Raw genomic sequence first — 57,671 nt, forward strand, 5'->3', positions numbered from 1 at the left:
ACCCGAATATAAAATTGATAAAAACACATAGGCCGGTTTTTAAACATCCTATTTATTTTATTGTAATATCTATTTTATCGCCACCGGGATCAAAATCAAAGATTATTTTATCGGCTACAACCCGGTAAGCCAGCTTCTTTTTACCCTGGTGAATCAACGGGCTTCCTACCGCTCCTTTTTCAACTACCGCCGTTAGGGGTTCGGTATAAAGCGACCGGTCCAGCCTCAGTTCAGGCCGGATCGTAAAGCCACCACGGGTTTCACCAATTTCATAGGTAACCGCTTTCTGTTCTTTTATATATGCCGCTACCTGGCGAAAGGTGGCCACCCATATTTTATCTTCCCGCGCTTTTACTTCTTTTAAATGATCCCAAAAGATAGCAGTGTCGCTAAAATGGTCATAGCCATAGGTAAGCCCATGCGTCATGGTTACACCCCATGCCCTGTTGGCCAGCAACTCCTTTATCTTTTTCCCCAGATTATCTTTCGTACTTTTTCCACCAACCGAAAACTGCAACAACCGGGTAGCCACCCGGCCCTGGCTGGCCAGTATAACGCCTTCGGTCGTTTTGGTATTATTCGGATAAGCGAAGGTGCGCGGCATAGCCCGGATATTTGCCTGTATGGCGCTGTCATTCCCAGCAATATCCGCAGCGATCTCCTCTAACGAAAATTTTCCAAAATTGCGATGTTCCCAACCATGGTTGGATATCTCATGCCCCTGAGCCGACATCTTTTTAAGCTGCGCCCAGGATACGCGGGGCTTTCCGCCGGCAGCTACCGTATCTTCGATGGATTTTCCATTTACAAAAAAAGTAGCTTTAAAGCCCAGCTTATTGAAGACCGGCGCTGCGAGCGTAGCCTGTTCCAGCAACCCGTCATCAAATGTATAGCTGATAGCGCAGGTTTTATCATCACGGTATGGCGCTACCCGGAAACCGTATTTGTTAGGGACCATTATTTTGGCTAATAGCTTATACATTTCGCTGCCAAGGTACTCTGCCGACTTTTTGGTAAAATGAGTGCGGTCCCGCTGCAATGTGCCCTGTGCCATGTCTACAAAAAAAGCATTGGGATCTTCTTCGGCAATCCGCCGCATTGCCCCATCTACCAGGGGCTTAAAATGCCGGTTAGATTGAGGTATAGATCCAAAAACAAACGGCAACTTCATATAATCCTTACCGGTCTTTTCGGTTAAATGCTTCCGCACATAGGCCACGACTGCCTTCAGGTTGTCGTAATATTTTTTGTCAAACCGGTCATCGCTTTCGCCCTGATGCCAAAGAAAGGCATCTACCTGGTAGCCATTTTTAAACTTCGACAAGGTTTGATCAATAGCTGCATCAATGGCATCTGTGAACGAGAGCAGGAGGGATTTCCCACCTTTTTCAATGGAGGTGGTATTGGCCAGCCAGCTGGTATTGGCCGACCAGTACCGGCCTTTTGCCGTATCATTTGGATATTGAATAGAAGTGCCGCCCACCGCATATTTAATAACATAAAAATCCTGTTGCAATGCCTGCTCCAGCCGGTAGTAGGTTACGGCGTCATAGGTCCAGTATCCTTCCGAAATTCTTCCCTTTGGAAAATAGGGCACAAAGCGCCCGTCATTCCGGTTCTGCGCCACTTTGCAATAGCGGTAAGCTCCCTCCGAAAAATTGACGGTGTCCGTTGCCAGAGCTTTAATATAAGCGGGTAATAATTGATTCGGTACCCGCCCGTCCGTATTCGACTGCCCGGCGGTAATGATAACGTGGGTTTGGGCGCCGGCAATTGTGCATGAGCCGCAGAAGAGCCCGGCGAGCAAGAGGTAGTTGCATAGCTTCATCGGTTATTCAGTATACTGTTTACCATTCACCAGTACTTTTTTCAACTGCAGGTTTTTAATAAAATCCAATCCTACAACGGCTTTTTCAGGGGCCGTAATCTCCAAGTTTTCCAATGCAAAACCCGAAAGCTCGTATTGTTTTGAAGATTTAATATTGAGAAAATCATTGCAGCTCAACTTGCTGTTGCGCATCGTTATAAAGCGCGCGGAAGAGTGCGGCTCGGGCTGCCCTTTCAAATCAAAAAACTGGGTCCAGGGTGCTATTGAAAGAAAGCTGCGCGCCGTTCCCGTAATATCCTCTACCAATACATATTCATGCTGCTGTGGGGTATCGGGCCGCATTTTCAGCAACAGCACATGGGAGGTATTTTTGACGGTGCAGCGCCGCATAATCACGTTGCGGGTAAAAACAGATTCGCTTCCCAATGTCAGCGAGGGGCAATTAACGATCGTATTATCTTCGATGATAATACTACGGTTGGCACCGTTATTGGGATCCTTGTCTGCTGTTGGCCCCTTGCCTCCTTTGAGGCAAACGCCATCATCATTTACTGAAATGTAACAGTTTTTTATCAATACATTCTGGCATACATCCAGGTCGATACCATCGGAACTGGGGGCGCGCACTGCATACCCGTTATTGGTACCGGCAAGGATACGCACTCCAAGCACTTTAAGATTTTCACACTTATAGTAGTGCGAGGTCCAGAAGGGCGAGTTCAGCAACTGCACGCCCGATACCTGCACATTTTTACTATTGGATACAAATAAGAGCCGCGGACGTTGCTCATCCATATTGGTACATTTGGGATTCCACTGGCGACGCAGCCAAAATGCCTTCCAGTAACGCAACCCGTTACCATTAATGGTACCGCTGCCCGAAATGGTAAACCCATCAAGACCATCGGCGTTGACGAGTGCCGCAAAGTATTTTAGCGACTGGCCTTCTATGCGGGTTGTAATCACTTTGAAATCGGAAATATCATCACTGCATTTGAGTGTGGCGTCTTTCTCCAGGTAAAGATGTGTTTTGGGTTTAAAAAACAGCGAGCCGCTAAGGAATACGCCTTTAGGAATGATTATAACGCCGCCTCCGTTTGCAGCGGCCTGGTCAATAATGGCCTGGATCTTTTCGGTTTGCACCACCGTGCTGTCCTTTGTTACGCCGTAATCCGTAAGGATATATTTTTTGCCCAGTGTATGAAGCTTTACAACTCCCGCATCGGAGAACCAGGCAGGGATGGGCGATCCATCGGGAAAAGTTTGTGCCCTGCTCTTTATAACAGGAATAGTAAACATCAGCACCAACGTAAATACAATCCATTTTTTGTTTCGCATCTTTTTTTATTTTATTTTTTGCGATTGAATTATGCCGCCGCTAAGAAACACAAAGGCAGACCATCTTTTCTTCGTGCGTCTTTGCGCCTTCCGTTTTCGTGGCAACAACTCCGCCCTATTGCTCCCTTTTTAATATGCTCTTTCATAAAACTCCGCCTCAATAATACTGAGCGCACCTTTGGCCTTCGCATCATCCCGCGCTACTCCATCATCCAGTTTCTTTCCTCCTACTTCAACTTCTTTTGTTGCGTTACCCGATGCGCTGCCAGCCAATTGTATTCTTACCTTGCTGCCGCGAACCGGTTTGCATTTGATCGTATAATACCCCAGCGTGGTCTGGGTTTTTCCATTAAACACTTCTTTACCATCTACTGTAATGATGAGGGGATAGGTTTTTGTACGAAAGTTATTCAGTTTTAATGAAACTTCATCAATAGTGGCCGGTTTCGACAGTTCATATTCGATCCAGGCCGTATGGATAGTTCCATCATTAACCCAGTCGGTACGCTCATTATCATCATAGCTCAGCGATGCCTTGTCTTCATTGGCCCCGGCTTTTGCAGATTGCACCGGTATCGATTTCCGGGTCACCGTATAGGAGGGCGTTAATGGTGTGGGGCCTTTTACAAGCAGGGAGGACAAACCATCTGATGGCAACAATTCCGACAGGCCCTTCTCCTCCGGCACTGCTGTTGAATGAAGCGCTATCACTGCGGGCTTTAACCCGGCTGCAGTGGCACGAATGGTGATGGCACCCGGGGTATTTGTGGATCGGATCAAAAATCGGTTTACACCTCCTTCCACCGGAAAATCCTGCTTCAAAATATAATTGTCCGGCCCCATGGCAATGCCTCCCCGCCACTCTCCGGGGCCCTCCATCTTATAATGAATCATATCAAGCGCAACCGGGCAGCGATTGCCTTCGGCATCCACTACTTCCACTTCCACCAGGGCCAGATCCTGACCATCTGCCCGAAAGGGCACCGGTCGCTTTATTTCCGTAAGGCGCAGTGCTGCGGGTGCACCGATGGTTTTGATCCTGGCGGTACAAACCGGTTTATTTTGCGCATTGTAACCAGTAGCAGCAAGGGTGCCCGGTTGCCATTCCACATTTTTAAACGTAAAAATAAAGCCATCGCTTTTTTCACCAAAACCCAGCGACCGGCCGTTGATCTTTAGCTCCACTTTAGGCGCAGACGCAATTACATAAATATCTTTTTTTACACCGGGTTTATAATTCCAGTGACCGATAATGTGCATGCTGTATTTTTCCGGTACTACCCAGCCATTCCACATTACCTGGTTGGAATAAAAGTTTTGTTTGATGATGCGCATCGCATCTACCTCGCCGCTCCTGCGGTAGTTCTCCTCTCCGCGATGATGGGTATTGGTTTCGGACCAAACAATATTAACACCGCCGCTGCTTACGCGGCTCCCGGTACCCGGTCGCTCGCGCCAGAACTCATACCATCGTTTTACATTCTCCAATGCGTGCGATTCCATATTCCGGTTATAAATAGCAGCGTTTTGCCCATTGTACAGGGGTCCATCGCCATCTTTATGATAAGGAGGCGTCCATTCATCCCAATATCTTCGCGACCCCTCGTCTCTCGAATATTCCATGGCCCATAACGGAATACCTGCACTTTTATTGGTATAAAGCATCTCCCCGCCATATTCTGCCGTTTTGCTATCCAGCATTTCCCTGCTGCCTATTGCCCGCCCCCCATGGGGATCGTATTGATTGCGGATCGCTTTCATCTCCGTTATATGCGCTTCACTAATACCTTTATTGCCACACTCGTAAAAGATAATGCTGGGATTATTCCGGTTATAAATGATGGCATCCCGCATCACCGCCTTGCGCTGCTCCCACCGGGTGCCCTGTACATCGGCTTCTGCATCGCCCGCCGGCATGGCCTGCATTAAGCCTACACGATCGCAGCTTTCCACATCCTGCTTTGCCGGCGTAATGTGCATCCACCGCACCAGGTTGCCGTTTCCTTCCACCATCAGGCCATTGCTATAGTCGCTTAGCCATGCAGGCACGCTCAAACCAATGGCCGGCCATTCATTTGAAGTGCGCTGCGCGTAACCATGCACCATCATTACCCGGTCGTTCAGATAAATCATACCGTCTTTAAATGCCGTTTTACGAAAACCTGTTTTTGTAGTCACCACATCAACCGGCCTGCCATTTACCAACAGGCTGGTGAGCACATTATACAGATAACCATACCCCCAGCTCCAGAACTGTAACCCACCCAGTTTTCCTGCGGCATTGAGGGTTGCAATGGCCCCGGGCTGCAGGGGCATTTTTTCTCCCCTGAAGGAACCGATGGTTTTGCCATCCGGCGCAGTAACTGCCACCGCATATTCCACCATCTGCACCTGCTCCGTTTCATTTTTAATTTCAGAAGCGGCATGAATCACAGCCGTATGTTCCCTGATATCAAAATCACTTGCATAAATATACACCCCGGTGGTTTTCAGGCCTGAGTAGAGAGGGAGCGTTTGGTATAATTTGGGAGTTGTGTGCAGGTATACATTTTTAATAATGCCTCCGTAGTTGGCATTGAAATTTTTGTCTTCCCATTGATATTTGGTATGGGTGGCCCTTTCGCGGTAGTCCCAGGCATTGTCGATGCGTGCCGCAATCACATTATCGCCACTAAACTGCACGGCATCGGTAATATCGAACCCAAAGCCCGTAACACCGTTTTCGTGAACGCCTACCGGCTTGCCGTTTACATAAAAATCGCCAGCCTGGCGGATGCCTTCAAATTCAATAAACACTTTTTGTCCCCGGGCCGATGCCGGCAATTTAAAGTGTTTGCGGTACCATACGATTCCCGTTGACAGGTCTTTAATATCCTTTTTAAAGGCTTCATCTTCGTTCCAGGCGCGGGGCAGCGTAACCCCTTGCCAGCTATCTTCATTGTATGCAATGGCCTCCGCCCCGGAAAGATCGCCCGGATGAAATTTCCAGGAGCTGTTGAAATTATATTTCATCCGGGCCGCCGGCTGCGCCCAGCCGGCAAAGGTGACTATCAACAGCACAAGCGTTACAATTCCTTTATTCATTTCTGTTGTTTAAATTTTTCATTTTGTCTGCAACTTCCCGCGGACTATTGCCTGGTACTTTTAATATCCGGCTTTGGCGGCGGCTTCATGCCATCTCCAAAAAAGAAGCTGGTATGGGGCGGTTGGTTGTAGCCCACATTTTGCCAGGCAATACTTAAGCGGTATTGCGGATCCTGCATCAGGGTATAGAAGCGATACTGCGTGGGAGCGGTGGTTGAAAAAATCCGCAGTTCTTTATTATCAACGGTGCTGTAGATCACTTCTTCGCGCCAGTCGCCCAGGATATCGCCCACCAATACGGGTGTGGCCTTGGTGCCATTATTGCTGCGGCATTGGTACTGCGCGGCGCTGAGAATCCTGTTGGTTGACTGGTTCATGTAATCCCATTTATCGATATTGGTGCCACTTAGTATCTCGGCCAGCAGATCGCCATCCCAGAGGATTCCCATATTGCAGGCGGGCGTCCGATCTTCAATTTTGTTTCCCTTACAATCGAACATCCCCCTGATACCCGCCCCGGCTACCCAGCATTCCGCACCGGGGTACCGCGGGTCCACATCTAACGCCAGGCCGCGCCCGGGGCCCTCCCCATCTTCACCCGCTTTAACTGAAGGCTTTTTCCAATAGATGGCGCCGGTGGCCGCCGAACGAAAACTGCAGCCCGCATCATCAAAGCGTTCCTGGATATCAAACACCTCCAAACCGGGGATGGAGGGGTCCAGGTCGGATACATGCAGGGCATCGCCATGACCCAGGCCCGTACTATATAAGCCTTTACCATTATCATCTACACACATGGCTCCGTACACAATCTCGTCCCGTCCATCGCCATCCACATCCGCAATACTAAGGTTATGATTGCCCTGGCCGGCATAGTTTCCATTGCCCCGGTCATTGGTGTCAAAAACCCAGCGCTGCTGTAATTTTTTATTTTTTAAATCCCATGCGGCAATTACCGTTCTTGTATAATAGCCGCGGGTCATAACGAGGCTGGGATGTACCCCATCCAGGTAGGCAATGGCCGCCAGAAAACGGTCCATGCGGTTGCCATAGCCATCACCCCAAATCGCCTTCAATGCCTCAGGTGTGGGTGTGAGGGAGTCGTTGGACCGCGGCGGTACAAAACCGACCGTGTGTATGGCGGCTCCCGTTTGCCCGTCAAACACGGTTAAATATTCCGGCCCTGCCAGGATATAGCCTTTATCATTTCGCCAGTCTTTGGTGCTGTCGCCAATTATACGGCCCTTACCATCCCTGGCCCCATCGGCCGTCTTCATCGCCACTTCGGCCTTACCATCACCATCAAGGTCGTATACCATAAACTGTGTGTAATGCGCCCCTTCTCTTATATTTTTTCCAAGATTGATGGTCCACAATAAAGTGCCATCTAACTTATAAGCCTGTATCAACGGGGGATCGGTAAAGCCGGCATGGCTGTTATCATGCCCTTTGCCGGCAACATGCAATACAATTTCATAAACGCCATCGCCATCCAGGTCGCCCACCGAAGCGTCATTCGCAGCATAGCCATCCGGGATGCTAATGGGCACCGATAAAAACGGATGCTCTTTATCCCGGAGCACAAAGCGGCCGGCCTCCGGCAGTTCCCTGCCATTAAGCACCGGTTTTACGATATAGATTCTTTCAGGCGCTGCACCCGGCGCTTCATCCAAAAAGCTGGTGGCACCTGCAAGCGGGGCTTTGTTGAGCTTTTCTTCATGATTGCCGGTTTTCCGGTAAAGATTAAATGCGATATTGTCCGGGTCTGCCGCCAGCAACCTCCAACTGACAAAGACCTTACCGCCACCATCTGCAATGGCTACCACACCCCTGTTCATCGGTTCCATCAAACGCTGGCACGGAGCCGCTGCGCTGCATAGGAAAAACAACAGCAGCAACCCAAGCCGGCTTTTGAAAGAAAAACTACCGATATATGTATCGTTCATCATTTTCAAAAATAAGTTTTACTCATCAACTGCTTTTAATCTTAAAAAATCAATCAGGGGCAAACTCCCGCCGGGCTGCCGGGGAAGGGTGAGCGCCGCGGGGTCAATACTCATAAAATCATTCTCCGACACAGCTTCCGCCGATGCGTTTAAGAAAGAATTGGCTGCAATGATACAGGCAGTCTCATTTACATGAACGATATCTGCCCCGGTGGTCCTTGGAAAATAGGAACGGTTATTTTCCAAGACATGGCCGTAGCCGTTTACGTCAACCGCTATAGCGGGATCAGCATTGCGCTGTCTGTTGACCATATTAAAATTATACCGGTTTTTATAAGCGGTATTGTTTTGCCAGGTGATTCCGCCAAGATGATGATTGGCATAAAAGCCGCTGGCTTTGTTGGCAAAAGCGATGCATTTTTTTATAACATGTACCGGCACGGCATCTGTTGAAACCATTGCTTGTTCACTGCTGCTGAGAGTACCCATTCCATAACCGCCGGCCTTAAACCCATTGCCATCACCGGCGGATACCAGGTTGCCGTAACGGGGAGGCTTATATCCATTATAAAATGCCCAGCAGTTTTCGATGGTCACGGCACTTTGTGCTCCAATGAGATCAAATCCGTCATCGCTGTTGTACCATGCCCGGCATCCCCTAAAGGTATTGCCGGTACTGCCCGTGGTGTTTGCATGCCCCCCAAACCCATCTACATTGCCCCCTCTGCCGCGTTCCGAAACCGGATCGTAATTATTATAGGCATCGCAGTTTAGTACCAGATTATTACTTCCCCGCACCAGGTAAAAACCGATGGCCATTCCATCATGCATCGCCAGGTTTTCATAAATATTGCGGCTGCCCCCGTCATTGCGAAAACATTCGGATTGGGTATGCGTGGTAATAGTAACCTGCGTACCCGTTATTTCAAAATTCTTAAAATACAGATCGCTGCCCGATACCTGAAAAACGGTCACCCGGTAGCCGGATGGTTTCACCTCCGACAAATCAAAAACAGGGCGCTCACCGGGATACCCCCAGTAGCAGGTTTTACGGGCGGGGCTCCCGCTCCTGTTCATTAAAAAAACCTGCGCGTAGGCCCGGGAATATTGCATAACCTGGCGCTCCGTAATCTTATAAGTCCCCCCTCTGAAGTACAGTGTATCGCCCGACACCATTACCGACTGCGCCTTGTTTATGGTTGCAAAGGGCCTCGCAATAGTGCCGGGATTGGCATCGCTTCCGCCAGGTGCCATATAGTAAGTTACCGCCGCTGCCGGCAATGAAGCAACGAGCAGGAGCGCCGCTCCTATAAGGCTTTTGTATATCACGTTCATTGTTTAAAGATCCTGGATATTAGATACGAGATGTTAGACATTAGACATTAAAAGTCGTTTAATGCTGTGAGCTACTATCTGTTTGTATTCTTCTATTTCCGACAAGTGTGGTTAAACGTTGTTGAGCATTGTTGAATATGGCTGAACATTGTTGAACACCGTTTAAGAAGGTTTAATACTGGATCCCCACTTCATTTCCACACCTCCACATTTTCACATTGTCACATTTTCACATTTTCACATTCCCACATTCTCAAATTTTCAAATTGCCCCACACTGCATTTTCAATAGTCGTTTTATCAATCCCTGAGGCATTAGCCGCTTTTATATCCAGGTTTTTAAACATAAAATCATGAAGCCAACCTGTTCACTTTTTATTCCCCGATTTATCCGGGTTCAGTATAAAAGGCAAATACCAGTTCTTCGGATCCATCAGCTTAGCCCTTACCGCGCCGGCCCGGGGATTACCAGCTTTGAGCAGCTTTTCATAAATCTTGTCCGCAAGAAAGGCCGGGTTATTGCGCCGGCGGGCTATGCGGGTAAGATCGCTCCAACGCTCGCCTTCAAAAGCCAGTTCCAGGGCATCTTCCTCAATAATTTTATCTTCCAGCAAAACGGGATCCACATTAAAACCCGTCATCATGCTTCCATAGCCATCTGCAGTTCCGGGTCCGTAGCTAATGCCGGGTAATGGCAGGTTGGGCAGGGCCGCACGGGCGCGAATGCCCCTGTTCCGGTACCAGGGCCCGATACCCTTTTGATCCTTAACCCGCGCATCGAAATAATAGGGCGACCCTTCCGGGTAAACAATCCGGGCAGCGTCAAAACCCTGGTAAGTAATCATCGATTCCAGTTCAAAAAAGCTGCGCGGAATTTTGGTTCCGCCGGAACTAAAAGCGCCGTAATAAAAAGTATTAATAAGGCCATCATTTAAAAGCGCATAAGCCAGCCGCCCCTGGCCATCCCTGTTGGCGGCTTCGGCAAACCGGAGATGTGCGCCGGCAGCCCTGAAAATATTCCACTGCCCGCCCTTATTTAATAAAGACAACGCCCCCGAAGCATTATCCGTAAACTTGGTAATCACGGGATCGTTGCCGCTCATCTCATAAGACAACCGTCCTCTTGCATCCCAGGGGATACCGCCAATATTCGTTTGTCCATTCCAAAGATCAATAGCCCTTTGCGATGGCTTTATTTTATAGCTCCCGGCCTTTGACATCAGATCCACAAAGGGATTGCCGGGTGCAAAAGAATTGCTGTAGGGGATGGACCAATTCCATTCAAAAGACCAGGACATGTTAGTATTGGGCAAGGCAAAAATGCTGCGCCAGCTATTGGCATCGTCTGTTAACGAATTAACCAATGCGGATGGATCCTGGTACTTCTTGTCGGTAAAAAAAACATTAAAATTGAAGGAACTAATCCTGTTTTCGTTTACCTGGTACTCAATACGCGGCGCGCCCACATCCATACCAGAAAGCAGTTTTTTATACCAGTAGGCAGCCTGGTAATAATCACCCTTCCACAAATACAGCTCGCCCAAAACCTGCTGCTTATTAATAAATATTTTTTGGGTATTGCTTCCATCTACCGTAAAAACAAGGGAGCTCCCGGCCGGATAGGCAAGATACTCCGTGTAAGGCAGATCCTTGGCATCTGCTATCAACCGGTCAATCAGCTGATCAAAAGAAAGCCGGGCCTGGCTGTTTAGGGCCGGTATGTCTTTTACGGTTTCTACCGGTTCCGTTATATAAGGCACGGCGCCGTAATGAATGCCTAACTGAAGATACAACCAGGTCCGCAGCACCGCTATATCCGAATACCGCTGGGCAAATTCCGCCTGGCTTAGTTTGCTTCGATCGGCCATAATTTTAAAGTTTTTCAATGCATCATTACAATTGAAAATAATTTTATAAAACGGCGTAGGATCCGCGTAGGGATTGTCTTCCGTAACCTCATGGTTCGACAATTGCTGCAACCAGGGGTTTGCATTGGCCGTAACATCCACGAGGTCGCCCCGCAGCTCATTTAATAAAATATACCGGTCGCCCAGGCTGGCCACCTGGCCATAAATACCCAGTACCGCGGCGTCCGCATCCGAAAGGGTATTATAGACCATCATTTGATCCAGCTTGTCTTCGGGCAGCACATCAAGCGCTTTTTTACAGGCGCCCAAACACAGGACAAACGCCAGTAAAACCGCTGATAAAAATCGTGTATAGGATTGTAGCAATTTCATCATAGTTTTTTTTAATTCATTTTTATAGCCCGATGCGAACGCCTAACTGGTAAGACCGGAACAGGGGTTCCATTGTAACATCGGCTCCTTCATTAAATACATCTGCTGACGCTGCAAATTCGGGATCATACCCCAGGTACCTGGTCCAGGTAAAAAGATTATTGGCCGTGCCGTAGAAGCGGATGTATTTCACAATCTGTTTATTGACCTTCAGATCATACTCCAGCGCCGCCTGGCGTACGCGCAGATAAGACCCGTCTTCGATCCACCGGTCAGAAAAACCTGCATTCCCCATGGGGTCGCCATAACTTACCCTTGGTACATTGGTAACCTGGCCCCCGGCCCGCCAACGATTGAGCATCACCTCGGTTTGGTTATAAAAATTTTTTCCGGACTCCAATTGCGCCCTTGTGTAGTTATAAACATCATTACCCACACTAAATGTAAACAGCGCAGAAAATTTCCAGCGTTTATAGGATACCGAATGATTCATGGCTCCGAAGAAATCGGGTGAAGGGTTGCCCAATATAAAGCGATCTTTATCATCAATAATTTTGTCGCCGTTACGGTCGGTAAACCTTGCATCACCGGCGGCAAAGGGGATCCGTTTTCCGGCCTGGTCCCGTATCGCCAGCCCGGCGGCATCGGCATCCGCCTGGGTGCTGTACACCCCTTCAAACTTTAACCCGTAAAAGGAATTGGCCGCCGCGCCCTGTTGTGTAATATAGGTGGCGCCTCCGTATTGCGTGTATACCGTTTCAGGAATGGCCCCCATTTCGTTTTTATATTTACCCAATGTAATACCCCCATCCCATTTTACACGCCGGTCTACAAGCCGGCCATAAATGCTCAGATCAATACCGGTATTTTTCATGGACCCGTTATTATACAAATAGTTGCTGATACCGGATAAGGAATTGCCCCTGTTATATACCAGCATATTTTTTGTGGTATGCTGATACACATCTGCTTTAAGATTCAGCCGCTCCTGGAACAGGGCCAGATCAAGGCCGGCGTTTAATTTTTGCACCGTTTCCCATTGCAGCCAGGGATTCGCAACGCCCTCCCGCACCAATCCCTGCACCCCCAGGAGGTTTTGAGAAATATAATTTTTCCCGGCATTGAAATTACCGATATCATCATTCCCCACAAGGCCGTAGGAAAGACGCAGCTTCAACAAATTAACAATGGCGCTTCCCTTTAAAAACCCTTCGTTCGACAAAATCCAGCCAACGCCTGCAGCGGGAAACACGCCATAGGGATGGCCCGAAATCCTGATCCCGTCTGCCTCCGGGCCGAAGCGGCTGGAGCCGTCAATACCCAGCGACACATTCACAAGATACTTGTTCTGTAAGGTAAGATTGGCCAGGCCATAGCCTGTTGCATTAACCCATTTTCCAATGTAGCCTCCATAGGTCCTGGAAACCGGCGTGGCATTGCCAATGGTTACCAGCTGATCGGTTGCCGAATTAAAACCTAATGCATAGTCCTGCTCTGCGTCATTTTTCTGGTACCGGAAACCGGCAATGGCCTCAATATCGTTTTCATTGCCAAATTTTTTATTGTACCGAACCCGCAAATCGTTTGAAATGGAATAGTAGCGGGCCACCTGGGCTCCCAGCCGGCTAAACACTTCCATATTGTTAACCGTATCCTTCGACACGCCTTTTTTGGGAACAAAGAAGTCTTCCTGCGCCTTATCGTAGGTTACCGCCGTAAGATTGGTGATATTAAAACGCTCGTTCAGCTTGTAGTCAAAAACAACGGACCCCAGGAACCGGTATGCTTTTTTGTTGTTAATGCCATTATAAAGAATCTGCAGCGGGTTGGAGTAACCAAAATAATCAGCATCTGCATAGTTGGGCGAAACCGAACCATCATTTACCACCTCATTGGTATGCAGGATGGGCGCTTTTATAAGCCCCAGGAAAACGGGGTTGGTTACCGGCGCCAGACCCTGATCCTTTAGCCGCTGCTGTCCGTAACCCATGGAAATATTGGTTTGTGCCGTTAGCCTTTGTGTAAGCTTCATATCCCCATTAAACCGGGCGGTGTACTTGTTTTGCTCCGTATTGGCCAAAACGCCCCGTTCATTATTATATCCTACCGAAAGCGCGTACTTAGCAATATTGTCTCCCCCCGTCACCCTTAAAAACATATTTTTATCAATGCTGCTCTTTAATACCTGTCTTTGCCAGTCCGTATTGTTATGATAAGCCCGGTAGTCAGAAAAGGAGGGATTATCATTATTAAAAGGCATAGCCGCAATCTCATCGCCTGTATAGGAGGAGGTTGCCAGCACATCATTCAGATAGCTGCGATACGCGTAAGCGTCTAAAAGTGGCAGCGGTTTAGGCGGCTGGTTATAGCCGGTCGACAATTGCAGATCGATACGGGTGGCCAGTTCTTTTGCATGACTGGTATTGATGACCACTACGCCATTGGCAGCACGCGCTCCATAAATAGAAGTAGCCACCGCATCTTTCAAAACCGTAATATCCTGGATATCCCTTAGATCAATATTCTGAAGCGGATTATTTTCATGCCCTATAGTAATAGAAGGGCTGAGTATCTCCGCATCGTATACCACCCCGTCAATGATATATAAAGGCTGGTTATTGGTGTACAGGGAATGAAAATTACGGATAAACACATTGGCGCCCACCGAGGGGGTGCCAGACTTGCGGGTTACCAGTACGCCCGAAAACCGGCCCTGCATATAATTATCTACCGTTTCCGAGTTTTGGCCCCAGCCATCAACATCCTGCTTTTCTACAGCACCGGTGGTTTTCAGTATCCCGTTATCTCCAAAAATGGTCGTTGTTTTCTCGTAGAGCGAGTGGTAATCGGATGGATATAATACAATCGTAAGCGGTTTACCCGACAATGCCGGTACTGTTTTGGCAGTATAGCCGTCCAGCGAAACTTCCAGCAAGGCGTTTTTACTGGGCACATTCAATTCAAAACCGCCGGCGGTGTCCGTAATTTTTGCCGCCACATTACCGTATGTAACCCTTGCACCTGCGATGGGGTTGCCCGACCAGCTATCCACCACTTTCCCCCTCACCGTAATAGAAGCGGCGGGTTTGTTTGCCTGGCCGTTTACGCCTGCCCCAAGCGCCAACAGCAGCAGTAAAAAAAATCCGGTTATTACACGACTCTTATTTAACTTGATCATCATTTTGGTTTGGGTTATTGTATTTGAGGAACAAAGCGCAGGTACTCTAAAATAATGGGACCTGTTCCACTGGACATGATCAGCAGCCGCAAATAACCAAATTCATCCTGGGTAACTTCTCCAAGATATACTTCATCATGATTTAATGGCTGCACTACAAACGGCACACGTGTGACCGTAGCGCCGGCCGTATCTTTCACCCGCAGATTGTATAAATCGGGTTCATTAACCGATACCGCGGCAGGGTTAAAATATTGCAGGTATTGCGTAAACGTGGCCGTTTGAGGATCCCCGGCAAGCCCCATGATGGCGCGGCCATAAACTTTGTAGGTAACGGAATATGCGTTAGCGGCCCGGTATTTTACATAAAAAGAAGTCACCTTATGATCGTATATTTCAATATCGTTATACAAATTACCAAGGGTATCTCTTTTACTCCTGAAAAAAGTATTGGCTCTTTTATCATTTTGCTTGTAGCCTGCCGGCAGGGCACCCAACACTTTTATTTCCTTTACCCGGTCGGTTAATTTGCAATCCAGTTTTTTTACCCGGTATACCGTACCATTGCTCGCCTTGAATTGAGTAACGATATCTTCCGGATCTACACTAAAAACGGTACCCGACAGGGAAGTGAGCACAGCCGTTTGTCCGTCAATATGAATATCGCCTGGCACAACCAGGTCCCGCAGCAAGGCCTTGTTGGTAAAATAAGCGGTGGTACTGTCCCGCACCGTTTCATCATAGTGCGTATAGTAGAACGGCGTCAGCTTGCTGTATGCATCGTTATAATAATCGTCATCCACTACAAAATAGGTGTACCTGGCATTTTCGGTAACCATGGGCCGGCGGATATCGTTGATCCAACTGGCAATGGTGGTCGTATCAAAGGACAGTACGAGACCGGCCTGATAGGTCTCCGGAAATTTCGTTGTAACCAGCGTATAGATATTTTGCAGCGGCGTTAACGGGGTATTAACCACATGAAAGATTCCGTTGCCCGCAATCCTGTTTTTTTGAACGGCCGGTACTCCGTCAAAAGCGCCATGGGTAAATTCTACATATTTATTGCGCAGGTTTTTGGCACGAATGGTATCGGGCAATTCATTTACATTGTATATGGAATTGATGATATGATACCCTACAAAGCTCCGCACCACAGCCGTATCATTAAAATCATATTGCCCCTTAACCGTTTGTATGGCGGCATTGGTAGGCACGATCACCGTATAATTTTTTGAAGCCTTTAATACATCGGCGTAGCCGGACTTTTCCAGTAAACCGAAGAACGCAGAAAAATCGGACTGTGCTCCTATTACCTCATATAAATTTTTTTGTGATTCGGGATCAGCAATACCGATATGATCCTCCCATTTATGGGCGCAGGAACTACCCGCTATAACGCTCAACAATAATAAATAACTGATATAAACTTTCATGGTATGGTATTCGTTATTTTGGCCTGTAAAAAAGCTCCCCTGCTATTTGGTGAAACCTGGGGTAATTTTGTTCCAAATCATCCGCCGGGATAAACTGTATCATATCTAAATAAACGAGGTTACTGCCGCATTTAACATCCCGGATCGCCTGCAGGCGAATGGTATGCCGATCCGTAGTCTCCACATTGATGGTACCTGCCAAACGACCTACATTTAAAGCGCCATCACCGGTTTTAGACAGGATGCCCCCGGTAACGTTGTTGGCATTATAATCCCCCTGGGTAGCCATATACCGTTTATATCCCTGCGCCAGCATCAGGTTATCGGCATTGGGATCCGCCAGGTTAGACACACCGGAGGCGCTCAGCGATTGACTGAGAAATACGATATTCGGAAGCGTTTGCTCTTCCGGCTTTCCCGGATCGTAAGTCACCTGCAGATCCGACCCCTGCCCGTTTTGGGCGTAACATACCCATACTTTGTATTTCCCTTTTACGAGATAGGGCGTTTTTATATCGATATATTTTACGCGGTTTGCATTGCCGGAACACATAGAGAGGCTTAGCAGGTCTCCATTTGCGTATGGGCGCTTGGTAGTAAGTCCCGAATAAAAAATATACTGGTTGGATGTAATGGTAATAACATCCAGTTTTTCAAAGTCAATAGAACTGGCAATGGGCAGGTTGTTTGCGACCAGGCTTTTGCTGGTATTCCGGTAGGCAGATCCCAGCCCCTGGAGCAGCTCGGGAGAAGTGGCCAGGTCAAAATACACCGGCACCTGTGGTCGTACTTTGATCCTGAAATCATTCAGGCTCTCGTGCAATACACCGTTTATAGCCGTCACATCGCTATATGCCCTGTTTAATTCCGCACCCGGTTCATAGACGCCATTGAACACTGCATCATTCAACAGTACACGGGTACCCACCAGTTTGGTGCTTACAATTTCTTTAGGCGCCAGGGTATAAAGCGCCGAAAGCGATGCTATATCTTCCAAATAATTGACCCCATTACTGATATGATATGCTACGTATAACCACAGACTGTCGGCGTGGTTCATCGGGTCGCCGGTTTGGGAGTATTTCTGCTGCAGCGCTGCATAGCTTTCGATACCCGCAGCATTCAATACCGAATCGGATTCCACGATTGCCGTCTGAAACCGTTTAGCCGCTGATATTTCTGTGCCCCTTTTATAGTAAAGCGTGTCGTAAAAGCCTGTAGCCTTTAATGCCTGGGAAAAAATAGAATAACGGGGGTTGCCTTCAATGACTTCGGCCAGGCTTTTTTGCGGAGGTAGCAACACCTTATTGATGGAATGAATAATACCATTGCCGCAGGCGATATTCACCTGGGTGATCTGCGCTTCCCTGTTAATACGGAACGCACCATTGACCACATCGGTATACAGGTATTCACCAAAAAGCGTAGGCGTCTTTATCTTCCCATCTGTAAACCGCAATGATCCCACCGTATCTTTTACAATATGATATCGAACAAGGCTCTGCAGGTCTGTATCACTAAAATCGGCTAAGGATACTTTTCCGCTTTCAGTGATCCATTTTTGCATCGCATCATTGGTAGGCGCAAACAGGGTATACGTGCCATAGGCGCCTAAAAAGCCGGAGGCCTTTGCGCGGTTTAATGCTTCAAGGAACAAAGAATAGGTATCGGCATGCGCTTCAAGATACCCGGTAATATTTACCTCGTCATTGGTAGACTGCTTGTAAATTTGCTTATTGCAGGCCAAAACACACCAGCATACCAGCCCCAAAAACAGCAAACTGCGTATTGCAATATTTATATGCTTCATCATAACAGCTTATTTTAAATAAAACGGGTTTTGTTTTAAGGCAGGATCTCTGAACAGCTCCGTTTCCAGTATCGGTAAATAATGACTGTCGGGATCCTTTATTTTATTGATAGCAGATTGCTGTACCGCAACATCCGCTGTTTTAGCAACCAGGTCTGTCAGCACATCCATATTGGCATAATTCTGTTTTTTTGCCAGCCGCAATAAATCAAACCAACGCTTGCCTTCAAAAGACAGTTCTCTTGCCCGCTCTTCAACAATATACCGGTTGATGCCATCTATATCGCTCTCATTAACCTGCCGCGCGGTAGCTTGCAGGGCGCCGCGCTGGGTTCTTAACTGGTTCAGCATGGCAAGGGCTTCGGAGCCGCGGCCCAATTCATTGGCGGCCTCCGCTTTTATGAGCATGATATCCGAAATGCGGTATACCTGAAAATTGTAGTAACTGGGCGTTTCCGTTCCAAACTTAATAATTGAGCCGCCGGTCTGAAACAGGGAGCCCTCTCCCCGGCTGTCCTGGGCATCTACATCCACATCCGTATTGGGTGTAAAAATGTCGTTATTAATGTATACATTGTCCGCAGCAAAGGGTTTCCGGGTATCGGCCGCCATCGTGTACAGCGGGTTGGGTCTTGAGTTTTTATGGCTGATCTCAAAGATTGTTTCGGAACTGGTTCCGTCAAAAATACCCAAAACCGCTTTTCCAATTAGTTTGTAGCGGTTTGTTGCCAGGATCTTGTCGGCCTCCGCTTCTGCCTTATTGTATTGTTCATCCCATAAATACACATCGGCCAGTAATGCCGTTACCCCGGGCTTGGTGATCCGCCCTTTGTTTTCGGGGCTTACAGATCCGGCACCGGCGCCAGGCGGCACAATATAGTCGGGCACCATGGTTTGCGCCCGGGTAAGATCCCCGATCAACTGCTGTATTACCTGCTTTGCGGTTGACTGAGGCGTAGGCTGTATGTCCGTATCCTTATAGGATCCCTTTAATTTCAGTGGTATATCCCTGAAGGTTCTTACCAGGTAGAAATACAACAGACTCCGGATCGCAAGCGCTTCGCCCACATAATCGTTATAAAGACCTTCTGTAAAAGTAGGATCCTGTGCTTTGGCGGTTCCCGCAAAATCGATCAATAAATTACAATTATTAATGGCCGTATACAAATCGCTCCAATCCGAAATATCATTGGTGCTGAGGATGTTTACATTCTTTACAAAGCGGTAGTCATCGCTGGCATAAGAGGTTGCCAATACCATATCGCCACGCAGCTCTCCCCATACGAAAATCCGCTCCTCTACCCCGCCGCCATTCAGCGAAGCGTAAATTCCGGTTAACGCGGCTTTTACATCTTCCTTGGTTTTCCAAAACTCGGCCTTTGTAATACCATCCTGTGGCTGAAGATCGAGCCATTTGCTGCAGGCGCTAATGCTAACAAGAAAAAAAACAACCGATATATATTTACAGATCTTATTCATATATATATTCTTTTTAAAACTGAACAGACAAACCAACCGTTACGGTTTTGAGCGGCGGCGTCATGGAATAATCCACCAGTGTTGAAAAAGCATCCTTGATGCGTACCCCTACATCCGGATCCTGCCCTGTGTACCGGGTAAAAGTGAACAGATTTTCAACCGTAACATAGGTACCCAGGTTCCTGATCCCGATGCGCTGCAACCCATCCCCAAAATCGTATTTCAATGTGAGTGACCGGAGCCTAAGAAAGGAAGCATCTTCTACATACCGGCTGGATCCTAAAGAATTATAGCCCGATCCGTACAGAGCCCTTGGCATGTCGGTCACATCGCCTTCATTCCTCCAGCGCCGCAGCACCGCCATGCTCTGGTTGTTGTAACCCAGCATATCGGTGGTGTTCATCTTGGTACCATTAATAATATCAAGCCCCTGCCTGTAGTTAAAGAAAGTACTGAGCTTTAGCCGGCTGTTATAGCTTACAGAAAAACCAAAACCACCCGTCAACTTAGGATTGCTATTGCCCAAATACACAATATCCTTCTGATCGATCACCCCATCGTGGTTAGTATCTTCGTACATTGCATCGCCGGGCTGAAAAACATAATCCACTGCGGGGTAATTAAACCGCATATAAATGGTTTCTCCATCGGGGCCTATGATGGGATCTCCGTGCTTGTCGGTTGCAACCGTAGATGCTTTGTCTTTATATACGCCCTTATACCTGAACCCATAAAATGAGCCAAAAGGATTATCCTCCTGCAGGTAGGTAAAGAACGATTTATTCTTTAATGCACTCCGGGCGTTTTCACGCGGGTACAGCGATGATATTTCCCAGATTACGTTTTCGTTGTGGGCAATATTAAAATTGAAGTTCACATTCCACTTTTTATTCCGCACAGGCGTGTAGCTGAGACTGGCCTCCCAGCCATCATTATCCATTGTGCCCACATTCATCGTTAAAGAATTAAACCCATTGTACGTCGCAATCTGGATGTTATTCATCATCAAATCGGTAGTGCGTCTTTTATATATTTCACCTCCAAAAACCAGCCGGCCTCTGAACAACTCTACATCCAACCCCACATTGCGCTGTGTAATGGTTTCCCATTTAAGATCAGAGAGCTCGATATTGGAGGAATAAACGCCATTTTCATCGAGGTAGGCATAGTCATAAGTCCTGTATATATTAATGTACCCGTAGTCACTGCGGGGCGCGTTACCGCTTCTGCCCCAGCTGGCCCGCAGTTTAATATCATCAATAGCCCTGATCTTTTTAATAAAGGCTTCCTGACCCAGGCGCCAGGCGCCCGAAACAGAAGGGAACATGCCATACCGGTTATCTGAGCCAAACCGGGAGCTTCCGTCCTGACGTATACTTGCCGCAAAAATGTACCGGTTTTTATACATATAGTTCCCCTGCAGCAACACGCCTACTGCCCGTGATTGTGTAGTGGCCGAGGTTGCAGAACCGGTTAAGGTTCTTCCCGGAATACTGGGATCCTGCAAAAATGAAGACGCTGTATTGGTTGAAATCAGCCCCTGGATGGTGTATCGTGTTTCATCGGTTTGAAAAGAAAGATTACCGGTAAACAGGTGATCGTCTCCCAGCCGGGGTGTAAACAGTAAATTGGTTTTCGTATTCATCGTAAACCGGTCGTAGTCTGCATCCGAAGCGCGGTTCACAGCGCTTTCGGTAAAAGGCCGCCCGGTAGCCAGTTGCGGCAGAAAGGTTTTTGTTTTATTATTATTGATATTAAAAGACACATCACTTCGTAATTGCAATACCCGGGGTATAAGCTTATACTGCAGGCTGAACCGGCTTGCAACCACATCGCCCAGCTGCCTGTTAACGGCATTGGTCACCATTGAAAGCGGGTTATACGTACCGGCAAAAGTGCCTTGTGCGGTACTAACGGGTGTAAAAAGATTGCCCGTAAGCTTTCCATATTCATCATACTCCCAAACGACCTGGTTGGGCATCTTACGGTAAGCTACGTCCCGGATGCTGTTTGAATACAGCATATCATTGGCTACGTGGGTGTAGGAAACATCCGATTGAAAAGTAATGCGCTGCGACACTACATAATCCAGGTTTACCCTTGCAGAAAGCCGGTCGGTGTTAGTGCCCTTTGTAACGCCCTTCTGACTAAAATAACCGAGGGAGGCCAGGTACCTTGCTTTTTCACCGCCGCCCCTCACCTGCATATTATGATCCTGGTAGTAACCGGTTTGAGTAATGGCCTTTATCCAGTCCGTATTATTACTAAAGTTGTAATACGTGTAGGTATTATTAGGATCGTATTGAAATTGCTGTGCATTGTCGGAGGTAGAAAACAATCTGCCGGCATTATAAAACTCTTCAAGCAGCAAAGTGGTATACTGGTTACCGTTCAGCATCGGGATGGGTTTGGGCTGCCGCGAAACCGACCCTTTAAAGGTGTAGCTCAAAGCAGGCTTGCTTACCGCGCCGCGCTTCGTATTAATAATTAATACACCGTTTGCCCCGCGGGAGCCCCATATAGCGGTGGCGGCCGCATCTTTCAAAACAGAAATCTCCTGTATATCCGAGGGCGCAATATTTAACAATTGGCCGTAAGCATTATCATCTGAAGTAGCAAAATTGAAATCATCGGGAATCGTAATATCATAGGGCATCCCATCCACAACAATCAGAGGGTCTGATGCGCCGTTGAGCGAGGAAGTTCCACGGATACGGATCTGCATGCCTGCACCCGGATCACCGGAAACGGTACTAATATCCACGCCTGCCAGACGGCCCTGCAGGGCCTGATCAATAGAAGCAGACTGCATTTCCTCCATTTCTTTCATACTAATGGAAGAAATAGCCGAAGTATTGCGTGCCCTGGAAAGCCCCATACCCGTACCGTCATCCACTTTTTTATCGGCGATAACCACTACTTCATCCATGGTATGCTGGCTCGATTCGAGAACGATATTGATCATTTTTTTGGCACCGATCGCCACGGGATCCTGTCCTTTATAACTTGTGTGTGTAACCGACAGCAGCAGGCCGGTACCGGTATAACGCAGGCTGTAATTGCCCTCAACATCAGTAGTAGTGGATGAAACCGTCCGGTCGTCCTTGTCTATAATTGTTACCGTGGCGCCCTCCACCGGCTGCTTATCCGCTTTATTTGTTACCCGGCCCGTCAGCAGGCTCCCCCCCTGATCCTGGGCATGCGCATTGCAGAACCCGAGCAGGCATATCACAAAATTGAATACGACAAATACTTTTCTCATAATTACAGCCTGATTAAAGCCCATTTTTTAAATATCCGTTCAAGGAATGCACCATCACTCTCTGCCCCAGCAGGTTACTATTGGCTACGTCAGCAGCAACGGTATTACCCACATTATCCCTTACCGAAAGCTGACTGGTTGTATTTTGAACCACCATTACATCCTGCGCATCGCCATCAATATTTTTACAAAGGGTTTCAAAAACCCCGCTCTTTTTACCATCAATGGCAAATGAATTCTTAAGAATATGATATTGTATAAACCGCTTTACTTTGTCCTTGTCTGCCAGCGAAGAGGGAGCAGTTGAAGCCGGCAGGTCGCCCCTGGCAACCGCCAGGTCAATGGCGGCATTATTCGGAATCAGCATCGTATAATTGAGCCCCGGTTCTATGCCTTTGATTTTGCCATCCGCGGCAGCAGCAGAATACAAGTCGGCGCTCTTAACCAGGTATTGATAAAATTTATAAAACGGGGAACCGGCGGTTTCGGCACCCTGTAACTTCAAAAAATCGGCCATATTGGTCTGGGAGGAGGTTAGCCCACTGGCGGCATATACTACCAGTCCGTTTAACGGGCCCGACTCGCTGTTGCCCACATTGGTGGAATCGACCTGCACATATTTTATAACACTATCCATAGTGCCGCTGGAGTACAATTTATTGTTATTGTATTTCAGGTATTCCCCCGCATAGCTTTCCAGGATACCGGTACCGCTCATATCCGGTAAAGGGTCATTTCCCAGCGGAACAATATGATACATTAATACCTGGCGCAATACCGCACTCCCATTACCATTCCGGTACCTTATCGGGTCGGTGCTGTTGTAAGCATCATACTCAAAACCCATCTGGTTGAGCTCTGCATCGGTGGCCAAAATCAGCAGGTAGCGAAGGGTTGGAATCTTTAAGGTAAGATTCATGCCCAGCCGCTGCAGGGCAATATCCATCAGGTGATACTTCGGATCCAATAGCACATTGCCATAAACCGACCGAAACACGTTGGCATCCTGGCAGGCATCCACGCCATAAAAGGCGCCGTTGCTCAGCAGGCGGGTTTCTTTAATATTTGCGCTGGAGATCCTGGGCGATTCTCCCAATATATTCTTCTCCGTTTGAAAACGCGAAGGCCATAACTGGATACTATATAAATGTGCATTTACAAACTCGGACAAAATATTGCTGTTGCTGAAGAACAGGTCTTTTAATGTAGTGCCGGCGGGATAATACTTTAATAAAACGCGTTTTGCATAATCATCCACCGCTTCATTCGTGGGAACGGTAACCGAGTTGTTGCTGGTTTGTCCGTCATTAGGATCATCCTTGGCATAGTTTTCATTATTTAATGCCAACGCTATAGTAGAATAACTTTTTAGAAAAACACTGTCGGTGTTCCCCGTTAATACCTGATACCGGTGCGATATGTCTGCATTATAGGTATAAGTAGCAAACAGATCCAGCACGCTCTTGAATTTACTGTATCGGGCATTGCCGCGCAGGTATTGATCCATACTGGGTTGCGGCTCCAGTACCCGGTCCACTACATGGATATACCCGTTTTCTGCAAGGAGGTTGCTCCGGGCGGGATCAATATTAGCAGGACCGACATTCAACCCTGTGTATGATGAACCGGGATAAAAGGCATTGTAATCGGCGGCTCCCAAATTCCGTCCCTTCATGTAGCTGTCGAAAAAAAAGGAGGTATACTTATTGTTATTTTCTGACGATACAAATGCCTTGTCCGCGCTCCTGTTGGTAGACAGGATCTTTCTTGTTTTTCCATCTGCCGCCGTTTCTGTTTCTACAAAATCGTAATACACAGTCCGCCTTCTGAACGCAACCCCCGGAACCCATCCTTTGGCCGAAAAATTATCATTGAGCTTTTCAAGCCGTTCGCCATCATATACCATCGAAGCCCGTACAATTTTTTCTGCTAATTCTTTACTGATCTGGTCGGCGCCCGATATCCCCTTTGCCGTCATAAATTGCTGAAATGCCGCATCTGTGGGGGCAAACACCGTCCAGGAACTGGCCGTTCCCAGTGTGTTCTTATACCCCGATTTATCGATGCAGGCAAGAAAGCTTTTAAAATCGCCCATCGAATCCAGTTGCTGGTAAATGGGCTGCGCCAGCCACTCGGGCCGTTTATAATATTCGTCAAATGCTTTTTTACTACATGCGGCAAAAAGCAGTAAAACAGCCAGCAGGAAACATAATCTATTCATACTATGCAACAGTTATATCGTGATTCTTCAGAACCATCATTTTTACGGGTAGCGATACTTTGTTTATTAAAAAAAACTCAACTCCAGATCAAGCAGTGTCAGCAATTATTATACAGCAAGCTTTAACCGAATTCAAAAGTAACAGTGCTTCCGGCGTCAACCGTCCTGATGCATCCTGCTTTGCGGTAACTTTCTACGCAAACGATTGCATTGACTTTTTTCATGGAGGTTCTTTTTAAACACCTGTAAAAAAGTACTATTTAAGAACAGCCGTCCATAAACACAGTAATTTTGCACAATTTTTTAAAGTTCAAAAGGCTCCCTGGTAGCTGTAAGACCTTGCTTACCCGGAGCTTAAATTTAAAATACAGCGGGAATGATTGGAATGCATAACATTCTTACAAACTTTATTTGCAGGTAGGTTTCAACAGTAAAGTGCGCCAGGATTTTTACAGAAGGAATACAAAAAATATCATGCATCCAATGGATATTTCGGGGCACAAAACCACGGAGCGCAAGAGCATGCGCCACTTCAACATTTAATATTTTACACTTCTTATTTCAGATCCGCAGCCAACCTACAGCCCTTCAGTGCTTTTATACCGGCAACCACCATTTCCGCGTTTAGTGTAGAACCTTCAAGATTGGGGTGCGTGTGATCCTTTGGAAAGAATTTGCCCACCGCATCTGCCCCCATCCGATCGTATTCATCGGCAATCCGGCGGTTCAGATCAATAAACAGCGCTCCTGTTTGTTCGGCTATCTCTTTTGCCCAAAGTCCATAGTCCTGGTTACCCCGCTGCACTTTTCCGTCTTTAAAATTATTACGGGGCACTGGCGAACAGATGATAGGAATGGCACCCTTGGCCTTTGCCTCGTTTACAAATTTGCGCATATAATATCCATAGGTATATACCGTTTCGTTTACCTTGCGGATGGGATTGTAGATTTCCCTGCTTTCATCGCCAATGCCTTTGATAGTGCCCCGGGCTCTTGCTGTATCATCGAGCGGGCTGCTATCGTTATGGCCAAATTGCATCACCACATAATCTCCTTTCTTCAGGTTTTTCAGGATCGCATCCCATCGGCCATCCGTAATAAACGTCCGGCTGCTACGGCCACCGATGGCATGGTTCTGCACATCTATTTTTGAAGAATCAAAGTACCGGCCGATGATGCTGCCCCAGCCCCAAAGCGCATCGGCACCTTTTCCGGATCCGTTCTTTACCGTGGAGTCTCCAATAATATACAATACGGGCCGCTCCCATTTGTAACAAATAAATGATGACAGTGCAAAAAACAGCACCATTGCTGCAATGCAGGTCCCTGCGCTATACTTTTTAAACATCTCGTTTTATTTTATTTCTTAAAAAATGTATCAAATTCCTTCTGCGCAATCACAAAAACGGTTCCATGCTTTAATCCTTTTGGCATGTGGATCTTATCCGAAACATCCTCCCAGTTTTCCAGGTCGGCAGAGCGAACTGCTCCGTAACTATGATCACGGTATTTGTCAAAATAAACGATCCATTCACTGCCTTTTTGCAGTACGGTGGGGCCCTCGGCCCAGTAGTTACCCGTAATGGGTGCAGAGGGTGCACTGTAATTTTTATCAAGATACCGGCTGGTAGCTACCCTGATATTTTTTTGCGGCGCCGGCAGTTTTGTTTCGTCTTTCAGAAACATCATATACTGCCCGTTCTTCTCCTTAATGGTAGCATCAATAACCGTAAATCCTTTATTATACAGTAATGCAGGCTTTGAAAAGGTTTTAAAATCCTTCGTAAATACATAATACATGCGGTGGTTGTACCGGCCATCGCCGGAGGAATCCGTATCCGGAAACCGCCCGGGAATGGTAGTGGCCCAGTAAATCATATAACGTTTATGTTTTACATCGTAGTTAATCTCGGGCGCCCAGCAGTTCAGCGCAGGCTCTTGTTCCATTAACGGAATATAACGCTGCGGGCTCCAGTGCACCAGGTCTTTTGAAGACGCATACCCGATGCCTCTCTCATTCCAGCTTACCGTCCATACCATACGAAACAGGCCATCCGCCCCCCGGATGATACAAGGATCCCGCATCAGTTTATCCTTGCCCGCCGTGGGCTTTAAAAAGGACTGATCGTTCTGCAGCGCCGTCCACTGATACCCGTCTTTACTATACGCCAGGTGCAGGCCATCCTGCCCATTGTCATTAAAATAACTGAACATATATACCGGGTCATCCTGGCCAAAAAGTTTCGCTGCAATAAAGAAAAGAAATACAAAATAATATCGTTTCATCTGTGATTTTTTTATTAATCGTTCCACAAGAACGGGGCCATCATCAGAAAACATTGTCCACCCTGGGCCGGCTGTAGGGTTCTTTGGCATTGCTGATCTTTGGCAACCCAAAGTAAAAATAAAGGGTTCTTTTTACCGGGCCGTTTAATTTTGCAAGTTCACTTTGCGGTCCCAGGGAAGCGGTATTCCGGTTTACTCCCAATGCCAGTTTGCTGCCCATGGGCGGTATCGCATCAAGAAAAGAAATATTACCCGGAGGCAATTGCGGAAATGGCGGCGCCCCGGTAAGTCCGTAGAAGTCAAACAGCCTTACATTTAATCCCGGCTGTTCTGAAGCAACAAAAAATTTCCCTTCCGCCGTGCTAAACTCCATCCAGGTAATATCGCCATAATACCCTTTAAACTCCGGGTATACCATGGGCCAGTATCCTGTTTTTGTATTATTGTAAAAGTTCTGCCACAGGTTTACAGGTGTTCCCTGCGTCCTGTTCTTCCATTGCCGGTAGGGCCCCTTACCCAGCCATCGGGTATACAGGATGTAATTTTCCGGATAATCAAAGCTTACCCCGGCAAAAGGCTGGCTTCCCTCCAGTTCATATTCATAATCCAGACGCACCCACCCATTCGCCAGTACCTGCCAGCGTACCGTTTTCATATTACCCGTATAACGGAAGGTTGCCGAACCCTGCTCCAGCTTTACATCCCGTAGCTCTGATATGCCTTTTACAAGCACCGGCCCATTTTTAAACGACAAGTTATTCAATCCCGTAAGCGTGTTTTTAACTTCTGTCAACATGCCGGTACGTTTATTCAGCTGCAGCTGCAGCCCGCCTGCGGCAAGGGTTATGGAAGAGTCGCTCTCCGTTGCCGATGTCGTCAGCAGATCGTTGCCCCAAACTGTTTTTAACAGCGAGGGGTTATCCTGCAGTTTCCAGGTCCATTTATAAATCTCGTTACCCCGCTTGTCAACCGCCTGCAACTGCAGGGCATCATATTTCCTGAAGCCGGCCGGCAGCCCCAGCTTTAATACGCCTTTTTGAAGGGGTTTTACAGACGGCGCGGATGCGCTTCCCTTTTCCTTTACCATATACCCGCGGTTCATGAGATCGAAAGGCTTATAAAAATCAACAAGGAACCAATTGTACCTCACTTCATTCAGGTTGGTAAAATGATACCGGTTCTCAATGCTTATTTCCCCGTTAAAGCCCGAAGGCAGGGTGTCCATTGCAATTCGTACCGGCGAAAAAATTTCGCGCAGTGCATAAAAGCTGCCCTCTTTTTCCCGATGCGGTCCCAGGATGCCATCGTTTGCATTGAGGCCATTGGCATCAATGATCCCGTTCATATCCGTTCGCACAACACCCTCATCGACAAAAGCCCATATAAAGCCACCGCCGCTTCTTTTGGCGTTCCAGTGCAGCTCCCAAAAATCATACATTCCAGAGCCGGCGCCGCCATCATCCTGCGCGTGTAAAAATTCAGTGGGCATATAAATAAGGCTATCATCCAGTATCTTCTTTGTACTGTAGTAATCCTCATAATGATTGCAGTCGATTCCGCTGAAAGCGTTGCCCGGCCGGTGATGCGGATGGATCACGGGTCGTTTGGAATAGTCCCAGCGATAAAATTCTGCATCCAGGCTCTTGTTAGTGCCGCCTTCATTGCCATTATCCCAGAAAATGATGGACGGATGATTAACATCTTTGAGGATCATTTCCTTCACCAGGGGTTTTCCAGCTTCTGTGCTGTATGCTTTTTGCCAGCCGGCCAGCTCATCCAGCACATATAAACCAAGCGAATCGCAGAGCTCCAGAAAACGCTGGTCCGGCGGGTAGTGCGAACAGCGCACCGCATTCATGTTCATTTCTTTTATCAGCTTTACATCAAGCAGCTGCAGACTATCGTTGAGGGTTCTCCCTGTTTCCGGCGACCAGCAGTGGCGGTTTACGCCCTTCATTTTTACCTGCACACCATTGACGTAGATACCATCACCATGCCGCACTTCGATGGTGCGAAAACCAAACCGTTCGTTCAGCCGGTATACCGTTTTGCCATTCTCTTTGAGATAAACATTTACGTTATAAAGATTGGGCGTTTCACTGGTCCACAACAGCGGGCGCTTTACGGTGGTGCGCAGCTCCGTTAATGAATCACCTTTATTCACCATCTTTGTTGCGGTAGCCAATACCGTTCCTTTTGCATCCGTAATATCAGCAACCACGCTGGCACTGCCGGAAATACCTTTAAGCGCGGCCTGCAGGGCAAAGCCTCCATCAGCCTTTGCATCGATTGCTACATAATCAATATATTTCTTATTTACCGCCTCCAGGTATACTGGCCTGAAAATGCCGCCAAAAATCCAGTAGTCGGCCAGGCGCTCGGCATTGTTTACCGTTGGATCCGCCGACATTTTACTAACTGTGGCTTCCAGCAGATTCTTTCCGCCAAAGACCAGTTTATCGGTAATGTTATATTTAAACCGGTAAAAGGCACCGCGGTGTGTGGCGCCGGCGGCCCTGCCATTAATCTTAACCTCCGTATCGGTCATGCTGCCTTCAAACACGATAAAGACCTCCTTCCCCCTCCACGAAGCGGGTACCTGGAACATATATTTATACATGCCTTTTTCATCAGCGAAACGGAAGTTTTTGCCATAGGTTTTATAGTCCCGTCCGTAATTATAGTTTCCAAACCCCTGCTGCTCCCAGCAGGAAGGTACCTGTATGGTTGTCCAGTAACCGCTGCTACGGCCACCGGTACAATAAAAGTCCCAGGCAACGGTCTGGTTGCTGCCCGTTCCGGACAGGTATTGTACTTGTTTGGTTTGTGCGCTGATCGCCCCGCAGAGGACCAGCGCTGTAATTCCTGTAATAATTTTCTTCAACCGCATTGTTTTTTATTAAGTCTATGGTTTCAAATGGATGTGTACCGGCTGATCCCGGTTGCAGGTCATTACCCCCTTCTCATATTTGAGTTCTGCCACCTGGATGACGCTCCTTTTGTCATCAAAAGAATTTTTAGCCGCCGGCCGGTCGGGTCTCCTTCCCGGATGCGTAAAATAAAAGACATAGGCTTTATTGTCATTCACCACTACATCGCAATGCCCGCCAATGGCCTGGTCATCCAATCCTTTTCCGGGATTTTCAAGAATACGCTGCTCCTGCTTCTTCCAGTGGAGCAGGTCATGGCCCGAAAACACTTCCATTCCCTTCCAGGCATCTACGATCATAAAATAGTTATTCTTCCAGTAAAACACTTTCGGGCCTTCGCCCCGGGTGGCTATGGCCTTTCCCTTATCCTTCCAGTGATACAGATCGTTGCTTTCTGCATAGTAGATACTCTTGCCATCTTTCTCATTATTATACCACATCCGCCACAAACCTTCTTTTACTTTATACACGGAGGCATCAATCACTTTTTCATTCACGAGGGGCAGCGTTGACTGGTAATCCCAATGCAACAGGTCGTTGCTGGTGAGGTGCACGATGCGCCGTGGATGTCCCCAATCACTGAAAGTTCCCGGCACATAGGTAAGATACATATGATAAACGCCCTGATGTGCCGTTATCTCCGGCGCCCAGAAGGTATACCCGGCATCCGGGCGATAGCGGATATCGGCCGTATCCACATAGGTCCATTTCCGGCCATCCGTGCTTTCGGCTATGCCAATGCGGGTACCATGCACCCATTGCACGGTTGCTTCCGGCAGGGAGGCCCGGCGATTGGTATAGAACATCCACCATTTCTTTTTTTGCTGGTTGTAGACGATCACCGGGTCTGCCGCACCATGATATACAGGATCATCATAAAGGGGCTTGGGGGCGGGCTGCCCCAGTACCGCCGCTGAAACAAACAACACCGAAAGCGCCATGCACCACTTTAAATACGTTATACAAACGATCATGTTTCTGGTTTAAGTTTTTAAAAAGGATACCGCCCTCTTCAAAAGCCGTCTGCTATTTCAGCGGAGTAAGCGTTACCGGCCCCAAAAGCCCCGAGGGCAGCGGCTTCCAGCCTGCTGCATTAAATAATCCATCCTTTACATTTTCCTTTAGCCTTGCGGGCATATTGGTATTATAAAATATCTTCCAGGGGAGCTGGTTCCGGTCCATATATGCGATCCGGTTGGCCATCAGGTTGGCTACCGTAATTTCCAGTTTGTTCGTTTTGCCTAATGCCGATGCAGGAATGACCGTAGTAAATGATGGCCCAATCAATGTGGCAAGGCGCTTACCGTTCAGGATTACCTCGGCGGTTTCATGCACCACTCCGAGATTCAACAGGTACCGGGCAGCATTTCCGGGCCGGTTAAAAGTGACCGTATACCTTGCCCTACCCGAGAAATCTTTGACTGCCGGGCCTTCCATATCCGTCCAGGAGCCCAGGGTTTGAATCGTTTGCTGTGCCGGCAGTATGGGGCCTCCCTCAAGAAAACGAAGCGCCCAGCTTCCTTTGATAACAACCGGGGCTCCACTCCTATCCTGATAGGGGAAAGGGTCGCCCTTACGGTCCGTATCAAAAAGCTGGATCAGCAAGGACGCATAAGGCTCTAGCTGGACCAACACTTCAACAGCACCTTCTTTTTTACGCCAGCGGGCCAACCCTTTTGCACCGCTCATGGCATCCAGCAGGGCTACTGATGTCGCATCGTTTTTGAGAGTCACCCACTCCTCAACCTGCCGGTCAGTACGGTTGTTGATAAAATAGACCCTGCCATCTGCGTTTTTCCTCCGCAGGATATAAATATCCTTATCATCCAGTTTTTCCTTTCGCACCGAGCCCGCCTGCATCAGGGCATCCAGATCTTCGCTTATCCAAACTGCCCCTTTACCTATTGTCGCCTTTTTCGTATTACCTTGGGATGTAAACCGAAGCTGACGGGTAAGACCGGCCAATCTATTACGCCGGCTATCCAGTTGATATAGCCCCGGAACATCGACCGGCAGTTCCTTATATACCAATAACGTTGCGCCGGCTTTTACTAAGGAGAGCAACTTTTCAAAACTTTCATCCGTAATAAAATGATTGGCGGGCAATAGTATCGACCGGTATTGATTTCCTCCGCTGACAATATTACCAGACGTAAAGGCGAAGTGTTGTAACTGCCGGTCCGAAAAAAAATCAAAGCCATACCCTTTTTCAATCATATCCTTCGATACCGCTTCAAATGCTGTGTTCACAAAATTCTTTTCCATCCCGTCAAAATGCTGTAGCAGAGCGTTTCCCGGCTCTGAATAGCGGTCGATGATGGGGTAATAAAGCAGGAGATCATTGTCGGGCCTGCCTTTCTGTAAAAAACTCTGCACACGGGTTATGTAGGTATTAAGCGCATGAAAATCCTTCCATTGCGGGTTCACTGGCTGAAAATGCACGGCTGCGTAAAACAGCCAGCCGGGCCAGGCTGCCGTCCTGGGGGAATATTCCATGCCATGATAGAATATATGATTTACGCCGCCGAGAAAGTACAGGTCAATTGCTTTTTTCACATCGCCCCAGGACGAAAGAAAGTGTTCATTAAGCCAGGTGGCCGATTCTGATGAAACCAGTTGCTTGCCGGTAACATTTGCAGCAGAAGTTGCAAACTTAAACCGAAGGATATCATTGCCCTCTGTTTCCGGTATATCCACCACGCTGTACAGATCCAGTGTATTGGCCGGTGATCCATGACTTTGGTTACGCAGCATTTTGCCTTTACCATCACTCCACTTTTTCCATTCTACGGTAAAATGCTCCAGCAATAACTCATCGATTACGGAGCGGTAATCATAGATCACCCGGCTGTTCTTATCGGCATGATCTTTACCAAAAAGCGCGGGCAACTGGTTCAACAGATCATAGCCTTTTCGTTTTTTAAACTCACTGAGGAACGTTGGCGTCCAGTTAGCCTGACCGCGTGCATCGTCTACTTCGTACGAATCATTAAAAAAAGAACGCAGGTAACCAATGTCGTACCCCTTAAAAGCCTGATCAAACCGTTTAAAATAGTTCAGTGCCGCTTGTTTCGAAAAATGATCAATAGCGTATCCTTCACCACCCGGAGCGGCCCTTTCTACCATTTTGCCATGCAGCCCTTCAAACAATGCGTACAATGTCCAGTTTTTGCCCGCAGCAGGAGCTGTCCAGCTCAGTTTCCCGGAGGCATCCACCCGTCCTGTAAGCGCCACCGGTGCTCCTTTTTCGGGATAAGCAACCAATGCCTTTAAGGGCAGCTTCCCCGGAAACTGTACCTGATCCAATGCTAATTCCTGCAGGTTTTTATTGTCTGAAACCGGGTTCCGCACCGCGCTCAATGCTACCGTTTTATTATTAGCGGTACGCACAAAGCCTTCCTGCACATATACCACAGGCTCTTTGAGTTGTTGCTCCGCGGTTAAAGAATACGTTTTGAGATAAATGGACTTGCTGGCATCTGCATCTTTTACCCAGGGGCCGCCAAAAGGCCAACCGGTACCATTGGCCAGGTCTACGCCCAGGCCCAGGCGTTTGCTTTCTTTAAGTGTAAATGAAAACAGTTCCATCCACCGGGGCGACAGGAAATCAACAAAATTCTGTTCCTGCCCATGAATGCCGTAGATCGGCGTTATTTCCGTACCACCAATACCTGCTTCCCGGTATTGCTCCAGGTTCCAGCGAAGCCCCTCCTCATTTACCGCACTCCCCTCCCACCACCAGCGTGTCCAGGGTTTATTGGTGGCGGTTGCCTTTGGCCAATTAATCTGTGCCGGCAACGCCAGTATACTAAAACAGGCAATGCATACAAATATCGTTTTCCTCATAATAAACTTCATTTTAACGGTCGTTCAGTTGCTCCTCAAAGAGGATTGTTTTCTGCAGGCGACCTTTACTCCATATAAAAAACTTCCCGGAGCGGAATTGACACCGGCGAAAAATCCGCATGTGTTTCCATAATATCGCGCATAAAAGCCCACCACTTTTGCATTACCGGATGAGCAGGAAGATGGTCCAGCGTAGATCCGGGCTCCAGCTTCAATATACCCAACAGGTCATTGGTTTGCTCATCCAAAAAAATACTATAGTCGCTAATCCCCGTTTGCTTTAGCAGTTCCTGTAATTCCGGCCACAAAGCATTGTGTCGTTTTTTATACTCAGCTTCATATCCTTTGAATAATTTCATTTTAAAAGCAATCCGTTGCATAATTCCCGATTTAATAAACCATGCTCCAACCGGCAAGCAGGAGCGCTAAAATAGATTTGTTTTTTTTGTTATCCGTCCTGAACCGTCCTGACTTTTACAATTAATTGTAAATTTAACAAATAATCAACCCGTCCATGACCCACATTGCACCATATTTCATGTGGAATTTCAACATCATCAAGACAAAAACATGCTTTTCAAAAATACGGCTGTTTCACCCACGATACGCTGCGCTCAGCGTATTCCCATGTGGTTTTTAGTCATCTGTATGGTTGAAACGATTGGCATATTTCCTTTAAAATAAAGCAGATAGCAATTACACCGGCACCCCGGCAACGATTGCGTAAAAAACACCGGCCAAAAATTCCTTTCCAAAATAATACGGGCCGCTATCGGCACGGAGCGGAATGGAGCCGTACCAGGAAACATCCGGCAGGCGCATCTCCGCTACGCAACAGAAAAAACATTATTTATTAAGGGGAGTTGCTATCAGCCTTTCCAACACATAATACGTGATAGGACAAAACTCGCTGTTTTTTAATGTAAGCGCCGGTCGTTTGATCAGTACATCTTCGTCTGTGTAGGGAAACCGGGCGCAGTCTGAGGGACGCATTTCATAAATGGCGCAGGTATAGTCGGTATTCAGGAAGGGACATGGAGATTGCTGCACAACAAAATCTCCTTCATCATCTACTTTCAGATAAGTAGCAATAAAAACGCTTTCTTTCATCCCCAATGCCCGCGCGATCCTTTTTATATCCGGCGTTTTAAAACGGGGAGAATAATTTTTACAGCAATTGGCGCAGGTCAGACAATCCACCGCCTTAAATGCCGCGTCATGCAAAGCCGGCAATTGCCGCAGCACCTTGTTCTTATCTGCGCGTTTCAAAAATTGCTGATATGCTTTCTTATGTTCCCTGGATGTTTTTTCCCACCCCTGTAATTTACCTGTTGCCATGATCCTGATCCATGCTGTTTAATAATTGCAAAATTAGCTGTTAAATCGTATCTTTAAGCATGGCTACTATGGAAGAAATTCCATTAACTTTACAGGAAGAAACATTTCAGCAGGTGTTTGAAATAGCAGAGGTAGCTAACTTAAAAAAGGAGGAATATATGTTATTCCAGAAAGACGTTTTAGACCGGTGGACGGAGTATGCTGTATTAAAAACTGCCAAGGAGAAAGCCATATCGGAAGGCATGGCCATCGGCATTGCGAAGGGTACAGCAGAAGGAATGGAAAAAGGCATACAAAAAGGGATGGCAAAGGGAAGAACGAAAGGGTTGGAGGAGGCAAAGAGCGATTACATACGTAATCTGATTGTGAAGTTGAATTTTACTGACCAGCAAATTGCTGATCTGACAGAGGTTTCCATCGACTTTATTAAAAAGATCAGAACTTCATTAGAGAAGACGAAATAAACAGCTTCTAAGACAAACGAATTCATAAGGCTGCTCCGGTACCGGGGCAGTTTTTTTATGCCGTGCCTTTTTTAACAGATTCCGTCCGATGCGCAAACGGTTGAATCATCCGCGTTTCTTCAAGTCAGTTTTTGAAAATTTTCAACAAAAAACAAGCTTCAATAAATGAACGAACAAAAACAAGATAAATAGTTGAACAGCTCGCAAAAAAGCAGAAACAACAAGAGCTCCAGGCTTGTAGCCCCTGCCACTCCCTGTAACCCTCAGCCGTTTTTTTTTCACAAAATGCGTGTACCTTTGCGCACCTTCAATTATACTTTAATACTTAAGAAGTTATATGAATATTTTAGACGCTCAATCCACAGAGTTTTTAAGACGCCATATCGGCCCCAACGAAAAAGAAACGGAAACAATGCTGGCGCAAACCGGCCTTGACAACCTGGATACGCTGACAGCGCAAACAGTTCCCCCAGATATCCGGATGCAACAGGGATTAAACGTTCCCAAACCGATGAGCGAAAATGAATACCTGCGTCATATTAAAAATGTGTCGCTAAAAAATAAGATCTTTCATAACTATATCGGGCAGGGATATTACGGTACTATTATCCCTTCTGTTATCCTTCGCAATATTTTTGAAAACCCGGGATGGTACACCCAATATACGCCTTACCAGGCAGAGATTTCACAGGGCCGGTTGGAAAGCCTTCTCAACTTTCAGACGGTGATCAGCGATCTGACCGCGCTTCCACTGGCGAATGCTTCACTGCTGGATGAAGCAACTGCGGCGGCTGAGGCCATGGGCATGTTTTTTCATCTGAAGAACCGTAGTGAAAATATTCAAAAACCAAAATTCTTTATCGACACCGATCTGTTTCCACAAACCAAAGATGTGCTGTACACCCGTGCAAAACCTTTTGGTATTGAAATCGTGGAAGGTAATTATAAAACCATATCGATAACAGATGCCTTTTTTGGCGCCCTGGTGCAATATCCCAACAACAAAGGAAGCATTGAGGATTATCGCGCCTTTATTGAAGCGGTACACGCCTCCGGCGGCTATATTGCCATGGCTACCGACCTGTTGGCTTTAACGCTTCTAACCCCTCCCGGGGAGCTGGGCGCGGATGTAGCTGTTGGCTCCGCTCAGCGCTTCGGTGTTCCGCTGGGTTATGGCGGCCCTCATGCAGCTTTTATGACGGCCACCGATGAGTTTAAACGTACCATACCCGGGCGCATTATCGGTATCAGCGAAGATGCCAATGGCAATCGCGCACTGCGCATGGCGTTGCAAACCCGCGAACAACATATCAAACGCGAAAAAGCTACTTCCAATATCTGTACCGCGCAAGCCCTGCTGGCCAATATGGCGGCTATGTATGCAGTATACCATGGTCCGCAGGGGCTTAAAACTATTGCAGAACGGATAGCGATCTACACCCAAATTGTGGGAGAATCCATCGAAGCACGGGGCTTCAGACTGGTGAACGATCACTACTTTGACACCATTGTAGTACAGGTACCGAATATAGCCCCCATTATAGAAAAGGCAGAACAACAAAAAATAAACCTGCGGCAGATTGACCATCAGCATATCGGCATTTCCCTTGATGAAACCGTCATTATTGAAGACCTGTACGACCTGATCAACTGCTTCGAGAACGATGCAGACCCTGTTTCGTTCTCTTTAAGTTCAGCAGAAACCCTACGCCATATCCCGGAAGTGCTTTACAGGACGTCGACTTATCTTACCCATCCGGTATTTAATACCTATCATAGCGAAAGCAAGATGATGCGTTATATAAAATACCTGGAGAATAAAGACCTTTCCCTGAACACCTCAATGATCTCTTTGGGAAGCTGCACCATGAAACTGAATGCTGCTACGGAAATGATTCCCTTAAGCTGGTCGCACTGGGCCAATATACACCCTTTTGCACCAGCCAGCCAGGCAGGTGGCTACCGGCAGATTGTGGAGGAACTAAGCCAGTACCTGTGCCAGATCACGGCCTTTGATGCCTGCAGCCTGCAGCCCAACAGTGGCGCCCAGGGCGAATATGCTGGTCTGTTAACCATCAAAGCCTATCATGAAGCACAGGGGAACCCGCACCGAAACGTGATGCTGATTCCCATTTCCGCACACGGCACCAACCCTGCTTCGGCAGTAATGGCCGGTATGAAAGTGGTGGTAGTAAAGGCATTGGAGAACGGTTATATTGATGTGGAAGATCTCAAAGCAAAAGCGCAGCAATACCAGAACACGCTGGCTGGGATCATGATCACTTACCCAAGCACTTACGGGGTTTATGAGGAAACGGTAAAAGAGATTACCCGGATCATACACGAAAACGGCGGACAAGTATACATGGACGGCGCCAATATGAATGCCCAGGTAGGGCTTACGGCGCCGGGCCTGATCGGAGCTGATGTCTGTCACCTCAACCTGCATAAAACCTTTGCCATCCCGCATGGCGGCGGCGGTCCGGGTATGGGACCTATTTGCGTAAAAGAGCACCTGGCACGGCATCTGCCCGGCCATGTATCCTTGCACAGGGCCAAGACAATTGCGCTGAACGGCAACGGGCAAAACCATCAACCAGATCATGCCGCTATCCATGAAGGTGCGGTATCCGCCGCCCCTTACGGCTCTGCATCCATCCTGCTGATTTCCTATGCTTATATCCGGATGCTGGGAGCAGAGGGACTAAAAGCGGCAACCGAGTACGCCATTCTTAATGCCAATTATATGCGGGCACGCCTGGCGGAGGACTTCGATATTTTATATACCAACGATAACAACCTATGCGCCCACGAGTTTATTGTGGATCTGCGTCCCTTCAAAAAAACAGCACAGGTAGAAGCCGAAGACGTGGCTAAGCGGCTAATGGATTACGGGTTTCATGCCCCTACAATGAGCTTTCCCGTTCCGGGCACCATCATGATTGAACCCACTGAGAGCGAAGACAAGGCAGAGTTGGACCGTTTTTGTGATGCGCTGCAGCAGATCCGGAAAGAGATACAAAAAATAGAATCAGGAGCATGGGATATTAAGGACAACCCGCTAAAAAACGCTCCGCATACCCAACAAGCAGTTATCACCAGCAACTGGCTGCACAGCTATACCAGGGAAGAAGCCGCTTTCCCCCTGCCCTACGTGGGACATAATAAATTTTGGCCTTCCGTTGCCCGCGTTAACAACACGCTGGGCGACCGGAACCTTATTTGTACCTGCGAACCGGTTGAGGCATATATGGAAGCTTAGGTTATCAACATTCGATAAACAAGGGCTGTTTCAAAAATATTTGAGACAGCCCTTTTGTATGCCCGAATAAATCACAAAAATTTCACGCAAAGACGCAACGGAGCAACAACGTAGAGAAATGGCAGCTCTCCTATTCAAACAGATCTGCTTGACCCCATAGCCGGGCAATCCCATCAAAGACCAGCCTTCTGCGAAAATCAGCGAAATAATCCGCGCACCGCTACAGGAAACAACGCCACCAGGGCAAAAAAAAACCGCAAAAGCCCCGTTGCAGGAACGAGGCTCTTACGATAAAAACAATTAAAAAATCCTTATTTCTTTTTTGCCGGTTTGGGGGCAATCATCGCCAGCATCCGACGTCCTTCCAGCTTGGGAAGATTCTCGAGGGTTCCAAAATCGGCCAGCCGTTCTGCAAACTTCAGTAACAGCAACTGACCGCGGTCCTGAAACTGGATCGCTCTTCCTTTAAACTGTACATAGGCTTTCACCTTATTACCATCTTTCAGAAAACCTTCTGCATGTTTGGCCTTAAAGTCAAAATCATGTTCATCCGTATTAGGTGTAAAACGGATTTCTTTGATTTCAGTGGCCTTGCTTTTGGCTTTCAGTTCTTTGTCCTTCTTTTTTTTATCGTATAAGAACTTATTATAATCGATGATACGGCAAACCGGCGGATCTACTTTCGGAGAAATTTCCACCAGGTCCAATTCCTGATCCTGGGCCATTTTCAGCGCCTCCTGAGTAGTGTAAATCCCCTGCTCCACGTTGTCGCCAACGAGCCTTACCTGGGGAACCCGAATAAATTGATTGATGCGGTGTTCTGCTTCTTTCTGCGGTTGAAACCGTCCTTTGAAGAAGCCTTTAGGTCTGTTACTATTGCCGCCTCCCGGCCGGAATCCTGTGCCAGGCGGTCTGTAGGCTGGTTTTTGTGGTACTGCCATTTAACTTTTTAAATTCTCCCCGCTACTTCACCCGTGAAGCAACGCAAATTTTGTTTTTCGAATGAGCCTTACGGGCAAGGCAAAAAAATATTTAATAACAAATATGCTAAAATATTGTCAGTCCTGCAATTTTATTTTTTGGGGATTTTTTAACCTTTAGGCCAATCAGGAACCGTACCCGTACTCTTTCAGGTACAATTCATTGTCGCGCCATTTAGGTTTCACCTTTATAAATAACTCCAGAAACACTTTTTGGTTCAAAAACGCCTCGATATCCTTCCGGGCAGCCATGCCGATCTTTTTTACCATACTACCCTTTTCGCCGATCAGGATCGCCTTCTGGGTTTCCCGGTGCACGATGATATCTGCAACAATTTTTACCAGGGTTTGCTTTTCCTTAAATTCTCTTATTAAAACGGCGGTATGGTAAGGAATTTCATCCTGGGCCACTTCATAGATTTTTTCACGGATCAGCTCGCTCACAAAAAACTTTGTGGGCAGGTCGCTGATATCATCCGAATCGTAAAAAGGCGCTCCCTCCGGCAGCAATTCCACCACCGGCCCAATAAACTGGTCGATGCCCGCTCCTTTCAGGGCGGAGATGGCCACTACTTTTTTGCCATAGGGCTTGTCTTTGAAATAATCGATACAGGCCGTTACTTTTTCTGCCGGCGCCCTGTCTATCTTATTGATGACCAACACGCAGGGAACCCGAAGCCGCAGCCCGGAAAAAATTTGGTCGCTTTCCTCCCAATTGTCGTTCACATCCACCATCAGCAATGCCACATCGGCGTCCTCCAATGCGCTTTTAACGGATTGCATCATTTTCTCGTGCAATTTATACCGGGGTTCAATGATACCCGGGGTGTCCGAAAAAATGATCTGGTACTCCGGCTCCGTCAGGATCGCTTTAATGCGATGCCGCGTCGTTTGTACTTTGGATGAAACAATGGCCAGCTTCTCCCCCATCAACGCATTCAGCAAGGTGCTTTTGCCCGCATTGGGCTTTCCAAATATGTTTACAAAACCGGACTTCATGACTGCAAAAATAAGAAAGCTCCACCAAAAGTGGAGTCTCACTGATTTACGGGAAGGAAGGATTTAAAACATCCATTTTTTGCCCGCTGAAAATAGGGCACACAAAAAATCCCGCTTAAAAGCGGGATTTAATTTAGTTGCGAAGCCAGGGATCGAACCTGGGACCTTCGGGTTATGAGCCCGACGAGCTACCGCTGCTCTACCTCGCACTGCAAATATAGAACAAAAATCTGAATACACAAAACAATCTCATAAAATACTTCATTTTTTAAACCCATTCTTATGTATCCAACGGTACTGCCCATAAAAAAAAATGTCATACCCGCATAGAAACGGTTCTGACATTCTCTTTATGAGTCCGCAACAAGATCCGGACGGATCTTCATTGCAGTAATCAATGTTTTATTGTAAAAACGGGCCTACCATTTGCTGGCATAAGAGCGCGCATTGCTGCTCTTCTCTTCCCTGGGCCGGGCTTCGGTTACTTTGATGGCACGGCCATCTACAGTACCGCCATCCAGTTCTTTAATGGCTTTACGCGCCGCTTCATCATCGGGCATTTCAACAAAACCAAAACCACGGCTACGGCCGGTTGCCTTGTCCATAATAACTCTTGCAGAGCTTACCTCGCCATACTCAACAAAAAATTCACGAAGATCTTCATCGCGAACGATAAAGCTCAGGTTTGAAACATAAATGTTCATGAAAATGAAAAAATTTAAAATAAAAAATGGTTGAAAAAAAAACAGTGTAAGAAACGGCCTAAAAAATCAGATGCAATAATTGCCTAACAGATCAAGGGGTAAAACATTACAAAATGTATTCAATTCAAACTAACAGCGCAAAGTTAACTGGTTATCGCTACAAAACAGCAGCCAACCCGATTGTTTTATAATAATTTTTTTATAACTTCGCGCCGTTCTTTTAAAATAGCAATTTTTAATGCTCCGCCAGTGGCGGGGCAGGTTCCCGGGGTGCTTCAACTTTCGCCAGCAGCGGAAGAAAAGGCTGAGATAATACCCGTAAACCTGATCAGGGTAATGCCTGCGCAGGGAAGGATGGCTCCTTTCTTTTCAGCATTTCCCTCTCATTATTTTTTTACCCACCCCTCAAAACAAAGGGGTCTAAAAACTAAAAAAACAAATGAAGAGGATGTTTTTATCCGGCTGCCTGGTATTGGCAGCGCAACTTTCTTTTGCACAAAAAGATTCTGCAATTGCAAAAACAGACAGCTTTTATCTGCTGTCGCCCGTTGAGGTACGCTCCCTGCGATTGAGCAGCAAAGCGCCTTTTGCCACGTCCAACCTCCATTCCGCCGAACTGCAAAAACAGAACCTGGGTCAAAACATGCCCTACCTGTTAAACCAGACACCTTCGCTGGTAGTGAGCTCCGATGATGGCGTAGGCGTGGGTTATTCTTCACTAAGGATCAGGGGGACTGATATGACCCGGATTAACGTAACCATGAACGGCATCCCGGTAAATGATGCCGAATCGCAGGCCGCTATTTTTGTAGATTTGCCCGATCTGGCCTCCTCTACCACAACAGTACAGATACAGCGGGGGGTGGGCTCATCCACTAATGGCTCCGGTGCCTTTGGCGGCTCCATCAACATCTCAAATCTTGAACAAAGCCCTGTACCGGGTGTTTCTATTAGCAACTCATACGGGTCTTTCAATACCTGGAAGCATACCCTGCAGGCAGGTACCGGTTTACTAAAAGGCGGATTCCGGTTTGATGTACGATTATCTAAACTCAGCTCCAGCGGCTTTATTGAGCGCGCGTCCTCTGACCTGCTGGCGGCGCATGTGATTGGCTCCTGGGCCTCAAAGAACGAAGCCACTCATATCAAATTCAACTACCTTACAGGTAAAGAACGCACCGGCCAGGCATGGAACGGGCTGGGCATTGCTTTTACCGGTCAGGACCAGGAAATAGATTATCAGAAAGAGCTGGAGCAGCAAGGCAGAAATACCAACACACTTGGAGCCATCAGTAAAGGCGTTTACTACAAAGACCAAACAGATAACTACTGGCAGGACTACTACCAGCTGTTCCTGAATCAAAAAATCAATAATAGCTGGAACCTGAATATAGGAACCTTTTTAACAAGAGGCAAGGGGTACTATAACGAATACAAAAAAGACGAGCCCTTTGCTGACTATGGGTTACCCAACTATACAAAGGCACCGGGCGATACCGTGGACAATGTAAACCTTACCCGCCAGCTATGGCTTGACAACTATTACTATGGTTCGGTATTTTCAACAACCTACAATACCGCTGTTACCAATTTTGTTTTTGGGGGCGCCTATACACAGTATGATGCCCGGCATTATGGTTTTGTAAAGTGGGCCGAATACGGCGTTCCGCTGGACCACCGGTGGTACAACCTTACCGCTTTTAAAAAAGATTTCAATTTCTACGCAAAACTACAGCAACAATTTTTCTCAGATCTATATGGCTTCGCAGATCTGCAATACCGTAATGTAGCCTATACAATCAATGGATTTCGCAAATCGCCCGCCCTTCCTCCCATCCAAAACACCTACCAGTTCTTTAACCCCAAAGTGGGACTGAGCTATTTCATCTCCCATGGCAGCAACGCCTCCGGCAAAGTGTATGCATCTTTTGCCCTGGCCAATAAAGAACCCAACCGGGATGACTTTGAAGCATCTGAAAATGAAAAACCCCGCTCTGAACAATTACAGGACATAGAGGCGGGATATGAATACCGCACCCCCCGGTTCCAGGCCGGGGTTAACGGGTATTACATGCGCTATAAAGATCAGCTGATCCTTACCGGAAAAATCAATGATGTAGGCGCCTACGCACGCACCAATGTACCGGAAAGCTACCGTGCAGGCCTGGAGTTTTCTGCCGGCCTGCAGCCCTTGCAGTGGTTGCAATTGAACGCCAATGCCACTTTTAGCAAAAACAAGATAAAGGCCCTTACCCAGTATGCCGATGATTACGACAACGGGGGGCAGCTAACCGCAGTGTACCGCAATACCGATATTTCTTTTTCGCCCAATACGATTGCCGGTGCCAACGCCACTCTTGAGCCCTTTTATCAAATTACCGGCAGCCACCATTTCTTTATCGACATCCTGGAAAAATATGTTGGCCGGCAATACCTCGACAATGCATCAGACCTAAGAAAAAGCATCAACCCCTATGCACTAACGGATCTTCGCCTGCGTTACCAGACCAGCTCCCCAACATTTAAGAGCATCGGCATCATCCTGATGGTGAACAATCTCTTAGATAAGAAGTATGAAAATAATGGCTATACTTATAGCTATTTATACGAGGGCGCTTACACTACGGAAAATTACTATTTTCCACAGGCGGGAATCAACTGGAATATTGGGCTGAGTTTCGGATTTTAGACCCGGTGCCGGGGATCTGAGCATTGCTATGGTCTATAGCTATTGACTTTTGACTACTCCCTGTTCAATGTCGTTTCCTTAAGGCTGCAGGAGCAATCAGCCATCTGCAACAATCATAAAAATTGCTTGGGGAAACGACATTGATTCTTTCTTACCTGCTCGCTACCCGTGATCTCTTACGAATGTATTACTTTGCTTTAAACAATTCTTCCTTAGGTACCACTTTTACCCGGGCATCATCCTTCAGCGTTTGGCTAACTGCGCTGTAGGGCCCCGTTACCACTTCATCGCCCGCCTTTAACCCGCTGGTAATCTCTATATAATTGATATCCTGTATCCCGGTTTTTACGATCCGCTTTTTTACCAGCCCATCTTTCATAAGCAGGTATACTACTTCTTCCATTTCCCCGGCGGTATTGCCATTATCCGTATTATTATTATTCTCATCACCCTTTTGTGCCTGTTGTTCTTTACGGGTGTCGCTGAGGCTTTTATCGCTTCCCTTTACTCTTGCGTTTACAGCAGATATCGGAACGGTAATGATATTTTCCTCCCGTTTGGTTCGGATCTCTGCGCTGGCATTCATCCCCGGCCGAAAGGGAAACTTCCTTGGGTGTTGCGGATCCACCAGATCCTGGTAGGAGTTTTTATCGATCCGGATGCGCACTTCATAATTGGTAACATCGTTACTTGTTGCCGTACCTGTGGCCAAAGCACTTTTCACGCTACTCGCAATCTTTGTAACAATGCCTGCAAACTTGCGCCCGCTATACGCATCTACTTCGATCGACACATCATCACCGATGCTTACTTTTACAATATCATTTTCACCCACATTTACGCGTACTTCCATAGTGTTCATGTCTGCAACCGTCATCATCTCTGTACCCGCCATCTGAGCCGTGCCCACAACCCGTTCACCTTTTTCAACCTTCAATGAAGAAATGGTACCGTTAATCGGGGACGTAATCGTAGCCCGGCCCAGCACCTTATTAGCTGCTACCAAACCTGTTTGAGAAGAATGTTCACCGGCCTGCAGGCTGCGTATGTTCTGCAAACTTGCATTATAACTGGCTTTGGCGGATGCCAGGTCGGTTTCATATTGTTCAAATTCAGCCTTCGAAATAACACGCTCTTCATAAAGCTGTTTGTTCCTGCTATAAGCCTGCTTCGCGCGTTCCAGGGCAGCTTTCTGAACCCCCAGGGCCGCCTGACTATTGGCCACGTTTGCCTGCGATTGCCTTAGGCGGGCCGAAGCCTCATCCCGGTCCAGGGCATAATTATCGGCATACACCCGGGCCAACACCTGCCCTCTTTTTACACTATCGCCTTCCTGAACATTGAGCTCTGTAATTTCACCGCTGACATCGGGGCTGATCTTCACTTCATACTCAGGGTAAATCTGTCCGCTGGCTGCGACTGTTTCCGTAATTGAACGGATGGCTGCTTTCTCAGCAGAAACCTTTAGCAGGTTTTTATTTTTATTGGAAAACACTGCATACAAAACCAGCAGTACCAACACGCCGGCGGCCACTATCAAAACCCGCTTCCACTTTTTTTTCATGATCAAAATTTAAACAAAACGTCCATTAACGATGCAATTTAATACCATATCCTTTGTAAAATTCCAGCAGCTTGAGCTTAAATACATAGTCATACCGGGCCGAAAGCATATTGATTTTTGCCTTGAACAGGTTATTCTGATTCGTAATCAGGTCGATTGGTTTTAATAACCCCACGTCAAACCGTTTGCGGGCAAAATCATAGGCTTTTTGTGCGGAAGCAACGGCAATCTGCGCAGCATGAAATTTTTCGATGGCCGCTACCGCATTGGTATGCGCCTGGTAAATATCCTGTTTCAGCGTTTGGGCATCCTGCTCCAGCAGCAGCTCCTGCACTTCTACGTTCAGCTTTGCTTTTTTCCAGTTGGTACGAGCCTGGTTGCCGTTAAAGATCGGGATGCTTAGCCCAATGCCGAGGTTTTGACTGAAGTTTGCCGAAAGCTGGTTAAAATAGTTCCCTTTTTTAAAGCTGATGGGGTAGGTTTGCGGCCCAATCGAACTCACCGGGTAGTCTGCTCCATTCAATGCTACTATGCCAATCGGTACAATCCCCGTCTTGTAAGCGTTGGGAATAAGCTTCTGCGCATTGGAATACTTGGCATCCAGCCCCCCGGCAAGCCCCAGTGAGGGGTACATGGCCGCTTTTGCCACCTGCGCATTTTTAGCCGCGGCCTTCACATTCAGCTCATTGATCTTCTGTTGGGGCAGGTTTGCCAGTGCAGCGTTAAAAACTACCGCCGGTTCCAGTTCCGAAAGCGGCTCCACCGGTATGCTGTCTACAGGAGGCGCCTGTATATTAAAAACTGCTGCCGCATCTAAATTCAGCAAGGCCTGCAGTTGGAGGAGTCGCAACCGGTAGTCTGTCCGGGCGCCAATCAGCGTAGCGCTGTCGTTGGCCAGTTGTGTTTCCATTTCTGCCAGGTTCAGTTCGGGAAGTGCCCCTGTCAATACCTGCTTTTTTATATTATCCCGTTGTTCACGACTTTGCTGCAACTGCACTGAAGCTGCATTGATCTGCTCATTTGAAAGCAGTACCGCCAGGTAGGCATTGGCCACATTCAACGCCACATCATTCCGCGCCTTATCAAATTTTGCCGCGCTTGCTTCATAGGCAAACCCGTTTGCAGCCACCGTATTTCGCTTCCGGAACCAGTTAAACAAGTCGACATTTACATTAATGGAATGGTTGGCCAAAAGGATTTCGTTAGTGGTAAACTGGTTAGAAGTGGGGTCAATGGAACGACCAAACTGGTACCCCATATTATGCTGCGAGTTGGCAGCAGGGAATAGCGCCGCCTTGCTTTGGTCCAGCGTCAGGCGATCCATACGGGCCTGTACATCGGCCTGCTTCACCGATATATTGTTTTCTATTGCATATTCCACGCATTGCTCAAGGCTCCATTTTTGCTGGCTGCTGGCGGCAAAGGATGTTCCCAAAACTGTTAACACAACTAACAGATGTTTCATTGGGCAAAAATAGACGAAAAAATAATGTGCATTAACCGGGGAGCCTTACATTTGCACCAGATTTGGTTTCCCGTCCACGGGAATGAAAAGGGAAGTCCGGTGTAAGTCCGGCGCTATCCCCGTAGCTGTAAAAAGTCACGGCGCTGTATCAAAAACAATTTTTGAACCGGCCCCGTTTGAATTATTGTTCATTTGCCACTGTAACATTGTTATGGGAAGGAGGACAATAAGATTTTGAGCCAGAAGACCTGCCCGATCTGCAGCCGGTGTATTCCGGAAAAAACAATATTCAGCTTTCGGGAGAAAAGTACAATATTAGCAGTGTTTTGCAGGTAGCCAAAAGCCGTTCCTGTACAAACGATCTTCTATTATTTTTATTTCCACCGGGAGCAGTCACTTAAAATCATTTTAAAAGATGAAAAAGATTTTTATGGTGGCTGCTGTTCTCTACAGTAGCATACTTTGGTCGCAACAGGGTACTACCCTCGATAGTATTACCGTAACAGCTACAAAGTTTCCCAAAAAAATGGATGAAGTAGGCAAAGCCATTACAGTCATTGACAGGGATCAGATCAATAAAAGTCCGGGTAAAACGGTAGCCCAACTGCTAAACGAGCAGGCAGGGATTACCATTAACGGCGCACTCAATAACCAGGGAAGTGTACAAACCCTGTACATGAGGGGCGCCAACAGCGGCAGAACCCTTTTGCTGATCGATGGAATACCCGTTTCGGACCCCTCTATGATCAGCAACGAATACGATCTTAACCTGATTTCCATCAACGAGGTAGAACGGATTGAAATTTGCCGGGGACCCCAATCCACCCTTTATGGCAGTGATGCCATCGCGGGCGCTATTAACATCATAACGGTTAAAAACAATATTTCCAAACCCGTTAATGCACGGCTCACCGGCAGCATTGGCACCAACACCACCGCGCGGGGCAATGTACAGGTATTTGGAAAAACAAAGGGGCTCACATATACCACCCGCTATGCTAAACTGTACACCAAAGGTTTTTCATCGGCCTACGACAGCACCGGCAAACAAAACTTTGATAAGGACGGCTACAACGGCGATGTAATGAATGCGCGTCTGCAGCAGCAGCTGGGGCATTTTCTAAAAGCCAGCTCCTTCGTACAATACAGCCGCTACCAATCGGCCATTGACGCCGGCACCTTCATGGACGAACTGGATTATAATATCCGCAACAAGGCGCTTAATACAGGAGCTGGTTTTGAATTTGCAAAAGGAATTGCCCGAATCACCGGCAACTATCAATACGGTGAAGTTTACCGAAACTATTTAAAAGATAGTGCCCGATCGGCCCCGGGAAGCACCAATAAATATCTCAGGAATCAATACGGCGCCCGCACCCAGTTTGCAGAGCTCTATACCCATCTTACCCCCACAGTGTGGCTAACGGTTCTTGCAGGCGGCGACTACCGGTGGGCCAAAATGAACCAGGACTATCTTTCCATAAGTAGCTACGGGCCCTACAGCAGCCGCTTTGATACGGCGGCGCTGCACCAGGAATCTGCCTACGCATCTCTTTATTTTAAAAACCGGCGCAATACCCTGCATCTTGAATTGGGAGGACGTTTCAACCATCACTCCAGATATGGCAGCAACACCACATATACCATTAACCCCTCCTACAATATCAACTCCCATATACAGGTTTACGCCAGTATGGCTACCGGGTATAAGGCGCCATCCATTTACCAGATCTACGATAATTACAGCGGCAATAGCGGGCTTGAAGCAGAAAAATCAGAGAACTATGAACTCGGCACCCAGACCCGCTTTACCACCATCAGCGGCCGTTTTGCATTCTTTCATCGTAATATAAAAAATGGCATCGACTATAACTACTCTACCAACAAATACTTCAACTTCATAAAACAAAGAGTAACCGGAATTGAAACGGAATGGAACTGGCAGCCGGCAAAAAATCTTGTAATCGATGGTAACTATACCTATATGTATGGGAAAGAAACCTTGCAAAGCCGGATCAGCAATGCCGACACTTCCTACGCGTATTTCCTGAGAAGGCCGGCACACCGTATAAATATACAGGCATCTTACCTGTTCTGCAAAAAACTGAATGTATCTGCAGGAGCCAAATATGTAAGTGCCCGCTACGATGTTGGCGGCTACCAGGTGCCGGACGTCCGTCTCTCCCCCTACATCCTGTTCCAGGCAGACGCCAGCTACCAGTTCAACCAACAGTTCAAATGTTTTGTAAATGCGCAAAATCTGTTTAACAAAAAGTTCTTTGATCTTTACGGCTATAACAGCATCCCGCTCCTTGTAAACGGAGGTTTTACCCTTGAGCTGTAAAATACCCGTTATCCTTAGCTGGAGCGGCGGATGGCAACGGACAAACAACTTTCCGGCTTCCTAACTTATACTGATCACGGGATAAAAAAGTGAATCGGTTCGCTATCACTAATTCATTCCCCGATTTATCGAAGCGAAGTATAGAGCCCTTGTAACTACCTTTGCAAAAATCACCAGCATGGATTCTTTAAACTACAAGGCGATACTGACAGTTACTTTTACGCTTTTTGCGATCATTGATATTATCGGCTCCATTCCCATCCTCATATCAATGAAAAACAAGATCGGCGGTATCCGGGAGTTTAAAGTAACCATTATCGCGGGTTCATTGATGATCTTGTTCCTTTTCCTGGGCGCCCCCATCCTGAATGTGCTGGGGTTGGATGTAAAATCCTTTGCGGTAGCCGGGTCCATCGTTATTTTCATTTTGGGCATGGAAATGGTGCTGGGCGTAGAGTTTTTTAAATCAGATGGCGATGTAAAAGCCTCTACCCTGGTACCCCTGGCTTTTCCGCTTATTGCGGGCTCAGGCACGCTTACCACTATTATGTCGCTGAAGGCCAATTACAAAGAAGTCACCATCCTCATTGCCATTTTGCTCAACCTGCTCATTATTTATATTGTGTTGAAATCGCTCACCCGGCTATCCAGGTTATTAGGACCGAGCGGTCTTATAGCGATCCGGAAATTTTTTGGCGTCATCCTCCTTGCCATCGCAATCAAGATATTTGCGTCCAATGCAACCGGGTTATTCCAACACACACAATAATTTGGTGCAATTCTCCTGTGTATTTATTATTGTTTTTGGCCAAATGGCAGGCACATAAAATTTTTCATTCATCTTTGTGTATTTTATGAACGAAAAATTTCATGTGCGTTTGCAATAAAGTTCTTTATATTTGCCGACCCTTGATCACGATGGCCTCGTAGTACAATGGATAGTATAAGAGTTTCCGAAGCTCCAGATACAGGTTCGATTCCTGTCGAGGCTACAAACAGATTGAAAACAAATTTATTAAAGGCCGCGAAGCTTGCATTCGCGGCCTTTTTTCATATTACCGCTGTTAGCGGAACAGGCCGTAATGGGTATTCTTGCCCCCTTTATGACCGGCGTTTTCATTAACTTTGCTAAAACTTCTGTTTATGTACTACTACAAGCTTGTAGTTCAACCCCGGCACGTTAATAATAATCTTTCCTACGTGTTTTTACACGCCTCCGAAAAGAAATTGTCTCCTTCGGCCAGTGACTATTTATCGGATCTGGTCAAGCGCAGGTTTACCAATGGGTCTTTTGCTTACCTGGTCGCCATTTCGCCGGAAGATTTCAACGAACTAAAGCAAACCCTGCTGGAGATTGCCTGATTCTTTCCGAAATGAACAATAAATACCTCATTTTTGCCAACAATCAACAATATAACGATTATTATGAAAGAGCAAGCAATGAAAGCAAACAGACGTTCCTTTTTAAAAGGCGGATTAGCTATTGGCGGGCTGGCGCTGCTGAATCCCCAAAAAGCCCTTGCCGCCGGCAATGACCCGCTGGAGGAAAGCCTCAGGATCCTTGCAGGCCCCTATCTGCAAACCAACTTTGGAAATAGCATCTCCATTCTATGGATCACCAATAAAAATGCCGCCAGCTGGGTAGAATATGGCAATTCCGCGGAAAACCTGGATCAAAAAGCATTTGGCAAAAGCGAACTCGGCCTAAAACCTGCCGGCAGAATTAACTGCGTAACGCTCGAGCGTTTAAAACCCGGCGCTACTTACCATTACAAAATCGTTTCAAAGGAAATAAAAGACTTTCAGCCTTACAAACTTACCTATGGCGAAACCGTAACGGGCGCTGCGGCATCATTTGTCAATACCGACTCAACAAAAGACAATGTTGCCTTTGTAATGTTGAACGATATCCACGACCGGCCCCAATCCATTCCGCATCTGCTGAACCTGGTCAAAGACCATCAAAAGGATTTTGTGTTCTTTAACGGGGATATATTCGATTACCAGACCAATGAGCAACAGATCATTGATCATATGCTGCAGCCTTGCATCGACCTGTTTGCAAAAAGCCTGCCTTTCGTGTATGTACGCGGCAATCATGAAACCCGGGGGAAATTTGCCCGTGACTTTGCCGATTATTTTCATCATGTAGGCTATACTGCTTTCACCGTGGGACCGGTCCGTTTTGTGATCCTCGACACCGGTGAGGACAAGGAAGACACACATCCTGTTTATGCCGGCATTGTGGACTTTGACGCTTATCGCCTGGAGCAGGCCCGATGGCTTGAAGAGGAGATCAGCCGCAAGGCATTTAAAAATGCCCCCTTCCGTATTGTGCTGATGCACATACCGCCCCGCTACTCGGGCGATGCACATGGTGCGGTACATTGTACCGAGGTCTTTGAGCCGCTATTAAACAAGGGAAAAGTAGATCTTGTACTAAGCGGGCATACCCACCGTTATAAAGTGCATGCGCCGGATAAAAAAGCCAACCACTACCCCATTATCATTGGCGGAGGTCCCCGGGAAGGCACCCGAACCATTACCCGGGTCAACGCTACCAAAAAGGAAATCAGGGTAAGTATGCTGGATGACTCTGGAAAAGAAGTAGGCAGCTATCTTGTGAGCAGGAAGTAATGCAGGCGCTTATTTCTTTGCCGGCATGGCATTGATCCAATCCATAATCAGTTTAACCCCCTCTTTATGAATAACGGTTCGCGCCAGTTCGGGCATGGCTGTTCCAGGCTCTGTACTGTTCATCCGGTAGGCCAGGATAGAATGTTTGGCATCGCCGGGCACAATATCATAATTAAGCCCGCCAGCACCGCCACCTGCCGACACCGGTGATTTCAATACACCCAGTGCATGTGGATCTGTTTGCCCATATTCCAGGAACAAACCCGTGTTGTAGGCATCGCCTGCGCGCGTATGGCAGTGTGCACAGTTCATATCCAGGTAGGCGCGCGCCCGTTGTTCCAGCGTATAATGCCCGGCATCGTTCCAGGCAGGAAGCTGATCTACGGTTTTCAAATCCGGCAGGCCGGCCAGCAGCCCCCTGGTGGCCCAATCTGTAAGCTGATTATGCCCTAGAAAAGCCGGGGAAAAGTTCAGGTTCCGGGCCTTGGGGCCTATCGGCAGCAACTGCCCGTCCTGGGTATGACAGCGTTTGCAATCATTGGTATTGGGCACCTGGTACACGGTAGTAACCAATTGCTGATCATCATCCAGGAGCCGTATCGGTACCCGGGCGCCGGTAATATGTTTAAGGGCTTCTGTTTGTTCCCTGTTCCACAAATAGTTCATGACCTTCCATTCATGATCGGCAGGGTCCTTTACCAGCAGCCGTGTTTCTATAAGCACTTTCTGATGTCGTTCATTGATGTAGGCAAAGTTTTTGACAATGATGGTCGAATCCGGAAAACCCAGCGGGCCCCGTGCGGTATAATGCGCCTGGCTGTCGCGCGGTAATACGATGAACCGGTCTTTTATCGCGTAGTCTGTAAATAAAGGAGTGCTCAGCTCATAGCGCACTACGCCGGGATGCGGGTCCAGCTCCCTGAGCGCTCCTTTAAAAAAGCCATAGTCAGAAAGTTTATCCCGGAATTCAAAACCCCGTTGTTGGGTTTGGTTTTCTTTTGCAGCCGGCTTTCCCTTACATCGCTGAAAAAGGATCATCCCCAGGCCTGCCAGTATTCCGGCTGTTATAACAAAATATTTACGCATCGCTCAACCGTTTTTTAAAACATCGTTATTGGCAAACAAAAGCACGCATGTCCGTTGAAGGCTTCCAGGACGCAGGTTTTTCTATATTTAAAAAGTCAGCATTCACAAATACATTATCCCCAGGTTGACGGATACAGATACTATCCGGGTTGGCCTCCACTTTTTTTGTAAGGATATTTGTTGAAATGCCATCATACATGATCAGCGGAATACGTTTGTTTTTTCTGTCCGGATCCTGCTGATTCAACTGTTGCTCGATGCCGATCAATAATTTTCCGATATGATGCAATGCCGTAGGCGCCGGAAAAGCAGGGCCCATTTCGAGTGTGTTCTCATAAATCTTAATATTTTGCGGTATGGGAAAATACTGGTCATTGATCTTGTCCGGGGTTTCGCCCACTGCAAATCCGGAGGCAATGGTGATGGCTGATGAATTGTTATTGACAATCCGGTTCCGGTACAATTCAACATTGGAGGTGGCCAGGATAATAACCCCGCTTCCGGGTGCTGCATTGCCCACACCCCAGGAAGTGCCAAAGCTGCCGGCTTTCGCAAAATTGATCCGGTTATTATCATGCAAATAATTATCGTAAGCCTTTACATGCCCGCCTCTTTGCGACAGGCCGGGAAGGTCAAATACCAGAAAGCCTGCAGTATTATCATAAAATTCGTTGTTGTAAACATCGGCATGCGTAGTGTTCTCAATTTCGCAGCCCGCCACATTTTTAGCCGCCTTACATTGCCGCACGATGGCGCTATCCGACTGTCCTATATAAATACCGGCATCGGAGGCGCCCTCCGCATAACAATCTTCAACCAACACATTTTTACACAGCACCGGGTAAATGGCGTAGCCCCCGCTGGTAGAATCGGAGGATTTCCAAATGGCACTCAACCCTTTTATAACTACATCGCGGCTTTTATTGATCTTCAACAGGTCGCCCTTAGAATCCCGGATGGTCATATCCGAAATTGCAAAGCCGGAAACATTCGTAACCCGGATCCCTTCCCCGCCCTGCGATTGGGCAGAAAAGTCAAGAATGGTCTTATCTTTCCCCTCTCCCCTTAACTGTATCTGTTTTGCTTTTACAATACTTAAATTATCAAATTTGTATACGCCCGCCTTAAGCAGCACGCTGGAACTGTCTTTAATCGTTAGCAGTGCTTCCAATACTTTGGCTTCATCACCGGGTGCAAAAACCAGCTGATGTATATAGGCTTGCTGCGCTTCTTTTCCGGTAGGGCTTTTGCAGGAAACGAGCATTGCAAATGCCAGGATGGTGAGACCATACCAACTATTTTTGAAGATGCGATTCATTGTGCAGGGTTTATGATTTAAAAAATATTATACGCAAAAGTAGCATAGTAAACAGCGCCGATGGCCGGGTTGGCGATTCCTGTTGAGTAGTACCGGTTGGTAATATTGGTACCGCCGATCCGGATGCCAGAATGCGCTTTGATCAATTTATAACTGATCTGGGCATCAATGACTGCAGAAGCTGGTACCGTACCCTGTGCCAGCCCCCCGGATACAACATAAAAATAGCCGGGTTTATAGCGCAACGCGGTATTAAAGGACCATTGCTGTTTTTTACCAATACCGCTATTCCCAAATTCCATATTGATATGATAATGCGGTGTATTAAAATTATTCACCTGGCTGTTATTCCTGTTTTTAAGATAATCGGAGTAATAATTCACTTTCGCCAGAAAGTTACGGTTCAGATCCACACTCACGCTGGCCGCATAACCGTAGGTATTCACCCGCTCCCCGCCATTAAAGGCGATGTTATACTGGATGTACTTGCTGTGATCTTTGAAAGCTTCGGGATCCTGGGTACCGGGCGTGTTGGCTACATTGGCATACCCGATAAAATTCTTCCACTGGGAATAATAGCCCAATACATCGATCAATACCCGTTTGCCGATCAGGGCAGCATAACCCAACTCAAAGGCATCTACGGATTGCGGCTTAATATCATTGTATATAAACTGTTTTAAGGCCGAAGGATCACCGGACTGCTGGTACGCTTCTACGCTGCCGAGTGTGTAAGGCGGGTACTGGTCAAATTTATACTTCCCATTCAGCAAAAATGAGGAGCCGCCGGAAGAATAACTATTGTAACCGTTCAGCGTGTTCTGCAATGCCTGAATATTGGAAGGAAAGCTATAGGCATTCTGATATGAGAAGCGGATATAGTGCTCGGAAGCCGCTTCAAATACCAGGGAGGCCCTTGAGGTAACCTTCGGCTCTTTAAACAGGGTGTTTTTATCATAGCGGAAGGAAGCCGCTGCGCTCAGCCGTTCCTGTATCATCTTTTTTGATAGCTGCAGATAGCCGCTGTATTCATTTACATGGATGGGTTTATCATCATCCGGAAAAAGGGTGTTCTTACTGTTCAGATTGTACAACCGCCAGTTGGCGCCGGCAATAACATTTACAAAAGGAATAAGGCCGGCAAAATTATATTGCGCCTCGGTATTGTACAATTTACTGCGATCCAGGAACAGGGTCCCCCCTTCGGAGATCGGTGTACCGGAGATCTTGCTCTTCAACGCTTCAAATTCAGGAGTGCCGGGCACCAGCCGTCCTTCGTCAGCCACAGCCCTGGCCGCAAGATGAGCGTTGGTAAGGTCGGCCCCGCCTGCCAAAGCGGTAAGCAGTCCCATGGTATATTGGGGGTACCAGCCATCCATGGTCGTTTCATCATAGCTGGGTTTCCAGGCTTCGTTGATATACTGCGCCGTTGGTCCGGCAATCAGCGTATTCCCCGAGTTTTCCTGGGTAGTGTAGCTGCGCACAAACCATTTGTCGCCCCGGGCCTCCAGGCGGTACTGCCCCACCTTAAAATCTTTTATCTGGTAGCGGGTATCATTGGTGTACACCACGCTGCCGGTACCAAAGGTACCCGATGCTATCAGCTGCGTTTTAGGTGTAATAAAATACCGGAGTTCCGCATTTGTTTTCAGGAGTTTTGCATTGTTATCCAGGTATCCATATTCAGCATAACCCGTACGCGCCACATAATTCGGTTTTTGCAGCAGGGGGTCAATGAGCGGGGCCATCGATTCATCCATGGCTCGGGCGGCTTCCAGGAAGGGGTTGATGTCTACCGATGTGGCGCCGCCATAATAGTTGGGGCTATTATAGTTTGGATCTGTAAAACGGCTGCCCGAACCATTCTTATTGGATGTATCGGTAGCCACCCAATCTTTCGCCTGTGTGTATTGTATATTTACCTTAAAAGCCAGTTTTTCATTGATCTTTTTGGCCCAGCGCAGGGTCCAGTCATAATAAGGAGCCGCCCCCACAGGGTCATTGCTTTTCTTGCTTTTAATATGGTTAACACCCTGGGTCACCAGCAGGCTAAGCCCCTGGTATTTGAACGGATCTTTGCCCGTCATCACCATGGTACCGTTCAACCCTCGTGAGCCGTATAAGGCGGAGGAAGCCCCGGAGAGCAATTCAATATTATCAACATCCAGCTGGGTAAGCCCAATAGCGGATCCCAGGGGAAAGTTCAATCCCGGTGCCTGGTTGTCCATACCGTCTACAATCTGGGTAAAGTTGGTATTGCCACTGGTATTAAAGCCCCGGGTGGTAACGCTGGTAAATCCGAGGCTGGATACCGTTACATCCACCCCCTTCAGCCCCTGCATCATATCCATATAATTTAACTGCGGGGCATTAGCAATAGCTTTACTGCTGAGTTGTTCAATTGTTACCGGCGAGGCCAGTTTCTGCTGCCGGGTTCGACTGGAGGACACAACAACCTCGGTTCCCAAAACAGAAGCGGGACTCAGCAATACCTCCAGCGGCTGCCGGGCGTCCGACACAACCATTTCCCGGGGTTCATACCCAACAGAGGACACCAGCAGGGTTAAAGGCAAAACTTTTTGTGTATGTAATGCAAACCGGCC

35 protein-coding genes, 2 tRNA genes and 2 riboswitches (2 of these 39 only partly in view) are annotated in these 57,671 nt (G+C 47.4%); of the genes, 8 read left to right on the forward strand and 29 right to left on the reverse strand.

What is annotated here, in order from left to right; translation table 11 throughout:
- From GGU45_RS02935 to GGU45_RS03030, 20 genes are all read right to left on the reverse strand, one after another.
- Window positions 1-29: the 5' portion of a glycosyl hydrolase 115 family protein gene (locus GGU45_RS02935; RefSeq protein ID WP_435221839.1), read on the reverse strand. Its footprint begins 2,347 nt before the window's first position; only the first 29 of its 2,376 coding nucleotides appear in the window; it begins with the start codon at window positions 27-29; its stop codon lies beyond the left edge, outside the window.
- 23 nt (window positions 30-52) lie between these two features.
- A complete protein-coding gene (locus tag GGU45_RS02940; RefSeq protein WP_435221841.1) occupies window positions 53-1,828 on the reverse strand; it encodes a polysaccharide deacetylase family protein in 1,776 nt (591 codons plus the stop codon).
- A 3-nt stretch (window positions 1,829-1,831) separates the two neighbouring features.
- Complete coding sequence (locus GGU45_RS02945; RefSeq protein WP_435221843.1) at window positions 1,832-3,166, reverse strand: rhamnogalacturonidase; 1,335 nt, start codon at window positions 3,164-3,166, stop codon at window positions 1,832-1,834.
- Window positions 3,167-3,295: 129 nt separating this feature from the next.
- Window positions 3,296-6,250, reverse strand: a complete 2,955-nt coding sequence (locus tag GGU45_RS02950) for a DUF4982 domain-containing protein (protein ID WP_435221845.1) — start codon at window positions 6,248-6,250, stop codon at window positions 3,296-3,298.
- Between the two features lie 44 nt (window positions 6,251-6,294).
- Window positions 6,295-8,199 carry a rhamnogalacturonan lyase gene (locus GGU45_RS02955; protein WP_435221847.1) on the reverse strand — a complete coding sequence of 635 codons (1,905 nt, stop codon included), beginning with the start codon at window positions 8,197-8,199 and terminating at the stop codon, window positions 6,295-6,297.
- A gap of 15 nt (window positions 8,200-8,214) precedes the next feature.
- A complete protein-coding gene (locus GGU45_RS02960; protein WP_435221849.1) occupies window positions 8,215-9,531 on the reverse strand; it encodes a right-handed parallel beta-helix repeat-containing protein in 1,317 nt (438 codons plus the stop codon).
- 367 nt (window positions 9,532-9,898) lie between these two features.
- On the reverse strand, window positions 9,899-11,773 hold the full coding sequence (locus GGU45_RS02965) for a RagB/SusD family nutrient uptake outer membrane protein (protein WP_435221851.1): 1,875 nt from the start codon (window positions 11,771-11,773) through the stop codon (window positions 9,899-9,901).
- A gap of 19 nt (window positions 11,774-11,792) precedes the next feature.
- Window positions 11,793-14,951 (reverse strand): SusC/RagA family TonB-linked outer membrane protein, encoded by a 3,159-nt coding sequence (locus tag GGU45_RS02970; protein WP_435221853.1) that lies wholly within the window; start codon window positions 14,949-14,951, stop codon window positions 11,793-11,795.
- Between the two features lie 11 nt (window positions 14,952-14,962).
- Window positions 14,963-16,384, reverse strand: coding sequence for a fasciclin domain-containing protein (locus GGU45_RS02975; RefSeq protein ID WP_435221855.1), 1,422 nt, complete (start codon window positions 16,382-16,384; stop codon window positions 14,963-14,965).
- A gap of 13 nt (window positions 16,385-16,397) precedes the next feature.
- Window positions 16,398-18,197 carry a fasciclin domain-containing protein gene (locus tag GGU45_RS02980; protein WP_435221857.1) on the reverse strand — a complete coding sequence of 600 codons (1,800 nt, stop codon included), beginning with the start codon at window positions 18,195-18,197 and terminating at the stop codon, window positions 16,398-16,400.
- A gap of 6 nt (window positions 18,198-18,203) precedes the next feature.
- Window positions 18,204-19,673: a RagB/SusD family nutrient uptake outer membrane protein gene (locus GGU45_RS02985; protein WP_435221859.1), complete on the reverse strand. Its 1,470-nt coding sequence runs from the start codon at window positions 19,671-19,673 to the stop codon at window positions 18,204-18,206.
- A gap of 13 nt (window positions 19,674-19,686) precedes the next feature.
- Complete coding sequence (locus GGU45_RS02990; protein ID WP_435221861.1) at window positions 19,687-22,935, reverse strand: SusC/RagA family TonB-linked outer membrane protein; 3,249 nt, start codon at window positions 22,933-22,935, stop codon at window positions 19,687-19,689.
- Between the two features lie 13 nt (window positions 22,936-22,948).
- On the reverse strand, window positions 22,949-25,156 hold the full coding sequence (locus GGU45_RS02995) for a fasciclin domain-containing protein (protein WP_435221863.1): 2,208 nt from the start codon (window positions 25,154-25,156) through the stop codon (window positions 22,949-22,951).
- A 556-nt stretch (window positions 25,157-25,712) separates the two neighbouring features.
- Window positions 25,713-26,504 (reverse strand): rhamnogalacturonan acetylesterase, encoded by a 792-nt coding sequence (locus tag GGU45_RS03000; RefSeq protein WP_435221865.1) that lies wholly within the window; start codon window positions 26,502-26,504, stop codon window positions 25,713-25,715.
- Window positions 26,505-26,515: 11 nt separating this feature from the next.
- Window positions 26,516-27,442, reverse strand: coding sequence for a glycoside hydrolase family 43 protein (locus GGU45_RS03005; protein ID WP_435221867.1), 927 nt, complete (start codon window positions 27,440-27,442; stop codon window positions 26,516-26,518).
- Between the two features lie 43 nt (window positions 27,443-27,485).
- A complete protein-coding gene (locus GGU45_RS03010; RefSeq protein ID WP_435221869.1) occupies window positions 27,486-30,332 on the reverse strand; it encodes a glycoside hydrolase family 2 protein in 2,847 nt (948 codons plus the stop codon).
- Between the two features lie 15 nt (window positions 30,333-30,347).
- Window positions 30,348-31,346: a family 43 glycosylhydrolase gene (locus GGU45_RS03015; RefSeq protein ID WP_435221871.1), complete on the reverse strand. Its 999-nt coding sequence runs from the start codon at window positions 31,344-31,346 to the stop codon at window positions 30,348-30,350.
- A gap of 52 nt (window positions 31,347-31,398) precedes the next feature.
- Window positions 31,399-34,218: a glycosyl hydrolase gene (locus GGU45_RS03020; protein WP_435221873.1), complete on the reverse strand. Its 2,820-nt coding sequence runs from the start codon at window positions 34,216-34,218 to the stop codon at window positions 31,399-31,401.
- 65 nt (window positions 34,219-34,283) lie between these two features.
- Entirely contained in the window at window positions 34,284-34,598 is a 315-nt protein-coding gene (gene rhaM / locus GGU45_RS03025) for an L-rhamnose mutarotase (RefSeq protein WP_435221875.1), read from the reverse strand.
- A 466-nt stretch (window positions 34,599-35,064) separates the two neighbouring features.
- The gene (locus GGU45_RS03030; protein ID WP_435221877.1) at window positions 35,065-35,556 is read right to left on the reverse strand and encodes a YkgJ family cysteine cluster protein; all 492 of its coding nucleotides are present in this window, start codon (window positions 35,554-35,556) and stop codon (window positions 35,065-35,067) included.
- A gap of 59 nt (window positions 35,557-35,615) precedes the next feature.
- Between GGU45_RS03030 and GGU45_RS03035 the strand changes: the two genes are divergently transcribed.
- On the forward strand, window positions 35,616-36,020 hold the full coding sequence (locus GGU45_RS03035; protein WP_435221879.1) for a hypothetical protein: 405 nt from the start codon (window positions 35,616-35,618) through the stop codon (window positions 36,018-36,020).
- Between the two features lie 337 nt (window positions 36,021-36,357).
- A complete protein-coding gene (gene gcvP, locus GGU45_RS03040; protein WP_435221881.1) occupies window positions 36,358-39,282 on the forward strand; it encodes an aminomethyl-transferring glycine dehydrogenase in 2,925 nt (974 codons plus the stop codon).
- A gap of 311 nt (window positions 39,283-39,593) precedes the next feature.
- On the opposite strand, the gene infC is transcribed toward gcvP, so the two are convergent.
- The 4 genes from infC to rbp form a co-directional block, all read right to left on the reverse strand.
- Window positions 39,594-40,223, reverse strand: a complete 630-nt coding sequence (gene infC, locus GGU45_RS03045) for a translation initiation factor IF-3 (RefSeq protein WP_435221883.1) — start codon at window positions 40,221-40,223, stop codon at window positions 39,594-39,596.
- A gap of 165 nt (window positions 40,224-40,388) precedes the next feature.
- A complete protein-coding gene (gene era / locus GGU45_RS03050) occupies window positions 40,389-41,261 on the reverse strand; it encodes a GTPase Era (protein WP_435221885.1) in 873 nt (290 codons plus the stop codon).
- 137 nt (window positions 41,262-41,398) lie between these two features.
- A tRNA-Met gene (locus tag GGU45_RS03055) sits at window positions 41,399-41,470 on the reverse strand.
- Between the two features lie 210 nt (window positions 41,471-41,680).
- Window positions 41,681-41,965, reverse strand: a complete 285-nt coding sequence (gene rbp / locus GGU45_RS03060; RefSeq protein WP_435221887.1) for an RNA-binding regulator — start codon at window positions 41,963-41,965, stop codon at window positions 41,681-41,683.
- A gap of 256 nt (window positions 41,966-42,221) precedes the next feature.
- Window positions 42,222-42,333, forward strand: a riboswitch (TPP riboswitch).
- A gap of 71 nt (window positions 42,334-42,404) precedes the next feature.
- On the opposite strand from rbp, the gene GGU45_RS03065 reads away from it, so the two are divergent.
- Window positions 42,405-44,654, forward strand: a complete 2,250-nt coding sequence (locus GGU45_RS03065) for a TonB-dependent receptor (protein ID WP_435221889.1) — start codon at window positions 42,405-42,407, stop codon at window positions 44,652-44,654.
- 187 nt (window positions 44,655-44,841) lie between these two features.
- On the opposite strand, the gene GGU45_RS03070 is transcribed toward GGU45_RS03065, so the two are convergent.
- Together GGU45_RS03070 and GGU45_RS03075 are read right to left on the reverse strand one after the other, a co-directional pair.
- Complete coding sequence (locus GGU45_RS03070) at window positions 44,842-46,218, reverse strand: efflux RND transporter periplasmic adaptor subunit (RefSeq protein WP_435221891.1); 1,377 nt, start codon at window positions 46,216-46,218, stop codon at window positions 44,842-44,844.
- Between the two features lie 25 nt (window positions 46,219-46,243).
- Window positions 46,244-47,683 carry a TolC family protein gene (locus GGU45_RS03075; protein ID WP_435221893.1) on the reverse strand — a complete coding sequence of 480 codons (1,440 nt, stop codon included), beginning with the start codon at window positions 47,681-47,683 and terminating at the stop codon, window positions 46,244-46,246.
- A 46-nt stretch (window positions 47,684-47,729) separates the two neighbouring features.
- Window positions 47,730-47,953: riboswitch (cobalamin riboswitch) on the forward strand.
- A 145-nt stretch (window positions 47,954-48,098) separates the two neighbouring features.
- On the opposite strand from GGU45_RS03075, the gene GGU45_RS03080 reads away from it, so the two are divergent.
- The 5 genes from GGU45_RS03080 (at window position 48,099) to GGU45_RS03100 (ending at window position 52,664) form a co-directional block, all read left to right on the forward strand.
- The gene (locus GGU45_RS03080) at window positions 48,099-50,027 is read left to right on the forward strand and encodes a TonB-dependent receptor plug domain-containing protein (RefSeq protein ID WP_435221895.1); all 1,929 of its coding nucleotides are present in this window, start codon (window positions 48,099-48,101) and stop codon (window positions 50,025-50,027) included.
- A gap of 178 nt (window positions 50,028-50,205) precedes the next feature.
- Window positions 50,206-50,796 carry a MarC family protein gene (locus tag GGU45_RS03085; protein ID WP_435221897.1) on the forward strand — a complete coding sequence of 197 codons (591 nt, stop codon included), beginning with the start codon at window positions 50,206-50,208 and terminating at the stop codon, window positions 50,794-50,796.
- A gap of 151 nt (window positions 50,797-50,947) precedes the next feature.
- Window positions 50,948-51,019, forward strand: a tRNA-Arg gene (locus GGU45_RS03090).
- Between the two features lie 151 nt (window positions 51,020-51,170).
- Window positions 51,171-51,389, forward strand: a complete 219-nt coding sequence (locus GGU45_RS03095) for a hypothetical protein (RefSeq protein WP_435221899.1) — start codon at window positions 51,171-51,173, stop codon at window positions 51,387-51,389.
- A 78-nt stretch (window positions 51,390-51,467) separates the two neighbouring features.
- Window positions 51,468-52,664 carry a purple acid phosphatase family protein gene (locus tag GGU45_RS03100; protein ID WP_435221901.1) on the forward strand — a complete coding sequence of 399 codons (1,197 nt, stop codon included), beginning with the start codon at window positions 51,468-51,470 and terminating at the stop codon, window positions 52,662-52,664.
- Window positions 52,665-52,673: 9 nt separating this feature from the next.
- On the opposite strand, the gene GGU45_RS03105 is transcribed toward GGU45_RS03100, so the two are convergent.
- The 3 genes in view from GGU45_RS03105 to GGU45_RS03115 are tightly spaced (at most 25 nt apart) and all read right to left on the reverse strand, a layout consistent with a single transcriptional unit that may run on beyond the window.
- Window positions 52,674-53,750 (reverse strand): SO2930 family diheme c-type cytochrome, encoded by a 1,077-nt coding sequence (locus tag GGU45_RS03105; RefSeq protein ID WP_435221903.1) that lies wholly within the window; start codon window positions 53,748-53,750, stop codon window positions 52,674-52,676.
- Window positions 53,751-53,775: 25 nt separating this feature from the next.
- Window positions 53,776-55,068, reverse strand: coding sequence for a parallel beta-helix domain-containing protein (locus GGU45_RS03110; protein WP_435221905.1), 1,293 nt, complete (start codon window positions 55,066-55,068; stop codon window positions 53,776-53,778).
- A gap of 17 nt (window positions 55,069-55,085) precedes the next feature.
- Window positions 55,086-57,671, reverse strand: the 3' portion of a protein-coding gene (locus GGU45_RS03115) for a TonB-dependent receptor (protein ID WP_435221907.1). Its footprint extends 171 nt past the window's final position; 2,586 of the gene's 2,757 nt are visible here — the last part of the coding sequence; its start codon lies off the right edge, out of view; the stop codon is at window positions 55,086-55,088.

It is taken from the genome of Niabella hirudinis (assembly GCF_051201075.1).
GTDB lineage: Bacteria > Bacteroidota > Bacteroidia > Chitinophagales > Chitinophagaceae > Niabella > Niabella hirudinis.

Coding starts and splice junctions, on each gene's coding strand:
- GGU45_RS02995 (WP_435221863.1), bottom strand. CDS start 25,156: ATGAATAGATTATGTTTCCTGCTGGCTGTTTTACTGCTTTTTGCCGCA.
- GGU45_RS03020 (WP_435221873.1), bottom strand. CDS start 34,218: ATGAGGAAAACGATATTTGTATGCATTGCCTGTTTTAGTATACTGGCG.
- GGU45_RS03075 (WP_435221893.1), bottom strand. CDS start 47,683: ATGAAACATCTGTTAGTTGTGTTAACAGTTTTGGGAACATCCTTTGCC.
- GGU45_RS02975 (WP_435221855.1), bottom strand. CDS start 16,384: ATGAAAGTTTATATCAGTTATTTATTATTGTTGAGCGTTATAGCGGGT.
- GGU45_RS02960 (WP_435221849.1), bottom strand. CDS start 9,531: ATGAACGTGATATACAAAAGCCTTATAGGAGCGGCGCTCCTGCTCGTT.
- GGU45_RS02985 (WP_435221859.1), bottom strand. CDS start 19,673: ATGAATAAGATCTGTAAATATATATCGGTTGTTTTTTTTCTTGTTAGC.
- GGU45_RS03000 (WP_435221865.1), bottom strand. CDS start 26,504: ATGTTTAAAAAGTATAGCGCAGGGACCTGCATTGCAGCAATGGTGCTG.
- GGU45_RS03005 (WP_435221867.1), bottom strand. CDS start 27,442: ATGAAACGATATTATTTTGTATTTCTTTTCTTTATTGCAGCGAAACTT.
- GGU45_RS03015 (WP_435221871.1), bottom strand. CDS start 31,346: ATGATCGTTTGTATAACGTATTTAAAGTGGTGCATGGCGCTTTCGGTG.
- GGU45_RS02980 (WP_435221857.1), bottom strand. CDS start 18,197: ATGATGAAGCATATAAATATTGCAATACGCAGTTTGCTGTTTTTGGGG.
- rhaM (WP_435221875.1), bottom strand. CDS start 34,598: ATGCAACGGATTGCTTTTAAAATGAAATTATTCAAAGGATATGAAGCT.
- GGU45_RS03030 (WP_435221877.1), bottom strand. CDS start 35,556: ATGGCAACAGGTAAATTACAGGGGTGGGAAAAAACATCCAGGGAACAT.
- gcvP (WP_435221881.1), top strand. CDS start 36,358: ATGAATATTTTAGACGCTCAATCCACAGAGTTTTTAAGACGCCATATC.
- GGU45_RS03085 (WP_435221897.1), top strand. CDS start 50,206: ATGGATTCTTTAAACTACAAGGCGATACTGACAGTTACTTTTACGCTT.
- GGU45_RS03080 (WP_435221895.1), top strand. CDS start 48,099: ATGAAAAAGATTTTTATGGTGGCTGCTGTTCTCTACAGTAGCATACTT.
- GGU45_RS03010 (WP_435221869.1), bottom strand. CDS start 30,332: ATGCGGTTGAAGAAAATTATTACAGGAATTACAGCGCTGGTCCTCTGC.
- GGU45_RS02970 (WP_435221853.1), bottom strand. CDS start 14,951: ATGATGATCAAGTTAAATAAGAGTCGTGTAATAACCGGATTTTTTTTA.
- rbp (WP_435221887.1), bottom strand. CDS start 41,965: ATGAACATTTATGTTTCAAACCTGAGCTTTATCGTTCGCGATGAAGAT.
- infC (WP_435221883.1), bottom strand. CDS start 40,223: ATGGCAGTACCACAAAAACCAGCCTACAGACCGCCTGGCACAGGATTC.
- GGU45_RS02940 (WP_435221841.1), bottom strand. CDS start 1,828: ATGAAGCTATGCAACTACCTCTTGCTCGCCGGGCTCTTCTGCGGCTCA.
- GGU45_RS03110 (WP_435221905.1), bottom strand. CDS start 55,068: ATGAATCGCATCTTCAAAAATAGTTGGTATGGTCTCACCATCCTGGCA.
- GGU45_RS03065 (WP_435221889.1), top strand. CDS start 42,405: ATGAAGAGGATGTTTTTATCCGGCTGCCTGGTATTGGCAGCGCAACTT.
- GGU45_RS02955 (WP_435221847.1), bottom strand. CDS start 8,199: ATGATGAACGATACATATATCGGTAGTTTTTCTTTCAAAAGCCGGCTT.
- GGU45_RS02950 (WP_435221845.1), bottom strand. CDS start 6,250: ATGAATAAAGGAATTGTAACGCTTGTGCTGTTGATAGTCACCTTTGCC.
- GGU45_RS03070 (WP_435221891.1), bottom strand. CDS start 46,218: ATGAAAAAAAAGTGGAAGCGGGTTTTGATAGTGGCCGCCGGCGTGTTG.
- GGU45_RS03095 (WP_435221899.1), top strand. CDS start 51,171: ATGTACTACTACAAGCTTGTAGTTCAACCCCGGCACGTTAATAATAAT.
- GGU45_RS02965 (WP_435221851.1), bottom strand. CDS start 11,773: ATGATGAAATTGCTACAATCCTATACACGATTTTTATCAGCGGTTTTA.
- GGU45_RS02945 (WP_435221843.1), bottom strand. CDS start 3,166: ATGCGAAACAAAAAATGGATTGTATTTACGTTGGTGCTGATGTTTACT.
- GGU45_RS03035 (WP_435221879.1), top strand. CDS start 35,616: ATGGCTACTATGGAAGAAATTCCATTAACTTTACAGGAAGAAACATTT.
- GGU45_RS03105 (WP_435221903.1), bottom strand. CDS start 53,750: ATGCGTAAATATTTTGTTATAACAGCCGGAATACTGGCAGGCCTGGGG.
- GGU45_RS02990 (WP_435221861.1), bottom strand. CDS start 22,935: ATGAGAAAAGTATTTGTCGTATTCAATTTTGTGATATGCCTGCTCGGG.
- GGU45_RS03100 (WP_435221901.1), top strand. CDS start 51,468: ATGAAAGCAAACAGACGTTCCTTTTTAAAAGGCGGATTAGCTATTGGC.
- era (WP_435221885.1), bottom strand. CDS start 41,261: ATGAAGTCCGGTTTTGTAAACATATTTGGAAAGCCCAATGCGGGCAAA.